At 41.2% G+C, this 57,671-nt stretch carries 63 protein-coding genes, 1 pseudogene and 2 riboswitches (2 of these 66 cut by a window edge); of the genes and pseudogenes, 14 read left to right on the top strand and 50 right to left on the bottom strand.

The genetic code is table 11. From position 1 onward, the window contains the following. The 8 genes from DVB69_RS16055 to DVB69_RS16015 form a co-directional block, all read right to left on the bottom strand. On the bottom strand, nt 1–447 hold the 5' portion of the coding sequence (locus DVB69_RS16055) for an ankyrin repeat domain-containing protein (protein ID WP_116020126.1). It extends 141 nt beyond the left edge of the window; only the first 447 of its 588 coding nucleotides appear in the window; its start codon is at nt 445–447; its stop codon lies off the left edge, out of view. 84 nt (nt 448–531) lie between these two features. Continuing rightward, a complete protein-coding gene (locus DVB69_RS16050) occupies nt 532–948 on the bottom strand; it encodes a VOC family protein (protein WP_116020125.1) in 417 nt (138 codons plus the stop codon). A 67-nt stretch (nt 949–1,015) separates the two neighbouring features. Next, nucleotides 1,016–2,932: an FtsX-like permease family protein gene (locus tag DVB69_RS16045; protein WP_116020124.1), complete on the bottom strand. Its 1,917-nt coding sequence runs from the start codon at nt 2,930–2,932 to the stop codon at nt 1,016–1,018. Next, nucleotides 2,919–3,677, bottom strand: coding sequence for an ABC transporter ATP-binding protein (locus tag DVB69_RS16040; RefSeq protein WP_116020202.1), 759 nt, complete (start codon nt 3,675–3,677; stop codon nt 2,919–2,921). The genes DVB69_RS16045 and DVB69_RS16040 overlap by 14 nt, the downstream gene beginning before the upstream one ends. 428 nt (nt 3,678–4,105) lie before the next feature. Further along, on the bottom strand, nt 4,106–5,128 hold the full coding sequence (locus tag DVB69_RS16030) for a sensor histidine kinase (RefSeq protein WP_116020122.1): 1,023 nt from the start codon (nt 5,126–5,128) through the stop codon (nt 4,106–4,108). Further along, entirely contained in the window at nt 5,128–5,829 is a 702-nt protein-coding gene (locus DVB69_RS16025) for a response regulator transcription factor (protein WP_116020121.1), read from the bottom strand. The genes DVB69_RS16030 and DVB69_RS16025 overlap by 1 nt, the downstream gene beginning before the upstream one ends. Before the next feature lie 295 nt (nt 5,830–6,124). Beyond that, nucleotides 6,125–6,787: an exosporium glycoprotein BclB-related protein gene (locus DVB69_RS16020; protein ID WP_233505438.1), complete on the bottom strand. Its 663-nt coding sequence runs from the start codon at nt 6,785–6,787 to the stop codon at nt 6,125–6,127. A gap of 103 nt (nt 6,788–6,890) precedes the next feature. Beyond that, nucleotides 6,891–7,544, bottom strand: a complete 654-nt coding sequence (locus tag DVB69_RS16015; RefSeq protein WP_116020120.1) for a hypothetical protein — start codon at nt 7,542–7,544, stop codon at nt 6,891–6,893. Between the two features lie 192 nt (nt 7,545–7,736). Here DVB69_RS16015 and DVB69_RS16010 point away from each other — a divergent pair, with 192 nt between their 5' ends. The 4 genes from DVB69_RS16010 (at nt 7,737) to DVB69_RS15995 (ending at nt 9,918) form a co-directional block, all read left to right on the top strand. Beyond that, nucleotides 7,737–8,381, top strand: coding sequence for a BMQ_0737 family morphogenetic spore coat protein (locus tag DVB69_RS16010; protein WP_116020119.1), 645 nt, complete (start codon nt 7,737–7,739; stop codon nt 8,379–8,381). A gap of 92 nt (nt 8,382–8,473) precedes the next feature. Then, nucleotides 8,474–9,052, top strand: a complete 579-nt coding sequence (locus tag DVB69_RS16005; protein ID WP_116020118.1) for a hypothetical protein — start codon at nt 8,474–8,476, stop codon at nt 9,050–9,052. Continuing rightward, nucleotides 9,045–9,341, top strand: coding sequence for a hypothetical protein (locus DVB69_RS16000; protein WP_116020117.1), 297 nt, complete (start codon nt 9,045–9,047; stop codon nt 9,339–9,341). The genes DVB69_RS16005 and DVB69_RS16000 overlap by 8 nt, the downstream gene beginning before the upstream one ends. A 19-nt stretch (nt 9,342–9,360) precedes the next feature. Next, nucleotides 9,361–9,918, top strand: a complete 558-nt coding sequence (locus DVB69_RS15995; protein WP_116020116.1) for a hypothetical protein — start codon at nt 9,361–9,363, stop codon at nt 9,916–9,918. Between the two features lie 15 nt (nt 9,919–9,933). Here the strand turns inward: DVB69_RS15995 and DVB69_RS15990 are convergent, their stop codons facing one another. After that, nucleotides 9,934–10,449, bottom strand: coding sequence for a hypothetical protein (locus tag DVB69_RS15990; protein ID WP_116020115.1), 516 nt, complete (start codon nt 10,447–10,449; stop codon nt 9,934–9,936). Between the two features lie 46 nt (nt 10,450–10,495). Then, nucleotides 10,496–10,777 carry a GNAT family N-acetyltransferase gene (locus tag DVB69_RS15985; protein ID WP_116020114.1) on the bottom strand — a complete coding sequence of 94 codons (282 nt, stop codon included), beginning with the start codon at nt 10,775–10,777 and terminating at the stop codon, nt 10,496–10,498. Nucleotides 10,778–10,984: 207 nt separating this feature from the next. Between DVB69_RS15985 and DVB69_RS15980 the strand changes: the two genes are divergently transcribed. Together DVB69_RS15980 and DVB69_RS15975 are read left to right on the top strand one after the other, a co-directional pair. Further along, a complete protein-coding gene (locus tag DVB69_RS15980) occupies nt 10,985–11,368 on the top strand; it encodes a hypothetical protein (protein ID WP_116020113.1) in 384 nt (127 codons plus the stop codon). Nucleotides 11,369–11,477: 109 nt separating this feature from the next. Further along, entirely contained in the window at nt 11,478–11,699 is a 222-nt protein-coding gene (locus tag DVB69_RS15975; RefSeq protein ID WP_116020112.1) for a hypothetical protein, read from the top strand. A 45-nt stretch (nt 11,700–11,744) separates the two neighbouring features. On the opposite strand, the gene DVB69_RS15970 is transcribed toward DVB69_RS15975, so the two are convergent. From DVB69_RS15970 to DVB69_RS15960, 3 genes are all read right to left on the bottom strand, one after another. Further along, nucleotides 11,745–13,058 (bottom strand): DUF4179 domain-containing protein, encoded by a 1,314-nt coding sequence (locus DVB69_RS15970; RefSeq protein ID WP_116020111.1) that lies wholly within the window; start codon nt 13,056–13,058, stop codon nt 11,745–11,747. Continuing rightward, entirely contained in the window at nt 13,051–13,566 is a 516-nt protein-coding gene (locus DVB69_RS15965; RefSeq protein WP_116020110.1) for a sigma-70 family RNA polymerase sigma factor, read from the bottom strand. The genes DVB69_RS15970 and DVB69_RS15965 overlap by 8 nt, the downstream gene beginning before the upstream one ends. A gap of 153 nt (nt 13,567–13,719) precedes the next feature. Then, nucleotides 13,720–14,175: a DUF1801 domain-containing protein gene (locus DVB69_RS15960; protein ID WP_116020109.1), complete on the bottom strand. Its 456-nt coding sequence runs from the start codon at nt 14,173–14,175 to the stop codon at nt 13,720–13,722. Nucleotides 14,176–14,334: 159 nt separating this feature from the next. Between DVB69_RS15960 and DVB69_RS15955 the strand changes: the two genes are divergently transcribed. Continuing rightward, the gene (locus DVB69_RS15955) at nt 14,335–14,961 is read left to right on the top strand and encodes a YIP1 family protein (RefSeq protein WP_116020108.1); all 627 of its coding nucleotides are present in this window, start codon (nt 14,335–14,337) and stop codon (nt 14,959–14,961) included. Nucleotides 14,962–15,220: 259 nt separating this feature from the next. Here DVB69_RS15955 and DVB69_RS15950 read toward each other — a convergent pair whose 3' ends face one another. The 5 genes from DVB69_RS15950 to metE form a co-directional block, all read right to left on the bottom strand. Further along, complete coding sequence (locus tag DVB69_RS15950; protein ID WP_116020107.1) at nt 15,221–15,679, bottom strand: DIP1984 family protein; 459 nt, start codon at nt 15,677–15,679, stop codon at nt 15,221–15,223. Between the two features lie 97 nt (nt 15,680–15,776). Next, the gene (locus DVB69_RS15945; protein ID WP_116020106.1) at nt 15,777–16,424 is read right to left on the bottom strand and encodes a TIGR04104 family putative zinc finger protein; all 648 of its coding nucleotides are present in this window, start codon (nt 16,422–16,424) and stop codon (nt 15,777–15,779) included. Further along, complete coding sequence (locus DVB69_RS15940) at nt 16,411–16,920, bottom strand: sigma-70 family RNA polymerase sigma factor (RefSeq protein ID WP_233505437.1); 510 nt, start codon at nt 16,918–16,920, stop codon at nt 16,411–16,413. The genes DVB69_RS15945 and DVB69_RS15940 overlap by 14 nt, the downstream gene beginning before the upstream one ends. A 113-nt stretch (nt 16,921–17,033) precedes the next feature. Further along, complete coding sequence (locus tag DVB69_RS15935) at nt 17,034–17,279, bottom strand: hypothetical protein (RefSeq protein ID WP_116020105.1); 246 nt, start codon at nt 17,277–17,279, stop codon at nt 17,034–17,036. 298 nt (nt 17,280–17,577) lie between these two features. Continuing rightward, nucleotides 17,578–19,866, bottom strand: coding sequence for a 5-methyltetrahydropteroyltriglutamate--homocysteine S-methyltransferase (gene metE, locus DVB69_RS15930; RefSeq protein WP_116020199.1), 2,289 nt, complete (start codon nt 19,864–19,866; stop codon nt 17,578–17,580). Nucleotides 19,867–20,008: 142 nt separating this feature from the next. Beyond that, nucleotides 20,009–20,148: riboswitch (cobalamin riboswitch) on the bottom strand. Between the two features lie 175 nt (nt 20,149–20,323). Between metE and ric the strand changes: the two genes are divergently transcribed. Then, nucleotides 20,324–21,022, top strand: a complete 699-nt coding sequence (gene ric / locus DVB69_RS15925) for an iron-sulfur cluster repair di-iron protein (protein ID WP_116020104.1) — start codon at nt 20,324–20,326, stop codon at nt 21,020–21,022. Between the two features lie 56 nt (nt 21,023–21,078). Here the strand turns inward: ric and DVB69_RS15920 are convergent, their stop codons facing one another. Beyond that, a complete protein-coding gene (locus DVB69_RS15920) occupies nt 21,079–21,672 on the bottom strand; it encodes a class I SAM-dependent methyltransferase (RefSeq protein ID WP_116020103.1) in 594 nt (197 codons plus the stop codon). 30 nt (nt 21,673–21,702) lie between these two features. Beyond that, on the bottom strand, nt 21,703–22,299 hold the full coding sequence (locus DVB69_RS15915) for a class I SAM-dependent methyltransferase (protein WP_116020102.1): 597 nt from the start codon (nt 22,297–22,299) through the stop codon (nt 21,703–21,705). 176 nt (nt 22,300–22,475) lie between these two features. Between DVB69_RS15915 and DVB69_RS15910 the strand changes: the two genes are divergently transcribed. Next, nucleotides 22,476–23,105, top strand: a complete 630-nt coding sequence (locus tag DVB69_RS15910) for a hypothetical protein (RefSeq protein ID WP_116020101.1) — start codon at nt 22,476–22,478, stop codon at nt 23,103–23,105. Between the two features lie 330 nt (nt 23,106–23,435). Here the strand turns inward: DVB69_RS15910 and DVB69_RS15905 are convergent, their stop codons facing one another. Together DVB69_RS15905 and DVB69_RS15900 are read right to left on the bottom strand one after the other, a co-directional pair. Then, nucleotides 23,436–24,713, bottom strand: a complete 1,278-nt coding sequence (locus DVB69_RS15905; protein ID WP_116020100.1) for a DUF4179 domain-containing protein — start codon at nt 24,711–24,713, stop codon at nt 23,436–23,438. After that, a complete protein-coding gene (locus DVB69_RS15900) occupies nt 24,706–25,251 on the bottom strand; it encodes an RNA polymerase sigma factor (RefSeq protein ID WP_116020099.1) in 546 nt (181 codons plus the stop codon). The genes DVB69_RS15905 and DVB69_RS15900 overlap by 8 nt, the downstream gene beginning before the upstream one ends. 175 nt (nt 25,252–25,426) lie before the next feature. Then, a riboswitch (purine riboswitch) is annotated at nt 25,427–25,526 on the top strand. A 52-nt stretch (nt 25,527–25,578) separates the two neighbouring features. Between DVB69_RS15900 and DVB69_RS15895 the strand changes: the two genes are divergently transcribed. After that, entirely contained in the window at nt 25,579–26,775 is a 1,197-nt protein-coding gene (locus DVB69_RS15895; RefSeq protein WP_116020098.1) for an MFS transporter, read from the top strand. A 43-nt stretch (nt 26,776–26,818) separates the two neighbouring features. On the opposite strand, the gene nadX is transcribed toward DVB69_RS15895, so the two are convergent. The 5 genes from nadX to DVB69_RS15870 all read right to left on the bottom strand — a co-directional run bounded on the left by nadX (nt 26,819) and on the right by DVB69_RS15870 (nt 31,313). Next, complete coding sequence (gene nadX, locus DVB69_RS15890) at nt 26,819–27,601, bottom strand: aspartate dehydrogenase (RefSeq protein ID WP_116020097.1); 783 nt, start codon at nt 27,599–27,601, stop codon at nt 26,819–26,821. Nucleotides 27,602–27,798: 197 nt separating this feature from the next. Then, the gene (locus DVB69_RS15885; protein ID WP_116020096.1) at nt 27,799–29,082 is read right to left on the bottom strand and encodes a GntP family permease; all 1,284 of its coding nucleotides are present in this window, start codon (nt 29,080–29,082) and stop codon (nt 27,799–27,801) included. Between the two features lie 34 nt (nt 29,083–29,116). Then, nucleotides 29,117–29,893: a 3-hydroxybutyrate dehydrogenase gene (locus DVB69_RS15880; protein WP_116020095.1), complete on the bottom strand. Its 777-nt coding sequence runs from the start codon at nt 29,891–29,893 to the stop codon at nt 29,117–29,119. A gap of 67 nt (nt 29,894–29,960) precedes the next feature. Further along, entirely contained in the window at nt 29,961–30,602 is a 642-nt protein-coding gene (locus tag DVB69_RS15875) for a 3-oxoacid CoA-transferase subunit B (protein WP_116020094.1), read from the bottom strand. A gap of 15 nt (nt 30,603–30,617) precedes the next feature. Beyond that, on the bottom strand, nt 30,618–31,313 hold the full coding sequence (locus tag DVB69_RS15870) for a CoA transferase subunit A (RefSeq protein ID WP_116020093.1): 696 nt from the start codon (nt 31,311–31,313) through the stop codon (nt 30,618–30,620). 114 nt (nt 31,314–31,427) lie between these two features. Here DVB69_RS15870 and DVB69_RS15865 point away from each other — a divergent pair, with 114 nt between their 5' ends. Together DVB69_RS15865 and DVB69_RS15860 are read left to right on the top strand one after the other, a co-directional pair. Next, complete coding sequence (locus tag DVB69_RS15865) at nt 31,428–32,297, top strand: LysR family transcriptional regulator (protein WP_116020092.1); 870 nt, start codon at nt 31,428–31,430, stop codon at nt 32,295–32,297. Nucleotides 32,298–32,369: 72 nt separating this feature from the next. Then, a pseudogene (locus tag DVB69_RS15860) lies at nt 32,370–32,963 on the top strand (hypothetical protein). 388 nt (nt 32,964–33,351) lie between these two features. Here the strand turns inward: DVB69_RS15860 and DVB69_RS15855 are convergent. Next, the gene (locus tag DVB69_RS15855; protein WP_116020091.1) at nt 33,352–33,936 is read right to left on the bottom strand and encodes a TetR/AcrR family transcriptional regulator; all 585 of its coding nucleotides are present in this window, start codon (nt 33,934–33,936) and stop codon (nt 33,352–33,354) included. A 96-nt stretch (nt 33,937–34,032) separates the two neighbouring features. Here DVB69_RS15855 and DVB69_RS15850 point away from each other — a divergent pair, with 96 nt between their 5' ends. Together DVB69_RS15850 and DVB69_RS15845 are read left to right on the top strand one after the other, a co-directional pair. Beyond that, nucleotides 34,033–34,584, top strand: a complete 552-nt coding sequence (locus DVB69_RS15850) for a hypothetical protein (protein ID WP_116020090.1) — start codon at nt 34,033–34,035, stop codon at nt 34,582–34,584. Nucleotides 34,585–34,755: 171 nt separating this feature from the next. Next, nucleotides 34,756–35,019 carry a hypothetical protein gene (locus tag DVB69_RS15845; RefSeq protein WP_116020089.1) on the top strand — a complete coding sequence of 88 codons (264 nt, stop codon included), beginning with the start codon at nt 34,756–34,758 and terminating at the stop codon, nt 35,017–35,019. A 66-nt stretch (nt 35,020–35,085) separates the two neighbouring features. Here the strand turns inward: DVB69_RS15845 and DVB69_RS15840 are convergent, their stop codons facing one another. The 22 genes from DVB69_RS15840 to DVB69_RS15735 form a co-directional block, all read right to left on the bottom strand. Continuing rightward, complete coding sequence (locus DVB69_RS15840) at nt 35,086–35,412, bottom strand: monothiol bacilliredoxin BrxC family protein (RefSeq protein WP_116020088.1); 327 nt, start codon at nt 35,410–35,412, stop codon at nt 35,086–35,088. 119 nt (nt 35,413–35,531) lie between these two features. Further along, nucleotides 35,532–36,449 carry an NUDIX hydrolase gene (locus tag DVB69_RS15835; protein ID WP_116020087.1) on the bottom strand — a complete coding sequence of 306 codons (918 nt, stop codon included), beginning with the start codon at nt 36,447–36,449 and terminating at the stop codon, nt 35,532–35,534. Between the two features lie 135 nt (nt 36,450–36,584). Then, the gene (gene nadR / locus DVB69_RS15830; protein WP_116020086.1) at nt 36,585–37,637 is read right to left on the bottom strand and encodes a multifunctional transcriptional regulator/nicotinamide-nucleotide adenylyltransferase/ribosylnicotinamide kinase NadR; all 1,053 of its coding nucleotides are present in this window, start codon (nt 37,635–37,637) and stop codon (nt 36,585–36,587) included. Nucleotides 37,638–37,674: 37 nt separating this feature from the next. Continuing rightward, a complete protein-coding gene (gene pnuC / locus DVB69_RS15825) occupies nt 37,675–38,388 on the bottom strand; it encodes a nicotinamide riboside transporter PnuC (RefSeq protein WP_233505436.1) in 714 nt (237 codons plus the stop codon). Nucleotides 38,389–38,546: 158 nt separating this feature from the next. Beyond that, nucleotides 38,547–40,184 carry an S-layer homology domain-containing protein gene (locus DVB69_RS15820; protein WP_116020085.1) on the bottom strand — a complete coding sequence of 546 codons (1,638 nt, stop codon included), beginning with the start codon at nt 40,182–40,184 and terminating at the stop codon, nt 38,547–38,549. A gap of 214 nt (nt 40,185–40,398) precedes the next feature. Beyond that, nucleotides 40,399–41,658 carry an exo-beta-N-acetylmuramidase NamZ family protein gene (locus DVB69_RS15815; protein ID WP_116020197.1) on the bottom strand — a complete coding sequence of 420 codons (1,260 nt, stop codon included), beginning with the start codon at nt 41,656–41,658 and terminating at the stop codon, nt 40,399–40,401. Nucleotides 41,659–41,673: 15 nt separating this feature from the next. Then, on the bottom strand, nt 41,674–43,791 hold the full coding sequence (locus DVB69_RS15810; protein ID WP_116020084.1) for a glycoside hydrolase family 3 protein: 2,118 nt from the start codon (nt 43,789–43,791) through the stop codon (nt 41,674–41,676). Nucleotides 43,792–43,806: 15 nt separating this feature from the next. After that, entirely contained in the window at nt 43,807–45,453 is a 1,647-nt protein-coding gene (locus tag DVB69_RS15805; RefSeq protein WP_116020083.1) for a serine hydrolase domain-containing protein, read from the bottom strand. A gap of 340 nt (nt 45,454–45,793) precedes the next feature. Further along, nucleotides 45,794–46,129, bottom strand: coding sequence for a GNAT family N-acetyltransferase (locus tag DVB69_RS15800; RefSeq protein ID WP_116020082.1), 336 nt, complete (start codon nt 46,127–46,129; stop codon nt 45,794–45,796). 90 nt (nt 46,130–46,219) lie between these two features. Continuing rightward, the gene (locus DVB69_RS15795) at nt 46,220–46,573 is read right to left on the bottom strand and encodes a VOC family protein (RefSeq protein ID WP_116020081.1); all 354 of its coding nucleotides are present in this window, start codon (nt 46,571–46,573) and stop codon (nt 46,220–46,222) included. 105 nt (nt 46,574–46,678) lie between these two features. After that, on the bottom strand, nt 46,679–47,290 hold the full coding sequence (locus tag DVB69_RS15790) for a peroxiredoxin family protein (protein ID WP_116020080.1): 612 nt from the start codon (nt 47,288–47,290) through the stop codon (nt 46,679–46,681). Nucleotides 47,291–47,798: 508 nt separating this feature from the next. After that, complete coding sequence (locus DVB69_RS15785) at nt 47,799–48,176, bottom strand: lipoprotein (protein WP_147300785.1); 378 nt, start codon at nt 48,174–48,176, stop codon at nt 47,799–47,801. 1,025 nt (nt 48,177–49,201) lie between these two features. Continuing rightward, a complete protein-coding gene (locus DVB69_RS17850) occupies nt 49,202–49,384 on the bottom strand; it encodes a GNAT family N-acetyltransferase (protein WP_233505435.1) in 183 nt (60 codons plus the stop codon). 248 nt (nt 49,385–49,632) lie between these two features. Continuing rightward, nucleotides 49,633–50,046 (bottom strand): GNAT family N-acetyltransferase, encoded by a 414-nt coding sequence (locus DVB69_RS15775; protein ID WP_158541114.1) that lies wholly within the window; start codon nt 50,044–50,046, stop codon nt 49,633–49,635. A 227-nt stretch (nt 50,047–50,273) separates the two neighbouring features. After that, a complete protein-coding gene (locus DVB69_RS15770) occupies nt 50,274–50,948 on the bottom strand; it encodes a DUF3885 domain-containing protein (RefSeq protein WP_158541113.1) in 675 nt (224 codons plus the stop codon). Between the two features lie 118 nt (nt 50,949–51,066). Further along, entirely contained in the window at nt 51,067–51,495 is a 429-nt protein-coding gene (locus tag DVB69_RS15765; protein WP_116020076.1) for a cupin domain-containing protein, read from the bottom strand. 88 nt (nt 51,496–51,583) lie between these two features. Next, on the bottom strand, nt 51,584–52,414 hold the full coding sequence (locus DVB69_RS15760; protein WP_116020075.1) for a phosphoenolpyruvate hydrolase family protein: 831 nt from the start codon (nt 52,412–52,414) through the stop codon (nt 51,584–51,586). A gap of 27 nt (nt 52,415–52,441) precedes the next feature. Then, complete coding sequence (locus DVB69_RS15755) at nt 52,442–53,650, bottom strand: Tm-1-like ATP-binding domain-containing protein (RefSeq protein ID WP_116020074.1); 1,209 nt, start codon at nt 53,648–53,650, stop codon at nt 52,442–52,444. Between the two features lie 257 nt (nt 53,651–53,907). Further along, nucleotides 53,908–55,077 carry a phosphoenolpyruvate hydrolase family protein gene (locus DVB69_RS15750; protein WP_233505434.1) on the bottom strand — a complete coding sequence of 390 codons (1,170 nt, stop codon included), beginning with the start codon at nt 55,075–55,077 and terminating at the stop codon, nt 53,908–53,910. 216 nt (nt 55,078–55,293) lie between these two features. Continuing rightward, nucleotides 55,294–55,743, bottom strand: a complete 450-nt coding sequence (locus DVB69_RS15745) for a PH domain-containing protein (RefSeq protein ID WP_116020196.1) — start codon at nt 55,741–55,743, stop codon at nt 55,294–55,296. A 225-nt stretch (nt 55,744–55,968) separates the two neighbouring features. Further along, nucleotides 55,969–57,036: an ABC transporter ATP-binding protein gene (locus DVB69_RS15740; RefSeq protein ID WP_116020072.1), complete on the bottom strand. Its 1,068-nt coding sequence runs from the start codon at nt 57,034–57,036 to the stop codon at nt 55,969–55,971. A gap of 3 nt (nt 57,037–57,039) precedes the next feature. Next, a protein-coding gene (locus DVB69_RS15735) for an ABC transporter permease (RefSeq protein WP_116020071.1) crosses the window boundary here: on the bottom strand, nt 57,040–57,671 show its final stretch. Its footprint extends 943 nt past the window's final position; the window shows 632 of its 1,575 coding nt (coding positions 944–1,575); its start codon lies off the right edge, out of view — the gene reads right to left on this strand; the stop codon is at nt 57,040–57,042.

Genomic DNA, 57,671 nt, shown 5'->3' with positions numbered 1-57,671 from the left:
AACACTACCGTCACTTAGAATGACAGCTTCCATAAGAGCGGTCCAGCCCAGCTTATTTACGTGATTCACATTGACCTTCGTCTCATTCAGCAGGACTTCTACCATTTCAACATGACCACGTTCTGAAGCCGGAATGATTGCAACTCCGCCATAACGGTTGATAATCGTGGGATCTGCGCCTGCTTCGTTGGCCAACCGTAAAATATCGATATAGCCTTCTGCGCCAGCATAGAGGAAACAATTGTTTAGCATATTGTCCTGTATGTCGACATCCGCTCCCGCATCCAATAACGCTTTTACAGTTGGTGCATCGTTATTGTACGTCGCAATCATAAGTGCGGTTCTTCCTTCGCTATCTTGTATGTCCAACTTTACATTTTGCTTAATCAATTCTTTCACTTTCTCAGTGTCTCGCTGATTGGCAGCTTCTAATAGTTCAGTTGTCATTGAATCGCCTCCTTGTTTAGTCTCGGTATTCCCGTCTTTTCCGTCAGGCACACATGTCAGACTGCTAGGCCTGTTATGAAGAAATCACGCATGGGAAGCTCTAGAATCATTCGAAGCAACGATTTCAACTTTCATCCGATCTGGGTCTTCAAAATACACCGCATAATGGGACTCACCACCCGCGAACGGATGTGTATCTGGGTAAAGAATTCTTACGTTACGATTCTTCAATTGAGTGGTGATTATGTCCACATGCTCTCTGGACTCTGCATGAAATGCTAAATGATTCAAGCCAGTACGACATCGATGGTATGGTACATCTAGAAATCGCTCTTCGGTTTGGACAAATACTAGATACGTATCCCCTAGCTTCCAACTCTTCCCTTCCTGCCAATCCTGGTACAATGTGTAGCCTAGTTCTTCCAGCAGCCACCCCCAAAACTCCACAGAGCGTTCCAAATTAGAAACGTATAATTCAATATGATGAAGCAATCCTTTCACAAGCAGTTCCCCCTTTTGAAAAACGCCCGCTACTCATGTTGAATAGCGGACGTTTTGGATGCTTTTATTATAACGCAGCTTTGATCGTTTTCCGATAGTATCCGACGGTCAAGAACGCAAATATTAAATAGATTGCAATATAAACGGACATTGCAATGACGGTCGGTACCGTAACATCACTCATGAATATGAACGACGCGGATTTCAATGCAAAAATTGAATGCAGTAATCCTATCGCAAGTGGCAGTCCGAATACGAATACTTGTTTCTTAATAACGCCTTTCATAATTTCCTGAACACTGAATCCTAACTGGCGCAACGTTGTGTAACTAGCTTTCTCTTGTTCAGCCTCTGTCATCTGCTTGAAGTAGAGAATACTTCCTGTTGAGATGAGGAACACGAGACCTAGGAATCCGGCTATGAAGATGAGCATACCGCTAGATTGTAGCGTGTTCCGGTATTGTGTGTAATAGTCGGACTTTTTACCAGGACTTTCGATATCTTTATAAAGCCCCGTTGCTTCTTCAAGTTGCCCCTCATTTTGCAAGTTAAACGCCGTCGCATGATTAAGCTGCGTTTCCTCGTGTATCTTGTACTCAGACTTAATCTCCTGAAAAAGCTCTTCGTTCACGACAAGAGTCGAAGTGTAGTCAATCATATTGAATGCATTACCTTCTGCAAAACGTTCAACAGATATGGTCTTATTCAACCTTTTAGGTTCAAGTGTCAGATTAAGTGGGACTTCCACAGACTTTAGCATCCAATAGATCCCACCATCTAGAAATACACCTGAGTTTGAGCCTTTGATTTCAATTGGCAGACCGGCTTCACTCAATTGACGCTCGCTTACAATTCGAATTTGCAAGTCCTTATAAGGAAGCATCGGATTCAGTTCCTTTTCATAATCACCATCCAACTGAAGTGCTTCAATAGTAGATGCATGATATTTGATTCCGGCATTATCCAATGCCTTTCTAAACTGATCCGTCGCGGTTGTGTCCCCTTCAATCATATAATCGAACGGCTCTACCAAGCGGGTTTCTTTTTCATTTGAGTAGAATGATGAATACGCAGCAGCTAGCATTGTCAACGTCATTGCAGACAACACAGTAATAATCGTCAGCGAATTCGCATTCGCTTTCATTCGATGCATCAATGGTGCTAATGACAAGCTATTCGACAATCCTAGATGACCATTTTTGGACACCCGAATTTGGTAAAGCACCCATCCAATCGTAACTCGAAACAGTAAATATGTGCCCAGGATAACTGATCCCAATACAGCGAGCATATTGTATAACAGTAAACTGTTGAGCATATGGCCTGACAGCCAATAACCGAATCCAATTAAGACCATTCCTAAAATCCCAAGTACAGAAGAAATAACGGTTTTCGGTTTTTTGATGCGCTCACCAGACTGATCCACTTTAAACAATTCCAGCAATGTATTGCGTTTAACCGCAAACGCCATTTGTAAAGAGGTTAGCGCAAGAAGCACGACAAATACGACAATAGTTTGCAGGATCGCGGCTCCTGAAAACGACAGTGTCAATACGCCGTCTATTCCTACAAGTTTCATTAAAAGCAGTAAGAACACTCTTGAAACAAGCAAACCAATTCCAATTCCAATTGCTAGTGCACCAGTTCCGAGCAAGAAGTTTTCTGTCACTAACATTCGGGTGACGGTGAATTTAGACAACCCGATCAGCTGATAAAGTCCTACTTCTCGGCTTCTCCGTTTTAGGAAAATGGAGTTCGCATAGAGAACAAATACACCAGAGATGAACAGCAATAAAATTCCTGCTACTTTAAAAGCTGATGACATATTAAAAGAAGCAGCGGTTCGTTCCATCACGGTTGTATCATGTTGTAACGAAGCAAAAACAAAATACAATACAACACTTAAGATCAATGCAAAAAAGTATAAATAGTAATGTTTCAGGTTTTTCCGCATACTGCGAACAACGAGATCAAAGAGCGTCAACGCTGTCACCTCCAAGAATCCCTTGCACTTTCAGGATTTCTTGAAAGAACTGCTGCCTCGTCTGTTCCCCGCGATACAGCTCGGAGTAAATCGTCCCGTCTTTCAGAAATACAACACGATTGCAGTAGCTCGATGCGACGGGATCATGTGTCACCATCATAATCGTAACATCCCGTTCTTCGTTGACTTTCGCCAATGTACCAAGCAAGGACGAGGCTGATTTTGAATCGAGCGCACCTGTCGGCTCATCCGCAAACACAATCGAAGGTTCGTTGATCAAAGCCCGTGCGGCAGAAGTCCGTTGCTTTTGCCCACCAGAGATTTCACTAGGGTATTTATTCGCTAATTCCGTAATCCCAAGAGTGCGTGCAATCGATTTGAAGCGATCTTCCGCCACAACACGTTTCACGTTTCCAACTGAAATCGGCAGTAAAATATTTTCTTTCACGGTCAATGTATCGAGCAAATTATAATCCTGGAAGATGAACCCCAGCTGATCTCGTCTGAACTGCGATAGTTTGCGGTTGTTCATTGAAGAAATATCTGTTCCATTTATCTTAATCGAGCCTTCCGTTGTCCGGTCGATAGTCGCTAAGACATTCAATAATGTCGTCTTCCCGGCACCTGAAGGACCCATAATTCCGACGAATTCGCCTTCCAACACACGGAAATCCAATCCTTTTAAAACCTGCTGCACTTGTCCGCGTGTTCCGAACGATTTACGAATCGAAACAGCTTCTAACATAGTAGTTTTTTGTGACACTTAAAACGCCTCCTTGTTTCTATACACTTACTTTACTGCAGAAAAACAGTGGAGTCGTTCGATTTGGATGACAAACAGTGCGCGCAACCTTACAGTTTTGTCACTTACGGGCTGCGTCAAATGCGCTCTTGACCAATCAAAACCAACATTAAGTTTGTGTGCTTCGCCTTGCGAAGCATTTACTACCGGTATCCCGGCAGCAAAAGTATCCTTCATAGATAACTCATACCATAGTGATCATGATTCATAGAAAGCGCTCATATAACTCGTAGAGTGATCATAAATCCCATAATGCGCTCATAAACCAGGGATTGTGATCATAAATCCCGAATTGCGCTCATAAACCTTGATTTGTGCTCATAAGCCGGAGAATGAGCTCATAAAACTCCTAAATCCGCTCATAAACCCAACTACTTACGGGTTGCGTCAAAGTCATTTTCCACCGTGAACGTTATTATCATTTGTGTACCTGTCGCCCCATCTGATTGTCCATGCAACTCAATTCCTATTTTCCCAGCCGTCTGTTTGGCTAAATAGAGACCCAATCCCGTCGCAGTATGTTGGATTCTCCCTGCACCGCCTGTGAATCCCCTGTCAAATATGCGAGGCATTTCGTGCGCAGGAATTCCCGGTCCTTCATCTGCAACAGTTAGTGAAATGTGTCCTGTTTCAATTGATGTAGTCTGAATGGTTACCGTTCCGCCAGCTGGACTGTATTTCACCGCATTCGTCAAAACTTGCCTGAGGATGAAGCGGCACCACTTTTGGTCCGTAACTACTTCCACAGACTCCTCTACAATCTCAAACGCAATATTTTTCTCCAAGCACCACGGCTTCAGCTGATGTACTTCTTCTGTAGCCAATCGGACAATATCGGTTTCTTCCAATACATAATCTGCTTCTAATGAAGGCAGACGGGAAATGTACAATTGCTGATCTATGAGTAAATGGACACGCAACCATTCTGCTTCTATTCTCCGGAATGCAGGCACTTGACGATTTGCATCAATGATCAACTTCATCGCAGTCAGCGGTGTTTTCACCTCATGGACCCATGCTGCAGTATCGTTTTGCTCTGCATGCACAAATTCCTGTATGCGTGCCATCCGTTTACGATAGGAAGTATCAACTTTCTGAAGCAAATCAGACAACATTGCCTCTTGATGAAAAACGGACATAGGAAGTCCTTCTTGCCAGTCATCCGATAACTCTTCTGCAAGGCGGCCAAGTTTTCGTAAATAGGCAGTCTCCTTGCGATAGCGCCATATGAAAAATAGAACGAAGATTACGAGTAATAGTATGTTCAAATACCCGATAGAGACTTCATTAATAGCTAAGCCTTTATCCAAAACTAACAATAGATCCGTTAATAAGAGCGATCCTACAAATAAGGCAATCCAGCTTTTTCGATCAGTAATATAGACGCGCAGCATTAAGATTTCCCCTGCAACGTAACCGCCATATAGCCCATCCCTTTTTTGGTCACAATCGCTTCGTCCAGTCCTAAATCACTTAACTTTTGGCGCAACCGAGTTACGTTAACGGTCAGCGTATTGTCATTGACAAAGCGTTCATCGTCCCATAGCTTTCGGATCAGATCATCACGTGACACAATTTCATCGTGTGACTCCACCAATATGGCTAGTATGAAAAACTCATTTTTTGTGAGCTCGATTTCCTCGTTCGCACCAGAAATCACACATCGTTTCAAGTCGATTGTCGTACCATTCCACTTCAACTCATCGGTTGGTTCATCTGGTTCTGCATACAAATACGCTCGCCGTAAAGTTGCTTGAAGTTTCGCCAGCAAGACATCCATGTGAAACGGTTTTTGTATGTAATCGTCTCCACCCATATTCATCGCCATGACAATATCCATCGGATGGTCTCTTGAAGAAAGAAAGATGATGGGCACATTGGACACCGCCCTGATTTCCCGACACCAGTGAAAGCCGTCATATGCTGGCAGTTGAATATCCATAATGACGAGTTGCGGACTCGATTTTGTAAATGGCGTTATGATATCATGAAAGCTTTCTGGACCCTCTACTTTAAACGACCACTGTTCCAATTGCTCTTTCAATGAAGAGTAAATAGCTGCGTCGTCTTCTACGATAAAAATAGTTTCCTCCATGTCTATTCTATCCCCCAATGTCTGCTTGAAACGTTTCAAAAGACAGTCTCTATTTTTAAGTATTACCTGCAAAAAGATCCAATGATTGATTACTAGTTCCTCTATCCAAAATTTGTGTCAGTTACCCAGTAGTTTATCACACACGAGAACTATTCCCCGCTATTATATCGAACTAAAAAGTTAGCATTCCCTTTTTACTAATGAAATAATCAGTAACTTAAATAAAAAGTTCCAATTCACTAGGTAGTAAAAAAATGCCCACTATCAATCACGTGGGCATTTCTCTGGTACTCTATTAGTTATCAATTGAGATACCAGCACTTGCTGTACCTGTAACAGCAGAAGCTAATGTTGTGCCTGAAAGCGTGTAGACCATCAATAATCGATCCCCTTGAGCAACTGAAACTGGTGTAGCAAAAGATGCAGAACCAGTAAGTGTTGTACCCACAGTTATAAGACTTGTTAACGGTGGACTTAAGTTGACGCTTACGCCTGTAGGGCTGAACATATTACTGCCCGCTGGAGCGCGATAAACCTGTGCGTTTACGACAGCAGTTTCTCCAACCACTGCCAAGGCGACAGTAACCTCAAAAGATGCAGAAATTGCGGTCATTGATCCATTCCTTGGAACAGTGATGGCTTCGTTGACTAGTCCGGTTAGATTAATTGTGTTATTAGCAAGCATGACGCCAGGAACAGCTGTACCCATTCCAATATAAAATGGAACTCCTACTAATCCGCCAGCTAGTGAAGTCAATGCAACAGGGACAATTCCCGATGCGTAACCAATAATAGCTCCACCCGCCCAGGCTTGAGAAATACAATCCCGATCGACTGCTGCGAATGGCCCAAGTGTACCGCATCGATTACGTGCAGCATCATTTGTGCTTTCACAACAACCATACGATGAATTAGTATTTCCACATCCACGACAACCACTTATACGATTGTTTACCATGATAACACCTCCTTTCTCCGTTATCTTATTCTCTCGGAGACAAGGCGGACGGGCGTACAACCGTAATCTCTTTGTCTATACGATTTGCCTGCATCAAATTAAATCACTTTTTTAAGATTCCCTTCCAAAATGAGCTGGCTTGGTTAGGTCCGTTTTCAGTTTTCTTATTCCTTTTTTCTAAATGTACCTGCGGAGTTACGTTGGGGTCTTCATGGATTTCTTCAATAATTGGGGCGGATTGAAATTTCGTCCTTCTTTCCAATTGGTTTGAATTATTTTCAACAATTGGGGGATTGATTGTCCGTTCATCTACCGAAGCAAGAGGAGTGTTAAGAAACTGCTTGTTAGCCATTCCCTTTCGAATTCCTTCTACTTGAGATGAGGTAGGTGGGCTTTCATATAACATAGGCGTTGCATTTGTTAACTGTTTTAGCTTCTTAAAGGTCGATATGGCTTTTGTATCTTTTGGTTGAAGGTTCCTTTTACTCGGGGTATTAAGTCTATTGTCATTTTTTGTAGTGGATAAATCCTTCTTATCCCCCGGTATTGTTTCCATTAGATTTTTTATCTCTTCCATTTGTTCCGACAGCTTAGCTTGCTGTGATTGTAACTCAGAGAATTGCTCTTCTAGCGACTCCATTCTCTTTTCTACTTGGGAATTCTCTTCGTGTTTAGTAGTCTTCAAACTTTCCACTGCCTTACGATACTTTTCGATTTTGTTTCCCAACTCTTCAATTTCCAGATCATTGATCTCCATACTATTCACCTCTTTCTAATAACAAATGGACAGTATTATCTTATTAAGTGAGATTCCATAAGGTGACAGTTTCCTGATTACTTAGCATATGAATGAACTGCATGGCAAATCCCCCTTTGCCTATTCAACGCAATTTATCTATCATATGCTACGAATGCAAGACTATAAAAATTACAGGAGGTGACAACACCTATGCTTGAAAAATTTCCATGCCCTGATCAGGAGCTAATCTGCATTAATGTTGACAAGGTGTATGATTGGGTGATGAAAGAAAATACGTTCGATTTTTATCTTCCCAATACCCCAATAAGATTTGGGGGCATCACGGAGTCGACAAGGTTGAATGATTATACTGTTTCTTGTGAAGTGACTCCAGCTATGAATAATCCAGTCGTAATTCTTAGAAGAGAAAACCGATCGTTCCGAATTGACGGTCATAATGTGTGTCTGCAACATTTAACAATTCAAAAGAACTTTGACTTAGTACTATTCGTAACACTAGTTGACGGAACAGTATTGAAATCCGATACAATACCATTCTCACGATCTGAGCAAGTAACATTATGTGCTCCTGAAGGCACTAACGTTACCGTCGAATACACAGATTTAGATTGTATGGTTACCTCCCAAGGTACATTATCTCTAGATAATCAAAGACAAGAAATCACTTTTACAGGGTTAGTTCTAACGGTTTCTACATGTCAAAGCATCCAGTCTACGTACCCTGTTACTGTTGAGTTTTTGGCAGACTATTGCGAGCCACGTGCAGACTTGGCAATTGGTTCTTGCCCGCCACCCGGGAAACCACAACAATGCCATTCCATTTATCCTGAGTGAAGTAAGTGTCCCATCCGTACTAACTCTATATAAGGGCACATAGGATGAAGAGAGGATAATTCCTCTCTTCACTTTTTTAGGGAGGCGAACTAATGCAAACTGATAAGAATCAGTTAGAAACAAAATTACAGGAGCTCCGCCAGTCAACGAGTGAACATGTTCAGGAACTCAAAAAGACTTTAGTCAATTTAAGAGCGCAGCAGACGAGCTACATTAGCTTTTTCACTTATTCATTAAACATTACGCACCATCTGCAATCAGACAATATTTGCCTCGCATCCTATCACATCCAAAACACAGGAGATTACCCAATTACAAATCCTGAAATCACTCTCAAACTGACAGAAGATAGTCCCTTCTTTCTATACGGTAAATATGTTAATCCTGGATCTCCTGTTCCCCCAAAACTAAAAGATGGTTGGGAACGTCTCAATGACCCAACTAACAAAAAAGAGTTCAGATTAAAACCTATTGGGAATACGGTAATTCAACCTGGAGAAACCATTACGTTTACAAATTTCCAAATTACTTGGCATCCTGCAGAGGATTATTCAGCTAGCGTAACTGGATGGACTGTCAGTGATCAGACCCCTGGAGGGCAGGCAGCTTTGAATGCCATCAATATTAGTGGCGCATTGTCTATTGAAAGTAAGGAGGAGTACTATGAGTAGTTCTGAAAAAACGGGTCAATCGAGTTGGATTGACAAGATTGCAGAGATAGTCATTGAAAATGTATCACAACCTAATCGGACTGTTTCACAGAGTTCTATCATCTTGGATTCACAAACCATTAACTTACTTATTCTTTACATACTTATGAACAAGGAAATAAAGGTTTCACAGGAGGAACTCACACCAACTGAGCATTCTACAGATTTAGAAAAAGAGATTGATGCTTTGATAGCTGAGAATAAGCAACACTTCGAGGCACTAATTAAAGACGCACAAAACGGATTCTAATTCGGGAGGGGCTAAAGGTATGAATAGTACCGACGGAAAACCAGAGGATGTCCTCCAGCTGAAGCAACTTGTCAGACATTTACAAGCAGAGTTAAATAAATATAAAACAAGCCAGCCCTCTACTTATAATGAAATGGACTACGAGCATGAGAAGTTACTAGAAGCTCATGAGGAATTAGTGTATAAGAGTCTAAAAGCGGAGAAGCGTATCGAGCTATACGAAAAGCGGTTTAAGAGCCTTATCTCTCAAAGGGATGATGCTCTATTTGCCATTAATCAGCATAATGAAACTAAGGAAACGATGAATGTAGTGAACAGCCAACAATTAGAGGCATTACGCTTGTCGAAAGAGGAATTGGCTGAAACCGTCAGACCTGAATTGAACCAGTTAGAAACAAAACTAGATGATCTTACTAATCAGCTTCCACCCCTCATTTCTGAGCATTTTTCTGAGCTACTTCAAAACTGGCAGCCTCCATCCCATCCTCAAACTGAAAAAATCCAAAAAGTTATCCTAGCTCAACAAGAACTTATTCGTATTCTTGAAGACTATGTGCAACAACTCTCTGAAGTATAAGGATCGTTAGTGAACTTATATGTCCATAACGATGGGTAGTGTTTCAAGAACATGCTCTAGAAAGTTAGCAATATCAGGCATGTTTTCTTCTGTCAAACGGGGGATGAATGACACTTCTATTACGTTAAGCAATCCTGCTTCTTCATCTCCAAACACGTAACTCAACTTCTGTGTAATCTCGATTTCCTCTTCCCAAATCTCTTGCAGCGCCTGCTCAATTTTTGTACATTGATGGGATGGGAACGCTATTTTTTTGTAAAATCGGAGTACCAGTGAACAGGCAGGGTTAGTATTAGGATCCTCCATGATTTCACCCGCAAGATCACGAATACCTGTGCGCAGTATTACTTCTGCTTCTACTTCAGAATGACTGCGAAGGACAAAACGTAATGCCAACTCCCGGGATAATACCGCAAAGTCCATCACATCGCGCCGATTCCGGATTTCAATTTGTTCATCCAGTGTATCTAGATCATATAGCTGATTTTCAAGAGCAACTTTCAAGTTATCGAATATCGTTGGATCGTACATGTTCACTATACCTCCTATAAATTACAAACGTTTTCTTTCATAGAATCTACCGATTGATCCAAAATCGTCTTACCACAGTGCCATCCTCTTCTGTAACACTAACATCTTCTTCGCCACCATTGTTTTGAATCGTTTTGGCAGATCCAATATTGTCGTCGTTACAGGTGACGAGTACAGATGTAATCCCTAGCGAATCAGTCACTTTTAATGCTTCCGCAAGCATCCACGTTGCATACCCTCTTTGTCGCTCTGATGGACGGATGCCGTAGCCAATGTGCCCACCTACTTGGTGTAAATACTCATTTAAGCCATGACGGATATCGATCATTCCTTATTTATCGACCAAAATCAGTCGCTTTTTTCTTAAATACCATTATGTCTCTTGTATCCTCATTAACTCATTCTTCACTCACTTAAAGTGTACTATGTCAATGAATAACGATTTTTAAAAAACCAAACTTATAGCTTACTTTTTCCAGCCAGTTTTCTTACAAAATATGCTATACTCTAGTTATCGATGAAGGAGGTGAAAACGGTGAGTGAAGTACTGCTACAGCAAATCATTTCTGAGCTGAAAGATTTAAAATCTGGTCAACGTAACATGGAAAAACGCTTTGATGAAATGCAAGGGCAAATGAATAGCATGCAAGGACAAATGGGCGGCATGCACGGGCAATTGGATGGCATGCACGGGCAAATGAATAGCATGCAAGGACAAATGGATGGCATGCAAGGGCAATTAGATCGTATTGAAAGTAAACAAAATGCCATATTCGAGCAAACAGGTCAGCTAACTGAATTTCGTCAAGAGACACTTACAAAGTTTGATGAAGTCGTCAAAAAAGAGGACATGTTTTATTTTGAATTTAAACTGATGGAACACGATCGAGATTTATTTAACTTGAAAAAGCGGGCATAGCTGACTCCCCTATCACAGCTATAATACGCCCGCCATCCCCTCATAAACTTCTCATCAATGTATGATTTCCCATCTTTCCACGCATCTTACCTATAGGAGGTGAGCCTGCATGGGAAACAAAAACAATCCAAAAAAAATGAATGAACGGACGCACAACCCATTTGATACGTATCAAAACAAAGACCAAGATGCGAGCAGCCGCAATAGCAACAACCCGTTGGACAACGCAGATACGGAATTTGCCCCTGAATTTGATGCGAAAATGAAAAACAAGAATAATAAAACCAATCATGACAAAAATCAGCAATCAAATAAGAATAAGAAAAAGTAATTGCAAAAGCCGTAGAACTCTCCAAGAGATCTGCGGCTTTTTCGCTCATTTCACCTCGACTTTCACATCTCCTTCGATATAAGTCGGATACGCATTCAGTTCAAGACGGATTGGATTCGTATAGGAAGTCGTTTCAAATGCCGGACTCCAGTGAGTCGCGTCTCCTTCCCCATATAGGCTGAATGAAGATATTGAAATTTCTTTACCTTGAGCATCCATGGCAGCAGTAAATGGATCATGGTTAAAATCTTTTACTGAAAGCGACAGTTCAATCCCATTTCGGTCCGCATCCACTAGTTGTAATTGCGGGCCATCAGGAAATGTCAGCAACTCTTTTGTATCGGTATTCACTTCCACAAAAGCTTGTTCCCGTTTAATGGCTTGTGCTTTATTGATTTGCAAATATAGTTTTTTTGGCGTTGAGAAATAGTTGCTCTGTAAGAAGAATGTGTGCGTTGTCTTTCCTTTTTCGTTGCCGAAAGCTGTGACTCCGTTGGCTATTTTACTCCATACCTCTCCTCTTTCATCTACCAGTCGCATATCTTCAAACGACAAGATTTTTTTCGTGTTGTTTGGATCAAATGTAACTTGCACCGCTACTCGTAAGGGAGAATCTACTACTTCATCGATGGTGAAGTGCTGTCCATCCAGTTCCGTTATTTCGTTCAGTACATATGGCTTACTTGGTTTCGTTTGCTCAGGTACTTCAAAAGGAATTAAAAACGCAACCATTTTTTCATCAATATCCATTTCCGCTTCTATTGTGAAATTCAGATCGCTAAATACATTTCGTTTTGGAAACGTGAGCTCCATAATTTCCTGGTAGGAAAACACATCATTTGCGCTCATACCACCATACGAAATCCCTGCCTCTGGCATAGGTCTTGAATTGGTGATTTCAATCGTATTGACACTCGCTGTTTTCATTTTTTTGGACGATTCAATCGTATAGTAGACATTCATGCCCGTTTCATCCAAAATAACGCCGTCAATTGTCATCGTGACATCCCCAACAGTTTGTGAGGATCCGATTTCCTGATAGTAGTCCTCATTAAAAATCGCCTGCAGTCCCTTATCGTGCTGGATCAATGCAACAAAAGGTTCCATGCCCGGAATGGCGGCAATCGTATTCGCAAACGCTGTTGAAACTCTAATGGAAGTTACGAAGGTGAGAAGTAGAATCGCAGCCATAGCCACCATCCAAGTGACTCTCTTTCTACGTCGTTTCTGCTTGCTTCGATCAGCTTTTGCTTTTGTAATCCCTGCAAGAATCATTTGATCAGCTTCATCTAGTGGGAGAGTCTGCTGTTCCAGATGACTTTTCAATTCACTCAGCCTCTCTTCTTCTCGTTCATACATGCTCCCTTCCTCCTTCGTCTTCAAAATAGGCTCTCAGGGACCGCAGAGTTTTGTGCAGCCTAGACTTCACCGTGCCTTCTGGAATGTTCTCGATTTTTGCAATGTCTTTAATCTTCACATCTTGGAAGTATTTGAGGTAGATCAGCTGCTGTTCCTTTTTCGGTAATGTAGCAAGGGCTTCTTTCAATTCCAGCAATGAATCGTCTACTGTACTTTGACTATCAATTGCAGGGTCATGATGGAACCGCTTTTGCCGTTTCAACTGATCTTGGCAATAATTTATCATGATCCGAATGAGCCATGTCTTTGCATACGCAGGCTCCTTCACCGTCTGAATCTTGTGGTAGGCACGCACGGTCACTTCCTGTAGCGCTTCTAACGCATCATGCTCGTTTTTCAAAAAAGCGAGAGCCGTTCTCAACAAATCTTCTTTATATTGTCGCATCATTGCTAAGAATGAGGCTTCATCGCCTGCAATCGCTTTTCGACTTATTTCCAACTCATCCATGCAGCTACCACCTCGTTCCTGCTCTTCTTATTCATTAGACTTCACTGAACGTAAAAAGTTCAAGGTGAAATATAATTTTTCAACAACCTTTCCATGCAAAAAAAGCACTGAACCTCACGAACAGTTCAGCACCTTTAAAAGATAACTTCATGATTATTTTTTCCACACTGCTTCATAGTGAGCGATGTAGTCATCGACTGTAATTTTTCTGCATAGTTCCGCAATCAACTCATAAGGAATGGTGTCCATCTTTTTTAATCGAATGCAGCTTTTCCCCATATCCAATTTAGTTTTCACGTACTTCGGATATTCTGCCACGAACCAATCTAGTAAGTCTGGGAATGCGTAAATACCCATATGATAGATACTGATGAAGTTTTTCTGTGAACCAATGCTGAGAAAAGGAAGCGGTTCTTTCGGATTGCAATGATAGCCATCTGGATAAATACTATGGGGAATCACGTATCCAATCATGCCATAGGAAAGCGTTTCTTCAAATCCTCTTGGTAAATTCTCTTGAATGACTCGACGTACCTTTTCAATTACTTTCTGTCGTTCTTCCGATAATTGACGAACGTACTCTTCAATTGTGTCGGCTTCGATGTTCATGGCGATCCTCATTTCGGGGTGTAGTATTTGTACCTTCATTATCATACCTTTATAAAGAATTTCCCCATTGCAATTTAGTTAAAAATCCTTGAAAACGAAACTTTCTATCTCCTGATGTTGTACAGTAGTGAGTAGAGTTTAACAGAGAGGAGCTTTCCATTGAATCCGTTTTTTTCCATTTGGGTACGTCCTTCTGAGACGATCCATTATGTACTCGATCATAAGACACTGTCATTTAGCTCTACTGTTCTCATTTTGGCTACGCTTGCCATTGCGCCACTTTCGTTTATTCAACTTATTTTCATAAAAGAGATTCCACTTATCGGTATTCTACTCATCGCGTTTCTCGGCTTGTTAATGCTTACAGCTGCCGGATGGTTTTTGAATAGTGCACTTTATACGTGGATTGGCAAGTGGCTAGGAGGAACAGGAACTTATAAAAAAATGCTTGCAGTTGTTCCGTTGGGATCACTACCAACGATCTACATTCTACCGTTTTCTTGGTTGCTGATGATAGTCCTCATCATCCTCAGGTACTCAGAGTCGGATGTAGCAGCTACCATATTTGGGATTTTGATCGTGTTGACACCGTTTCTTTCATTAGGGTTAATGGGCTTGTCCGTTTATGGAACTGTGATTATGTCAAAGGCAATAGGAATCGTCCATGGCTTTTCTGCGTGGAAAGGATTCGGAACGATTGCCATCCTAATGGGCTTCGTTTTCGTACTGACATTCGCTGTTTCCATATTTTTCTTTTTCTTCATCTTTGCGCTCGCTTCCTTTTAACTACAAAGATGAGCATCTGTGCCTCGTGCAACAGATGCTTTCTTTATGTATTCAGTCCCCGAGCCCACCCTCGCAAGAGCTGTAAATTAGTGCGTGGTAGTTACATTGACAATCTAGTTGTACAGTTGTCACAGTACTGGGCGTCAATTGTCTGCGGTCATTAACCGCAAAGCAGGCCCCGCTACTTTTTTAAATCCAACTTCCCCTGTTGGCGGGTGTGCACTCACCTTTACAACATCTAGCTACCGACTGTTTTACGTTAGTCCACTAAGTCAATATTCCAGTTCATTCCTTGAATTTTCGTATCGATTTCTCTATATGTTTTAGATAGGTAATCCACTTGTTTTTGGATGGACTTCACATTGACCGTACTGACCACTCGAATTTCTGACTGGCTGTACCGATCGATTTGTTGGGATGATTCTTCCACGACTTTCGATAGTAGCAATCGTTGATCAAATAATTGGTCACGTTCCGTTAACGCATCGGCGAGTGTTCGCTCATCGTCAAATTGAATTCCGCAGTTGGTTCGATTTATTTGTTTGATTAACGATGTGAGCTCGTGGCGGATCTCAGCAAGTTCCGTTAACATCTCATTCGGATTTTCCGAAGGCTCGTCACCTTCTTGAACTCTCAAATTCATATGAATGCGTTTTTTCAACTGTTCAATCCGTTTTTGGTAATCTGCTCGAGCTATTAAAGCTTCTGCTAATTTCATTGTCTGATCCTCCTTCAGCCGATCTTTATAATGATGTTATTCTGCATGAATTTAATTACTCCTCTTTTTTAAAAACCGAAATAGATGGGTTTTCCTTTCACCACCATGGCTCATCCATCGGGTCATCTAATTGCAATTCTACATAATAAGGGACTAAGCAAATGTTTAATACTAACAGAAATACTAGGTAGATGAAAAATCCATAAAACCCATTTTCAAATACATTGGCCATTATGATGATTAAAGGCATAAGAAGTTGAAAAACGCTCGTCTTTTTCCTAGAATTTCTCGTTTGATAGTTTTCCTCACCACAATTTGGACACGAGGTTTTTTCATTTCCAAATGCTTTTTTGAGGGCTAACTTATGAGTCCAAATCGTTCCGCAATTTGCGCAGGCAGGTAACGCCCTTCCCTGTTTACGAATGCTACGTTTTAACACTCCATAGAACATTAAAAATAGAACAGCTAGCATCACCGTTTTCACTGAGTCATATGCAAGTAAATCGAGAATGTTTCGTGTCTCGCCCCCTTCAGCTTGTGTAACATTCGGGGCTTTTCTATTAATAAATGCAATAGTCAATGACAACAAAACAAATGACATAAGCACCATCCTATATTTCCAAACAGGTTCATACGTTTTCGATTCCCGACTGCTTTTGACATTGTCAATAATCTCTTGTTTTCGCATGTCATCTAAGGTGATTTTTTGCAGCTCCGTATTCAACTGGTCTTTAATCGAATCCATGAGAAAACCCCTCCTGTTCTTCTAATCGTTCTTTCAATTGGAGCCGAGCTCGCTGCAGTCGAGTCCGTACAGTGGCTTCAGGACAACTTAATATGTCAGCGATGTCTACCGTTGAAGATTCTTCGTAATAGTACAAAACCAACACTTCCCGATAGATCATTTTCATGGATAACAGCGCGGTTAAAACAGACTCTGTAGTCTCCTGTTCAATCAGGCGTCCTTCCGGTGTGTCCTTCGTTTTGTTCCCAACGATCTTTTCTTTCAATAGAAGACGTTTATGTGTCCAGCTTCTTAAATAATCATGGCTTCGGTTCACCGTCATCTTAACTAAGTAAGTCTTCAAAGAACTTTCTTCCCTGAATTGGTCCGACCGTTGATAGTAACGAATGAGGACATCTTGTACAATATCTTCTGCCGTACTCTGATTCTTAACGTAGACATAGGCGACGCGCAGCAAATAATCCCCATAGTTCCCCATCACTTGTTCAATATTCACTTGCGTTCCCACCTACCTTCCACTCTATAGACGAAGCCACCTTCAAATCCGATTCATTTTCTTCCAAACTAAAAACCTGTAGCATCCCTTTCAGGATACTACAGGCTACACTATTATGAACAAGAAGCGACTGCCATATCGTTATCTCGCTTCTGAATTAGAATATTCTTTTGCGCATCCAGTTTAAACTCGATGCCTCTATCGTCCAGACAATTAATTAAATAGTCCTTGGACGTCTCACTCATGTTTTCATGGTTTCCATAGATGATATATTCACTAGACTCATCTGCACACGCCCCTAAAGACATCAGCGTCACTAGAGTGACCAAAGGAATAAAAAATAACTCCTTCTTTTTCATATCGTTCTGCTCCTTTCACTAGTTTTCACTGATTCTTTTAGTAAAACATTGTCATACTTACACTACTAATTTCAGTATACGAACAAACTAGAATTATAGCTATCAAATTTTGAGGCTTTTTGACATACTTCGTGTTTTGAAGTATTGGTTGAACAGCCACATACACACACGGGTTGTTCTTACGCCGTCGAGATTGTCAAATACATGACATATCTCTTTGTTCAAGGTTGCTAATTGTCGATGACCATATGAAAAGCGTGAATGGGATCCATTCACGCTTTTCTCAAGGAGACTTCTATTATTTCTGCAAAACTTCCAAGCGCTCGCGCATTTTGTTTGTTGCCGCCGCCATATTTTTGAGCGCTGCAACGGTTTCTTCTTGTTTTCTCGTTTTCAATCCACAATCGGGGTTAATCCAAAATTGTGAGGGTTCTAGAACATTCAGTCCTTGTTCAATGACATCGACCATTTCTTGCACTTCCGGTACGCGTGGGCTGTGGATATCATATACGCCAAGACCAATTCCTTTGTCATATGAGAAATCATTGAATGCGGAAACTAGGTCTCCATGTGAACGGGATGTTTCAATTGAAATTACATCTGCATCCAACCCACTGATGGAGTCGATGAAGTCGTTGAACTCACAATAACACATGTGTGTATGAATTTGGGTCGTATCTTCCACTGACCCCGTTGCGACTCTAAACGCTGTAATTGCCCAATCCAAGTAGTCATTCCATGCTGATTTCTTCAACGGTAATCCTTCACGAAGTGCAGGTTCATCTACTTGAATGATCGGAATCCCTGCTGCTTCAAGCGCTTCAATTTCCTCTCGTAATGCGAGCGCAATCTGATACGTAACGTCTTTACGTGAAATATCATCCCGGACAAATGACCAATTCAATATGGTCACAGGACCTGTCAGCATCCCCTTCATGGGCTTATCCGTAAGTGATGCCGCATAGACAGATGCTTCCACAGTTATTGGATTCAGGAAAGTGACATCACCATAAATAATCGGTGGTTTTACACAACGTGACCCATAGGAAACAACCCACGCTTTTTCAGTAAATACAAAACCGCCTAGTTTTTCACCGAAATACTCAACCATATCCGTCCGTTCAAATTCACCGTGGACAAATACATCCAATCCGATGTCTTCTTGAATGTCAATCCACTTCGCGATTTCACGGTGCACAAAGTCTGTATATTGCGCGTCACTCGATTCTCCCTTACGCCACTTGTTACGCGTGCTACGAACTTCTGGTGTTTGTGGAAAACTTCCGATCGTTGTTGTGGGTAACAATGGTAACCCTAACGCTTCTTGCTGTTTCAAGCGTCGTTGTGGCGCAGTTGACTTCCGTTTGCCGTCTGATTCACCAATGTTTTCCACAGCTTGACGTAGTTCCGGATGGTTGCGGGCAGGAAGTGCTGCGAGTTTTTCACGTGCCGCTGTACTTTCAGCCATTTTTTCACCAATGGCCTGCTTTCCTTCTACAACTCCTTTTACAAGTGTCGTCACTTCCTCTAACTTTTCATCCGCAAACGCTAGTGCCCCTTTGATCGTCGAGTCTAATTTTACTTCCGATGTTAACGTGACCGGAACGTGAAGTAGACTGCTAGAAGGCTGAATCCAAACTCGGTCTGCCGAAACAATCTCCAGAATTTCATCTACAAGTTCAGTTTTCTCATGTAAATCAGCACGCCAAATGTTGCGCCCATCGATTACACCTGCAGCGAGCACTTTGTCTTCAGGGAAGCCATTTTTCTTCAGTTGCGTTAGATTCTTTTCTTTTCCTGCTACGAAGTCGAGGCCAATGCCTGCTACCGGCAACGCAACGACCTCTTCATAATGCTCCACTGCATCAAAGTACGTTTGTACAATCATGTTTAAATCAGGTACTTCTGCGGTTAACTGCTTATAAATTTCAGTAACTGTCAGCATTTCTTCCTTAGAAATCGATGTGGATAAAATCGGTTCTTCCAATTGTACCCACTTCGCGCCAGCTTCATATAGTTCACATAGTACGTTCACATATAAGGGAATCAACTGAAGCAAAAATGCTGGAACGTCTTTTTCCTCATATCCTTTTGAAAGTTTTAAGAATGAATACGGTCCGATTAAGACAGGCTTCCCGTCAATCCCTACCTTTTCCTTTGCTTCCAAATACGCAGTCAATGGTTTATTCTCCGTCAATTTCAGTTTCCGAGTACCATATTCTGGAACGATGTAATGATAGTTTGCATTAAACAATTTCGTCATTTCTGACGCAACTGCGTCATCATTTCCTCGTGCCATCGAGAAATAGGTCGATAACTGAACGTCTCCACCGCTCCAGTTATAGCGTTCAGGAATCATACCAAACATGACAGCTGTATCGAGCATTCTGTCATACAAAGTAAACTCTCCAACTGGAATTAGGGAAATCCCTGCGTCTTTTTGCTTTTGCAGACGCTCCAGCCGAATCTTTTCTACTGTTTCAAGGAATTCTTGCTCTTCAATCTTTCCTCCCCAAAACGCTTCAAGCGCTCGTTTCCACTCTCGATTTTCTCCGATATACGGATACCCGATTGAACTGCTGATAATTGACAAATGATTTCCTCTCCTCTTCCATATGATAAGCCGTGTTTTTTTGTACAAAAAAACACTTCTAACGAGGGTCAGAAATGTGGACGCAACAAGTCTGCTGCGTATGCGCATTCTAACACTCCCTATCGACCGTAGGGGATAGCGTCATAGAAACTAGGCAGTTGTCTGGCTTCAGCGAAAAGCTGTCACAGTGGCGGGACCGCGCCGGAATACGCACCGGCTTCACTTTTAAGATCTAGTCTAACTTTCTACTAAATCACCTATTTCTTTTGCTTTACTATTCGGTTGTCGATTGAACAAACCTATCATAGTTAAACTTTTCTGTCAAATAGAGTATTCCGTCAATAGATTCCACTATACAGATGTAGGCATTTCCCCTATATGAAACCACTCATAGTTTAAGTAAGATTAGGTGTGAGAACTATTATCAATTAAACTAATAGGAGGAATTCCATTGTCACAAGTAACGCTCAACCAACAAGTCTCTGATATTGTCACGGCTATCCCGCAAAGTGCTGATCTGTTCCGCAACTTACGCATCGATTATTGCTGTGGTGGAAAGATTTCATTGCAAGAAGCAGCGGTTCAACGAGATTTAGATCCATCTGATGTCTTAACACGCGTTCAAGAAATTGAAGAGAAAAGAGATTTACGGCAGCAATTGGAGCCTTCCTCTTTTGGTGAGAAAACACTCATTGCACACATTCAAGAAAAATACCATACAGGATTGCGTGAGGAACTTCCATTGTTAGCTCCATATGTCACCAAAGTCGCGCGCGTGCATGGAGAAAACCATCCACATTTGTTACGACTTCAAGAAATCTTTAAACTGCTACGTGCTGAATTGATTGACCATACGGATGATGAAGATCTAAACGTATTCCCACTCATTCTAGAATTTTTAGCACATCCAACACCCGAGCTGAAAGAGCAGCTGAAACCATATATTACGGAACTCGAACAAGAACATGATAATGCAGGACGACTGCTGCACGAACTAAGAGAAATCACTAACAATTTCACACCGCCTGAAGAAGCTTGCGGAACGTATCGGCTTGTATATGCTCGATTGGAACAGTTCGAAAAAGATACTTTCCAGCATGTACATTTAGAAAACAATGTTCTGTTTGACCGTGTTCGGGAAGCAATTTAATGATTAAAAGCCAGGCACCGCGCCATAGACTGCGCGGTGCCTGGCTTTTGTATTCCTTACTTTTTCCGTCCGACAAATTGAATGACTTGAGACAACCCGTTATGCCCCTCGCCTTCTTTGCGCACGACTTGTTTCTTTTCAAAGTGTAAATGCTCCCAATCCGCGAACACACCAAAATCCTCCATTTCATACAAATACGTAACATCTTTTGGTCCGCCTGTGTTGTAATCGATTTGCTCTTTTGCATACACCTCTATCACAAACAGCCCACCTGGTTTCACAGCTTGACGAATCCCTTCGAGTGTTTGTTTTCGTAACTCTGGATTGAAATGACCAAACACACAAATGACTGCGTCGTACTCATCATTTGGCCAGTCCGCTTCTTGTAAGTCTTGAACCTTTGTCTTTAGCTGAACATCCTTTTCTTTCGCAAGAGCCTGGGCTTTGTCCAATCCAGATTGAGCAAAATCCCATATCGTTACGTTACAACCTTGCTCCGCTAAAAAGACGGCATTCCTTCCTTCACCTTCAGCAACAGCAAGGACGTTCGGACCAATCTTAAAGCGTTCTACTGCTTCTTGAATGAATACATTTGCCTCTTTGCCGAATACATAATCAGGTTGTTTAAATCGTTGCTGCCATTTATTCATCCAGATATGCCCCTTTCGTTTTCATTACTTTCACTTCTTCACGTTATGCCCTTTAATATAAAGAAACAATTTTGCATAATAAGACTCTACTTTTGCAACTTCAATCCCCGATTTCTTGACTAAGTCCAGCGTATCTCGATTTAACTGGCACCCATCACAAATCTTTTCCCATAGAGGATTCAAGAAATCTTGAGTCTTACTGAGTAGCATTGGCTCCATCCGGACGTGTTCAAAAAATAAAAGGTGCGCTCCTGGTTTACTCACACGTTGCATTTCCGCAAGTGCTTTCATCGGATCAGGGATTGTACAAAAGACGAGTGTCGCAACGACCGTGTCAAATGTGTCATCCGCAAAGGGCAATGATTCCGCTCCGCATTCATGCAACTGAATCGGAACTCTTGCATAACGCAATCTCTCATTCGCTCGTTTACTCATTAAGGGATTTGGTTCAATCGCATCTACTTGTGTCGCATTCTTGTAGTAGGGGAAGTTGATACCCGTTCCTGAACCTATTTCCAACACCCTTCCTTCTGCATTCCCGACAAGCCCTGTTCTAACTTTTTTAAATCGAGTGGCTTCCAACGGTTTCATCGCCACATCGTAAACTTTCGGAAACATGGATCCCATCGATTTGATCCCTCCCTTTTATGAATCATGTTTAACGGTCGACTTGATCGGATTCGATACTCCCATGGTAACACGAACTCCCTTACATGCTTATTTCGACTAACTCTTCAGGTTAAATTTGGCAACTACAAATTGGAAATGATAGACTAGTCAATAGAGCGATTGGAGGAGAAGACATGACGACAAATCAAACGATGTCGATTCACCGGGCATTAGCTGAACTCAAAACGTTGAACGATCGAATAGCGAAAGCGATTCAGGAAGCAGACTTCATTGCAACCGATCGGAAATCCGCACAAAAAATTAATGGTCTTTCCATTGAAGATTACGAGAAAACAATTCAAGCAGGTTTTGATAAATCCATGTCTCTTATCGAACGACGTACTCTCATTAAAGACGCAGTGGTTCAGTCCAATGCCGTGACACACGTCACGGTAGCGGGAGAAACGATGACAGTCGCTAAAGCAATTGAGCGGAAAACTTCTATTCAACTTGAAGAACGTTTACTCTCTGAAATGGTGACTGCACGTAGAACAGCCATTAATCGCTTGTCGTTGGAAAATGAGACATTGACTCAACGACTGGAATCTTACTTGACGGAGATCTTAGGCAAGAAAGAGAATGCAAAAAAAGAAGAGGTCGAACTCCACACGAAATCCTTCATGGAACGGAACGAGTTTGTCCTGATTGACCCACTACATCTCAACAAACGAATTGACGAATTAGAAGAAAGCATCTCTGATTTCAAAACGGATGTGGATGCTGTTCTCTCTGAATCGAATGCAGTGACTCAAATTACAATTTAACCTGCTGATTGCATGGATAATCGAAAACGAACTCCACAAGACCCTTCTTTTTCCGGCTTTTCTTTGGGACAATAAGTAAAACCGGACAACCTACTTTAATTACTTTACTAGCAAAATAGTAGTCGTACCCTAAAAGCTTAACACTTAGCGCTCAAAGCTCTAAAACTTATCCATTAAAGTTCTTACCGATTAAAGCTTACACGTTAACGATCAAGGCTCTTTCAAATCTTGGGTGTTCAGTTACGGGATTCTTGTGTGGCCCTTCGTTATCTGCCAAGCTGATTATGCCGTGCAATCCAGAAAAAACGTTGAGCGGGGCCTTGGCCCCGCTCAACGTTTTTCTTTTTTCCCAATCAGCTGAATGTGATTCCCGTAACTCTTTGCATAATGCATCCCTTCAATAGAAAGCGTTTCCGGCAGCTCATCAGATTTAAAGAGCAGCACTCGCTCATTGTTTAGTTCTCCATTCTCTCTCTCTAGAATATCAGACCTGAGTGTTGTGTGAAGCGGAGTGGAATTTCCTTTTGACTGAATTGATACGCCATCCAATAGGACATTCTGGTCAGTCGCAAGCGTTACTTGAATTCCTTCCGTTGTTTTTTCTACCTTGCGTATGAGTAGCTCTTTCCCAAAGATTTTCTCAGTCTGTTCGGTTTCGCCAGTAAGTGCAATGGTTTCGTTCAATTTTTGATAGCCTACAAATTTGTCCACATCTATCTCTAAGGTATTAACTTCCTTCGGCAATCGATCATAGTAAATTTCAATGTCTTGACCGAAAAGTGCCGATTTGCTGGAACCTCCAGTCCAGTCAATTGGTTTGCCATCCGCAAGTAATTGAATTCCCATAACTCCTAAATCGATTCGATCGAAGTTATCCACATTCACTTTCCCTTTTATCGTTGTACGACTTGGTGTCGCTGTTATCGAGTCAAAACGAATCGTTCCTTGGTCTACGTGTACTTTTTTGTGGATCGACTGCTTTAGTTCAGTTTGCATCGCCTGCTTAGGATTATAGGGGAATGTGATTTCCCTCTGCTCAGAACTTTCGTTGTAGCTAAATTCCAACGTCAGTTCTTTAGCGAACGGACTCACCGCGTCAAATCCTTGAATTCCTTTCACTTCTGTTCCGTCTTCATTCATCGAAAACGTACCGTAAGTTGCGAACGCTTTTGTCCATACTCCCCTGATGACGTCAAATCGAGTATCCTCCAACAATCCTTTTGAATTCTTCACCGTATAATAGAGGATGGTTTGATTTTCATCTGTCAACAATCCGTCCAAGTAAAGCTCAGTTCCATCAGAAAGCATGACCTTTTTCTCGATTGCCTGCCCGCTGCCCTGTTCATTCAATTGAGCTAACGTTTCCGTCATAAGTTCATCGTACCCTAGCAATTTCTTACCGTAATATGCAAACGCATTATAGTTGTAACTAACAAAAGTGAGGGCTATTAATGCTGCTGCAACAGCTAACCATTTAGGTGCTTTGTTTTTTCGTCGTGGTGGCGTTTGTTCTAATGCCTTCCTCAAACGCTCGTTTAATTCATCAGGAGCTTTCACTTCATCTAACCGTTCCTTTTCTTTTTTCAATTGGTTTTCGATTTCACTCATGCCATTCACCTCCGAATTGATCCCTCATCTTTTTCAATCCCTGGAAAATCCGTGATTTTACAGTGCCTATCGGGACGTTCGTCATATCAGCAATTGCTTGGAGCTCTAAATCATGAAAATAGTGTAGTTCAATTGCTTCCCGTTGGTCAGAACTGAGCATAGCCAACATACCTTTCAAGTCCAGCCGCTGTTCGGTCTGTTTAAAAGAATTTGTACCTTCGGAAATCTTTAATGCTTCATCGAGACTCTCATCAGCGTTTTCCATCAGTACGATTTTGTTTTGCTTCTGCGACAGTTTTTTACATCGGTTCACAAGAATGGTTTTGCTCCAACTGTAAAAAGACTCTTCTTTTTTTAGTTGAGGAATCGAGTGATACAAGCTCACAATCATATCCTCCATCGCATCCATTGCGTCGTGAGGATTGCCCATATACGAAAGAGCCAGACGGTAATACGCATCTTGCTGCTCATTGATCAGCTGTAACAAAGCTTCCTTGTTCCCCTTTTTCGCTTTCTTGACCAATCTAACAGTCTTCATTTACTCACCTCTCTCTTATAAGAGTTTTCAAATGGTGAAAAAGTTCATTTTATTTAATAGCGTTCTTACTATAGAGATCCTTCACCTGTCATAGCGAATGATTTTATTTTTTGTTGTCAGACGTCTTACCCCTTGCCAACATCAGTTTTACATGATAAATTTATGAGAAGGAAAAACTTCATACTAAAAATCAATCTGTATAACCTCGATAATATGGTTCGAGGGTCTCTACCAGGATCCGTTAAGTCCTGACTACAAAAGAATTTTTGTAGTCGGGACTTTTTTGTATTTTCAAATTCGATAATCAGAATAGCAGGAGGAGATTAGTTGGACGTTCGCGTTTTTTTATTAGCCATTTCGGCAATCACAGTAGGCTTGGTCGAGTTAGTTGTAGGCGGCATTTTGCCTGTAATCGCTGATGATTTGCATGTTTCCATAGCAACTGCAGGGCAACTCATTACAGTATTCGCATTGGTGTATGCAATCGCAGGACCCGTGTTGCTGTCACTTACAGCAAAAGTGGAACGGAAGAAGTTATATTTACTTACATTATCGGTATTTTTCCTAGGAAACGTATTCACCTATTTCAGCACAACCTTTGCAATGATGATGACGGCTAGAATTCTGACTGCAGCAAGTGCTGCGCTAGTCATCGTCCTATCTTTAACTATTACGGCACGCATTTCAAAACCACACGTACGTGCGAAAGCATTAGGGTATATCTATATGGGAATCAGTTCATCACTTGTACTCGGTGTCCCTATTGGAATTGTCATTACGAACGCATTCGGATGGCGCACGGTTTTCCTTGGTATCGCTATTCTAACAATCGGTACCATTTTATTGATTAGTAAGTTTTTCGATAAAATTCCTACTGGTGACGTTCAGCCACTTCGGGAACAGCTGAAAGCATTAGCGAACAAAAAAATCGTCTTTGCTCATTTAGCGACGATGTTTATGCTCGCAGGTCATTATTCAGTATATGCCTATTTCACACCGTTTCTCGAAACAACGATGAACCTTAGCTCTTCATCAATTAGTGTGTTTTACTTCTTATTCGGAATTGCAGCAGTTGCGGGTGGCGCTTTCGGTGGAGGACTCGCTTCACGTCTTGGTTCTCAAAAGAGTATTTTGATCATCTTAGGTGCGTTCTCGATTAGCCTATTCGTCCTGCCTTACTCAACATTTTCAATGCCGATTTTCATCATCGTCATGATGATTTGGGGCGCGCTTAGCTGGGCTCTTGCACCTGCACAACAAGATTACATCATTCAAACAGATCCCGTATCCTCTGATATCCACCAGAGCTTTAACAATTCCGCACTTCAAGTCGGAATTGCATTAGGCTCAGGAGTTGGCGGGATTGCATTCAGTCACACAGGAAGTGTTACGAGCATGCCAGCAGTCGGAGGTTTCATCGTCATAATCGCATTTGTTTGTGCAGCGATTTCGTTATCGATGGCTGTGCAAAAGAAGATAAGTCACAAAAACAGCCACCAACAAGTTTCTGAAAGAACGAACTAAAAAAGAACCGATTCCTCAACAAAGGAGTCGGTTCTTTTTTTAGTTAACTTCCGATTTTGACGGCACGATCTTTGTTTTGTAATGTCGATAAAATACTCAACGCTGCAAGTAGACTGGTCTTCGGATTGTTCGGCATCGGATTGTTTTCAACTTGAAGGTGCATCTTACCAAAATCACCTTCTGCTTCAATCGTATGGATATTCTGTGTAACCGAAGGATCGACAATGACACACACTTTTGTCTCTTCCACCCCAACTCCTGCAATCGCAAGCACAAGTGCAACATTAACATTTTTCGGAAATCGCTCAATCGCTTCTCTTGCTGAGCCATCAAAAAGTACTTCTTCCTTGTGATTTTCATTTAGACCGAGAGAGGCTGGGGATTTCCTTGTCGTAATTTTCACACGTTCCAATCCATTTACTGCATTTGCAGATTGCAGCAAATCCAATCCACCAATAGCCCCTGAAGGCAGATAGATTGTCACATCATTGGATTCGGCAAGCCCTTTCAATTCATCATAAAAACGGATGGCTTTAAAAACACCGATACTACTGATCACTAGATTTTTCTTATCCTCAACTACATCCTTAACATATACGCTCGCAGCTTCGACTGTAGCCGCTTCCACAACGATATCAATGTCTGTGTTCAGAAAGCTGTGGAGATCTGTATAAAAGTCCACTCCAAACTTTTCACTTAACTGATTTCCGACTTCCTGGTTCCGTCCAAAGAGAGCGACAATTTCACCTTCAAAACCAGTATTGCGACTGATTTCTTCTAATAGATACGTTGCAATATTACCTGTGCCTATAATTCCGATTTTCATCGTCTGCCTCCTTACCGTGTAACTAGGTACATCCCTACCTGTCTTGTTATCATACCAATTATTCCTCATCTATCAATCCACTATAATGAAACGTCATGCATCCTTGTGTAAGGATGCATGACGTTTCAAGTTGTATATAAACTAGTTTCTAGGTCCGTGAAGGCAGCACAGAATACAATTAAATCCCTATGCACATATTAAACGAGACCTACAATTGCAAGCAAGATTGCTACAATCACAGATATGATAGGAATCAGAACTGCAACAACAAAAATATCTTTATAACTTTCTTTATGACTCATTCCGGTAATTGTCAGTAGTGTTAAGACAGCACCGTTATGAGGTAATGTGTCGAGCCCGCCTGATGCGAGTGACGCGACTCGGTGAAATGCTTCAGGACTAATTCCTGTATCTAAGGCAATTTCATAATACTTGGAACCTAGTGCTTCTAAAGCAATGCCCATTCCACCAGATGCAGAACCTGTTGCTCCTGCAAGAATATTCACTGCGACTGCCTCAGAAATTAAAGGATTTCCTTTAATGCCTAGTAACATTTCAGTCAAACGTTCAAATCCAGGTACGACTTTAACGACCGTTCCGAACCCAACTGCTGCACTCGTATTTATAATTGCCGTAACGGATCCAATTGCTCCTCCGTTAATTGCCTTAATGAATGATTTCATTTTATTAATATTTAATAACATGATTAAAACAATACCTGCTAATAACGCACCAATTACATCCCATTTAAATAAGTTCAACGTAACCAATACAATGACCAAAGGCAATATAGATAAGATAAACGAAGGGATATGTCCATCTGGATTCATAACATTCTCATCTTTAGGCTCTGTAAAAAATTCACCTTTTTGTTTTGTCGTTTTTTCTCTCCAGCTCAAATACCAATAGCCACCGCCGAGCATAACGATCGCACCAGCGATACCCATGATAGGTGCAGCCATCGCGGTTGTGTTAAAGTAATTCATAGGAATCAGGTTTTGAATTTGAGGTGTTCCTGGTATCGCTGTCATCGTAAATGTAAATGCGCCTAATGCAACTGTCGCTGGGAGTAAGCGTCTTGAAATATTTGCTTCTCTAAATAATGACAACGCGAGTGGATACACAGCAAATACAACTACGAACAAACTCACACCACCATAAGTAAGAACTGCAGCTGAAAGCACAACGCCGAGAATCGCGCGTTTCGTTCCTAGCACTTTCGTAATTGCGACAGCCACAGAACGAGCCATCCCAGTATCCTCCATCAGCTTTCCAAATATCGCACCGAGTAAAAATACTGGGAACCATGCTTGCGCAAAGGCGACAAAGCCGCCCATATATGTATCTTTGTACGCATCCAATAAGTCCAATCCGCCAGTAAGTGCAACAACACCTGCTGCAATAGGAGCTACCCAGATAATCGACCAACCTAGGTACGCTAATACCATTAAGACAATCAGACCCAAGATTATTCCTAACATACACATCCACCTTCCTTGTTAGTTTTTCATTTCTTTACTGCGCTGTATAACCACCGTCTATAATAATGGACTGACCTGTAAGTCCCCTTGCTTGATCACTTGCGATGAATAATGCAAAATCTGCAATTTCTTGAACTGACAACAATCTTTTTTGTGGCACGAGTGGGTAAATAACGTCTTCCAATACGCTTTCAAGAGATACGTTACGATTTTTTGCCAAATCGCCAAGTTGGTTGCGCACAAGTGGTGTATCAACATAACCCGGGCATAATGCATTGACCGTAATTCCAAATTCCGCTGCCTCTAATGCAGCTACTTTAGTTAACCCAATCAAACCATGCTTCGAACTGTTATACGCCGACTTCCCTGCAAATCCAATGACTCCGTTAATGGAAGCCATGTTAATGATTCGACCAAACTTTTGTGCCTTCATAATTGGCATCGCGTGTTTAATGGCCATGAATGGTGCAACTAACATCATTTTCACCATGAACTCGAAACGATCCGAAGGGAAGTCTTCTATCAATGATACATGTTGCATACCTGCATTGTTCACTAACACATCCAGTCGACCATAATGTGCAACCGTCTGGTCGATTGCCTGCTTAATTTCTTCCTCATTCGTGACATCACATTTAACCGCTAAACAGTCAAAACCATCAGCTACTAACGATTCCACTACCTCGTTTAATTTTTCCTCGTTAATATCAGAGAACACGACTTTGGCACCTTCTTTAGCAAATTCAACTCCGATTTTATACCCTAATCCACTTGCAGCACCTGTGATGAAAACAACTTTACTTCCACTCATTTTCTCTACCTCCTAATGTTATTAATATGAATATGAATGCGCTTACATGACTTTCAAAAAAAATTTATTACAAACCTTTTGCTACGGTAAATGTGGCTTCTGTTTTTTCCTTAACTTCGTCAACAGTAACCCCAGATGCTGTTTCGACTAACACCATTCCTTGGTCTGTAAAATCGAAAACGGCCATATCCGTAATGAGTCTGTGTACAACTGCTTTACCTGTTAGTGGTAACGTACACATCTTTTTCACTTTTGATATTCCGTGCTTATTAACATGGTCCATAATGACAACGACTCGTTTTGCTCCTGCTACTAGATCCATTGCACCGCCCATACCTTTAACCACTTTTCCAGGAATCATCCAGTTGGCAAGATCTCCGTTCTCAGCAACTTCCATACCACCAAGGATTGCTAAATCAATATGCCCTCCGCGAATCATTGCAAACGATTCTGCGCTATCAAAAAAGGAGGAACCTGGAACAGTTGTAATCGTTTCTTTTCCTGCGTTTATCAAATCCGCATCCTCTTGACCTGCAATTGGATATGGCCCAATGCCGAGCAAGCCATTTTCCGACTGTAATAATACATTAAAATCGGTTGGAATTTCATTAGCCACTAGTGTAGGCATCCCAATTCCAAGGTTCACATTCATACCGTCTTTGATTTCCTGCACTGCCCGTTTTACAATGGTTATTCGTGCGTCCTTCATATTAATCTCTCCTTTCTACGCGTTCGTTACGGTTAAACGTTCAATGCGTTTCTCATAATCCATTCCTTTTACAACTCGTTGAACGTAAATGCCAGGTGTGTGGATGTCTTCTGGATTCAATTCGCCTGCTTCCACAATTTCCTCTACCTCTGCAATTGTGATCTTCCCTGCCATTGCAACTAATGGGTTAAAGTTTCTAGCTGTTTTGCGATACGTTAAGTTCCCTAACGTATCCGCTTTCCATGCTTTCACAAGTGCGAAGTCGCCGACAATCCCTTCTTCAAGTAAGTAGGTTTTACCATTAAATTCTTTCGTTTCCTTGCCATCAGCAATAGGCGTTCCTACCCCAGTTGCTGTATAGAAACCTGGAATACCAGCCCCACCAGCTCGAATACGTTCAGCAAGCGTTCCTTGTGGTGTCAATTCAACATCAAGCTCACCACTTAAAAACTGTTGTTCAAAGATTTTGTTCTCCCCCACATAAGAAGCAACCATTTTTTTTATTTGTTTGTTGGCAAGCAACAATCCAAGTCCAAAATCATCGATTCCACAATTATTGCTAACGACTGTCAGATCATTTACGCCTCGTTCTTGAAGTGCTTCAATAGATTTCTCAGGAATACCACAAAGGCCAAATCCACCTACAATAAGTGTATTGCCATCTTGAATATCTGAAACTGCATCCGCAACGGACTGACATACCTTGTTCACAAAACCCCTCCTTTTACTATCTTTCTAATAGTTTACATAGTTCAGTCTTATAAGTAAAATACATATATGGAATAACTATTATTCTAACAAGGAATACAAGAGAGGTTGAAGATTATGGAATACAGAGATATTAAGTCCTTTATAGAAGTAGCTGACTATAAAAGCTTTACGAAAGCAGCTGAGCAATCCTACCATTCTCAACCATCGTTAAGTAAAGCGGTTAAAAAACTAGAAGTAGAATTAGGCGTAGTTCTATTTCGTCGTTCAAATCGCCACGTGTATTTAACAGATGCAGGGGAAATTGTTTATAAACAAGGGAAAAAAGCACTTTCGGCATTGCAAGAACTTCCTATCTTATTAGACGAATTGAAGGACGCAGCTGCAGGTGTCATAAAGATCGGAATGCCTCCGTTAATAGGGACATTGTTCTTCCCACAGATTGCTCGTGACCTTCATACCCAATCCCCTAATGTTGAAATTGAACTCTACGAACTAGGTGCGAAAGTTGTAGAAGACCTCGTAGAAAGTGGAGAAATTGACGTGGGTGTTATTGTATTGCCAACAGACGATACACTCTTTAATGTTCACTCATTTATATCAGACGAGTTCTTCGTATTTGTGCACCAAGATCATGAACTCGCAAAACAAAAAGATCTATCTCTACATGACTTAAAAGATGAAAAGTTCATCCTTTTTTCTAAGGGTTTTGCTCTTCACAATTACATCATTAGTGCCTGTAAAGAAGCCGGTTTTAACCCGACAATTTCCTATGAAAGTTCACAATGGGACTTAATCATCGAATTGGTCGCATCTAAACTCGGCATTGCCCTACTTCCTAAATCTATTTTTGACAAACAAAATAACGAACAAATTGTTATGATTCCACTGAAAGCACCACCGTTACTCTGGAGACTCGGAATCATAACAAAAAAAGATGCGTATCATTCGTTTGCACTTAAGAAGTTCATGGATATGTTTAGTTAGAGATTTCTGAGTCTATTAGTAGACTATTGAAATTCAGAACGTATAGTATCTTTACAGAAGAGAGTTATATCAATGAACCTGTTTACAGCAATTCTTATTGCTTGCGAAACTAAATTTTGGGTAGTCATTGGACTAGGGCTCGTCACGCGATATGTATTCAATCGGAAGAAGCTTGGTCTTTTTATACTCGCTTCGATTCCTTTAATCGATCTTATCCTGCACATCGTCACAGCCTTCGACTTGAATCGAGGCGCAACTGCAACCGTTGCCCATTCGATTGCTCCAATTTATATTGGTATTTCACTCGCATTCGGTAAAAGTATAATCTAATGGGCAGACGAACGCTTCCAATATTACGTCACAAAACAAGGACCTAAACCGATACGAAGAACTGGTTATGCTAATGCCATCCATTCCATGAAAGGTTCACTACGACATGTCCCAGCATTCGTAATTGGAGCACCTATGATACTTTTTACAAAATGGTACATCGGAGTCCCTCACCGCACGGCATAGTTCGAAAACACCTTAAATCTCTGGTCACTTATTCTTATAATCGACATCATTATTTCAGCAAGTTATTTCATTTGGCGGTGGTGTGATCGGAATCATTCTTTCTTTACCTTTATGGATTATGACAAATCAAGTTATTCCATCCTCGACTAAGCAGGTATCGCCAAATGGACTGTGAACGATATGGACTTTGAATTCTAATTTAATTCTCTTTTCTTGATTGTCGGTTTGACAATCGACATTATCGCTTTTGTTTGTACAGCTATTTCGTGATTGATGGCGGTGCAAAAGAAAAAATCGAACACCACTGCTACTCAGCACGTTTCTGAAAGAACTCACTAAACCTAAAAAAGTAACCGTCCATCAGAAAATGGACGGTTACTTTTTTCATTTTACTCAACACTCTTTTTAGTTACAGATTCTTACTCCTTAGGAATCATAACGAAAGGCCTCTAAAATGTACACAGCACCAAAGTACTCGTCTTTGAATTATTTTCTATTTGTAATTTCATTTTTCTAGGAAACTTTTGAACCGGGTTACTTAACAGCAAATTGAATCGATATGATAGATGATTGTCTTTTGTACATGTTCTGGGTCAAGTCGCTCAGGATTCAAGATTGCATGTATGGCGAGACCGTCGATCAGCCCATATAATCGTTCAATTTCCATCTCCAGCTGACACGTAGATTTCAGTAACCCTTGCTCTTGAAGAAATGTGAGTAATCGTTGCGTCATCTCTAAGATTTGATCGTCAGGAACGTCAAGGGTATCGCTTCGATGTTTAACATAAGCGATGAATGCAAACCATACCTCCATCTCGATTTTTGTATTCGCATTGACTGGTACAATCTCAAGAATTACTGCTACGACTAACTCTTTTGGAGAAAGCGGTTGTTGCAATACAGCTTCTATTCGTTTCGTTGCACGTTCTTGAACTAAATCCATCGCATATACTAGCAAGTCATCTTGGGTTTTAAAATAATAACGAAGCGCTCCTAGTGAAAGACCTGCTTCTTCCGCTATATTTCGTACCGTTGCCCCTTCCATCCCTTTATCCAAAATGACTCGCCACATTGCTTCAGCGATTGTATTTTTTCGTTCGTCATGATTCACAATTTTAGGCATATCTTATTTTAACATAGGTAAATAAAACAGTTGTACTAAAAAGAATCATCCTGTATACTTCGTTTTAATACAACCGTGCTAATTAGGAGGTTCTTCATGAATTTTGTTGCATATATCATCATTGCATGTGAAATTAGTTTTTGGGCAGCCATATTAGTAGGACTCGTGACGCGCTATATATTCAAAAGAAAGACACTCGGACTATTTATCCTTGCTCTCATTCCTTTGATTGACGTGATTTTGTTAGCGGTCACGGCAATCGATCTCTACCATGGAGCGACAGCCACCGTCGCACACTCCATCGCTCCACTTTACATTGGTATTTCACTGGCATTCGGTAAAAGTATGATCCAATGGGCAGACGAACGATTTCAATATTATGTGACGAAACAAGGACCGAAACCAATACGAAGAACAGGCTATCCACATGCCATCCACTCTATGAAAGGCTCACTACGGCATGTCGTCGCATTCGCTATTGGGGTCCCGATGATATTTTTTGTAAAATGGTACATCGATTCCCCAGAGCGGACTCTTGAATTCGATAACACATTGCGTCTTTGGACAATCATCTTAGGTGTTGACCTTCTCATTTCAGCAAGTTATTTCATATGGCCTCGTCCTAAACGCACAGCTAGTAAGTCTTGATCGAAGAATGAGCAGCCTTTTGTAGCTAACCAATAAAGGCTGTTCCTTATTAGTACCAATAATCCTCAAGCACAGTCAAAACTTCCACACATTTTATCCGAATAGAGGACTCTAAATCTTCACACAATATAAATAAAATAAGATATACTAGTAGCAGGAGGTGGTGTTGCTATGAAAAAGTTCATGCTTTCGTTACTCGGTGGGAGTCTACTAGGAATCCTTCTGTCGTTTATATTCATGGACTATCAAAAAATTAGTTACGAGGTCTTACACCAAGCTGGCGTTGCAAAAAGAACGGTAAAAGACGTGGATTTTGACTTCGTATTTAATGCCTCACTGCTCATACTCGGGTTCACAGTAGTTATTTACGTAATTTGGACGTATATCGAAAAGAAAAAAGACGATGCGTTTTACAATGGATTCAATAAAAAATAAGGAGTGATCCAAAAGGTCATCTACTGATGACTTTACCGGCTCACTCCTATCTATTTGAAGACTTCGTTATACATAACTTGCAATTGCATCCAACACAACTGACTGCTTGATTTGATAACGGGTCGCTTGCCAAATAGCTTTTTTTCCTTTGATGATCAGCAGTTGTGGTGTTTCGTGAGTAACGCCTGTGTCTAATGCCACCGCATTTGATACTTTCCTATCTAGCTGTGAAATCACCACATACCTTGGAAGATCCGTCACGAGAGATTCCATTTCCTTTTTGGCGGTTACACTGCTTAAACTCGTCATACTCACTTTAAATAGAAGAAACGGCTGTTCGTCCGAATTCTCCAATAGTGTTTTCCACTCCTCTATTGTTTTCAATCGATTCACGATGCATTCTCCTCACTTTCAATTCAACCGCCCAAACGTTGGTTAAGCAGACTTTAGATGCCAGTACTAACTTTAGTAACAATAGAAATTATTTTGGGTAGCATACTATGTCAACTCTCTTATTTCCATTGGTCATGAATCCATGCCGCATTATATCTATATAATTTTGATGGTCGGTATGCCCCTGTTCTGATTTCTTTTCCTGTATCCAATACCATATCTTCCACATGACGACGGAACTGAACTTTGTTTAGTTTTTTCCCTAAAATCACTTCATAGACTTGTTGCAAGTCGGGCAACGTAAACTCTTCGCCCACTAAATTGAATGCGATATTCGTATAATTTACTTTCCCGCGTAATCGATCGAGTGAATATAGTATAATTTCCGCATGATCAAAAGCAATTCCTTGCTGCTCAGTTATTTTCACTGTCGTTTTAGTGTTTGTCCCTTCTGTCACTGTAACTCTTTCTAGCGTTGCCGATATGGTGATTTCTCCAGATGTCAGCTCTAATTTAACTTCTTCGGTTCGACTGATTGTACTTCCGATCTCTTCATCCCGGGATTCTACAACCGTCTCTTTTACAGAGAACCACTTTACATCGTCCGCATCGTCCCCAGCTTGCAGCGGTGGTAACTTTCCTTGGTCGATTAGCGCCAAGTAACTGACACTGACAATTCTCATACGAGGGTCCCGGTCCACAGCACTCCACGTATACAATTGCTCCGCGTAAATCCCATCGACTCCAGTTTCTTCTTTCAATTCTCTCTGGACAGCGGTATCGACGTCTTCGTCAATTCCCATGAAACCGCCAGCTAATGCCCATTCTCCTTTATACGGATGACCTCCGCGCTGGATCAGTAGTAACTGAAGTTCCTTCCCGGCTTTTTTCCTATTGTCCAAAACCTTTTCTGTATCCATAGTGAAGATCACCATGTCCGTCGTGATAGATGGTTTCTCATACTTATCCTTTTCCGTTTTTTGATAATGCTCGATAAACTCCGTTTCACTGAGGTTCTGCAAGTACTGCTCTTCCATTGCCTTCTTCCCCTTTCAAATACATGACTTAGTCGCATTCTAATACTATCCATTCCATATGACAAGTCCAGTCGCTCCGTATTCGAGTCTTCTTCATACACAAAAAAAGAAGGGTCACCTTGCACCCTTCTTTGATTAGTTCGTCATAAGTTTTGTGATTTGTTCAATCGACCTGTCTAGCCGCTCTTCATAGGTACCGCTAATCGAGACGTATTGAATTCCCCTCTGGTCAAACATTTTCTTCAAAACCCGATTTGTTTTTTTGCGCACCTCTGGATCATTGAACGTTCGATATCCGTCTGCCACCCACAATACATCGGGTTCAATGAATAAATACAAGTCATAATTTTGAGACTGGATGGCCCCTTCTATAAAATCCAGCTCCTGACCAAGATACATGTTAGCGTAATACTGGGACACTACCGCTTCGCTGTCGATGAACAATAGCTTGTTTGCTTTTTTGATCTTTTGAAACTCTATATGCTTATGACCGAACACGATTTCTTTATAGTGCTCACTCGTCAGCAATGAGCTTCCGTCTCCGATTTCTTCACTGACAGTACGTCCGTATTCTTCTACATATTCAGTGCCAAATAGTTGAGCTAAGTTCCGTGTTAACGTGGACTTTCCGCATGATTCAACTCCCACAATCGCAATTTTTTTAGTGTAATACGGCTTCGCTACGTCCGGAATCATATCCCAATTTGCAAACACCCCTTCGTTTCGGATCTTCGTTGCACTGATTGGGAAGATTTTGCGAGCTTCGTCAATGACGACATGTTGAATATCTTCTCCATAAATCAGTCTAAACCAATGATCGTATGCGCTTTCTGAACTAAAGATATGAGTGATTTGTGCTGGGATTGCTTCAATCATTCTCCGCCCGCCTTCCAGCCACATATGCTCTTCAGTCTCCCATGCCGGGTCTTCCACTGACAACACTGTCACATTCGGCATATTTTTCGTTGCAGTCATAATCCACTGCTGCCGCTGTTTGAAGTCGATATAATTCAATCCTGCGTCCTTACACAACTTCCGATCCCGATCCTCGTCATAACTCACCACTACAAATAACTGATCTACTTGAGCTGCCGCTTTAGTAATCGCATACAAATGACCTTTATGAAAGGGAATGAATTTCCCTCCGTAGTGTCCCACCTTCATCTCTTCCATTTTAAGTTCTCCCATATTCCTCTTCTCCCTTCTTGATTTAATTGTTTGTTCTTCAACCTTCTGCTTTTTGTACGTTCGATAATTTGACCCAGTTCACATAACCGTAGATTGAATTCACTAGGAACGCCGTCCACATAATGACCATGTTCCAATCGTTTCCTCCAGTCTGTACCAATGTGATAATCCATAGAGTGATGGTCAAGATATTTACTAAAATCCAGATCACCCATTGTTCTGCATATCTTTGAACCATTAAAATTTGTGCAATTACCGAAAGGACTACTGCCATACTATCGATTCGTACTTGCTGTGCAGATAACACCGTCAATAGTTCTGCATATACCAATGCCCCGATCACGAAGGAGCCGGCAACGAGTATCCAACCCTTTCGTGTCAGCCGCTTCACGTATACGTTTTCCCCTTGCTCTGAATCTTCTTTTTTCTTGAAGTGGTTCATCCACATCCAGATTCCGATAAATTGCGTTGGGAAGTAAAATAACCAGTTCAACATAGCTTCACCATATAAACCGTATCCGAAAGCAATGTAACCATATGTGACCGTCTGCACGATACCGAATAGATAGTTTGAAACCTTTCCTTTAGCTACTAATACTACGCACAGCATACCGGCTATCGAACTGATCAACCCTAGAAGGGTATCTTGAAATGCAAAATAGAGGTACACCGTAATTACTGTGAATAACGAAATCCACACCTTCTCAAAAATCGACCACTCTTCCAAATGTCCTTTCATCTTTTCAATCATCTTCCTCACTCCTTCCACTTAGTTTCTTTATGTTACTAACTATTAAACTTAGTATATGATTGTATCTATGTATTGTCAACAACTCTTTTCCACAAAAAAATGCCCCCAACGAGACGGTTTTGACCGCACGTTGAGGACACAGTAGATGGGGTTCCACTTTACTGAAGGTACTTCGCATAATTCACAAGTATTTTTGCTGCTTGACCACGTGTTGTTCCATCTTCAGGTAGGAATTTCCCGTTCGATCCATTCACCACTCCGAATTCGTGTAACATCGCAATCGAATTTTGAGCTTCTGTTCCATAGCCAGAAATGTCTTTGTATGGCGCTGGTGCTTTTGCAACGTATGGTTTCCCATTCACGAGCGTATACGTTCTATTCAACATCGCTGCGAGTTGTGCACGAGTGACAGGATCATTTGGTTTCAACTCTCCATTGACGCCGTACACAATTCCATATTGAGACGCTGCCGCAACTTCAGATTGAATCTGTTCTGAGAAATGACTAATATCTTTAAATGGTGCCGGCTTTGTTGGTTTTAGACCAAGTGTCCGGACAATAATTGAAGTGGCTTGGACGCGTGTTAACGTCTGATCCGGTTTGAATGTACCATCTGAATACCCCGAGACGATACCTGCATCCACTGCTTTTTCAATATAGGACTTTGCCCAGTGATTTTGAATATCTTTAAATACGATTGGCGTTGGTGTTGCTTTCGTTGTAACCTTTGCTTTTGGATTTTCAGTAGATGCAACCTCATCTTCGTTTACAGCTACCACTTTAAACTGATAATCTGTGTTCGCTTTCAGATTCGGTACATCATATGTGAGAACATCCGCGCCAACTTGACCTATGAGTTCTTCATTCATATAAATGCCATAGCCCATGATCTTTTTTGTATCCACCGCTGGCTTCCATGTAAGAGTTGCAGTGTCATCCCCTTTAAGTTTTGCAGTTAACGCATCCTTAGGCACCCAAGAATAAGATGCTTCCAGTTGCTTGCCAAACTCATCCGCAACTACTTTGTAACCGGCTTCGCTTAAGTGGATATTCGCTGGATTCGGTAAATACGTTTTGAAATCCTTAGCAATTTGCTCACTTGTTGGGACGAATACTGCAGGGGTTCCTTGCATGCCTGCTTGGATTGAGCCATTCAAACCTGCTAACAACTGTGCAAGTTGCGGCTGATAGTCCGCTGCAAGCGTTGGGAATGGATTATAGTATCCCATGACGTACACTTGAACGTTCGGGTTAATCTCATAAATTGCTTTTAAGATCTGATTATATTCCATTCCGACTTGTTGAATTGCATCTGTAATCTGTGCCATATCGAATTGTGGAGCACCTGTAGCAGGATCGATTTTGATATGCTTAAGCATATCGTTTGCACCGACGCTAATTGTAATTAGGTTTGCTTGTTGAATTGCTTGATGCAGTTCAAACTTCTTACCTTCTTGCCCAATTCCTACAACTGGTTTTGTCACATTGTCTCTCAAGTCTTGTAACACATCTGGAGCTGTATAGCCTGGGTAAGCAAATCCTTTATTCGAAGAAGATAGTTTCTCCATTTCTTGTAAGGATTCAGCTAAAAAATCAGGGTATCCTTTTCCAGGTAACCCATCAGAACTAATACCAAATGCCAATGAATCCCCTAACGCTAAATAGTTAACTGGCGTCACCCATGTTGGCCCATTCGCATCAGTTTCTGCTGCGCGGGACTGCAACGGCAATGCGACCAATTGAAGAATTAATGCAAGTACAAAAACAAAACGAAATTTCACCATAAATCGAATCATCCACAAACCCCCTAGTATAATTGGTTCCGTTGTGTACAAAAATCGTACACTTACAATTATATGAGTCGTTGGATAGACTTACTACTGAGGAATGTTAATGGTTTACGCTAAAGTTTTAAACTTATAATAGTGATTTGCTCATGAATTATTGATTACCTTCTAAAGCGAATTAGGATACGAATAAAAGGGACAAGTAGTGAAACTCGATCTATAGTCAGTACATCAAATACTTCTTGCGTACTTTCTCAAATCCTTTTAACTCTTTCTTCCAGCGAGATTTCATCTCTTCTACCGTCATCCCGTTTTCAATTCCTGGACGAATCCAACCGTTACCGATTAGATTATCAAAAAACGGAGTGAGTTGAACTTGTTCGGGATAAAGATCTTTCATCGTTTTCACAATATGAAGACCTGTTTCAACTGGCTCATACTTAGTCCGATCGGTTATATGGATTTGAACACCATGAGACAGTTCACCACTATGCTTTGAAAACGTTGGTATAAAGGAAGCAGCTCTGAATGTCACTCCTGGAAGATCTAGTTGGTTTAAACGAGTTACTAGTTCTGGACTACTAATGAATGGAGCACCAATTAGCTCAAATGGTTTTGTCGTACCGCGTCCTTCTGAAACGTTCGTCCCTTCGATAAGTGCTGCACCTGGATATGCGAGTGCAGTTTCCAATGTTGGCATGTTAGGAGAAGGCATCACAAACTGAAGTCCTGTTTCATCGAAATATGAATTTCGTTTCCAGCCTTTCATTTTGACTACCGTTAAATCTGCACCTATGTCAAATTCTTTGTTAAATAACTTCGCTAGTTCTCCTACCGTCATCCCGTGGCGCAACGGAATCGCGTATTGACCGACAAATGAAGCAAACTTAGGATCAAGAACTGGTCCTTCAACTTTCTTTCCGCCTAAAGGATTTGGTCGATCCAATACAACGAACGGGATTCCTTTCTCCTGCGCTGCTTCCATAGCTAGAGCCATCGTGTAAATGTACGTATAGAAGCGAGTCCCGACGTCTTGAATATCAAATACTAGAACATCAATATTCTCTAGCATTTCTGGGGTCGGTTTTCTAGTTTTTCCGTACAAACTATAAACCGGCAATCCTGTAACTTCATCAACGTAATAGTCTACATATTGTCCAGCCTGTGCATCCCCCCGAACACCATGCTCTGGACCGTAAAGTGCTTCTAATTGAATCTCAGGATCGTTATTCAAGAGATCGACGACACTATTAAGGTTTTGATCAACCCCAGTTGGATTGGTGATTAAACCAACCCGTTTACCTTTCAACAACTTCTTCTCGTTTTTCATAAGCATCTCTACACCTAATGCAAATTTGTTATTTCCCTTCGCATTCCCGTTGGATTTCTTCTTCCCATTGGTGTACGTGTTATCGGCAAACGCCGCAGTAAATGTCGTCATGACGAGCAACGCTGTGACCACTACCATTATCCACTTTTTCATCATCTGACCGCTCCTTTATTCTTTGTAGGTTAGACCGTGTCCAAATGAATACAACGTTCCTCCCGCTGGATTTGGTATCGTCACAGGAAGTTTGCCTGTAGGTTGTACATCTCCAAATAATATAGATGCAGTTGCTTTAAAGCTGGCTGTCCTAAATCCATATTGAGCCAAGTATCCATCTACATTCGGATAAGCCATAATGTCATACGGATTTCGGACTCCTACCGCAATGACAGGTGCTTGTGTTTGAGTCAATAACTCATTTACCATCTTCATCTGAGGGTTTGAAGGTGCTCTGCTAGCTACAGTGGAAGTAGTCGTTCCGACAATGATCGCAGATGCATCTGACACTTGTGACAGCTGTTCAGCAGAGAGTGGTTCTTCTGTTTTCACCAACACTGTGTTTTCATGTTTACTTTTCACGGCTTGATACAGTTCATCGATATAGGAACTGCCGACTACTGCGATTTTCTCTGATACATTCACCTTCAACGGCAACACATCGTTATTTTTCACTAGCGTCACCGACTTCTCAGCTACCTCTTGCTCAATTTGTTTATGTGGAGCTGATCCTACCGTTTTCACAGCAGTTGAAATTACTTCATTGATTGGTGTCGGATTTTCCTCTTTCATGATTCCTCGCTTCAGCTTTAAGGACAATATTCTTTCAACTGAACTTTCAATTCGTGACTCCGATATCTCGCCACTGCGCACTGCTTCCACGAGACCCGTTGCGACACTTTCCAATCCGACTGGCATGAGAACAAGATCTGTCCCTGCTTGCACAGCGCGGATAACCGAATCCACTGGTCCAAAGTGATCCGCAATCGCACCCATGTTTAATGCATCTGTTGTAATTAATCCGTCGTATCCCATTTCCTCACGCATTAGCTCTGTAAGTACTTTATAGGACAACGTAGCAGGCACATTGATTTCAGTACCATCTTTTTTGGAAATCACCGTGGTTGCATCAATTTTAGGAAACGTCACGTGGGCTGTCATAATAGCATCTACTCCTGCTTCCATCGCTTTTTGGAACGGATACAACTCCACTTGCTTTAACCTTTCTTTGTCGTAAGGAACTTCAGGCAGACCTAAATGCGAATCGACTGCTGTATCCCCGTGTCCAGGAAAGTGTTTTGCTGTTCCTGACGTTCCTGTTCCTTTAAGCCCCTTCGTGTAAGCAACACCTAATTGAGCCGTTAGCTCCGGGTCTTCACTAAACGAACGTACACCGATTACAGGATTGTCTGGGTTATTATTAATGTCAAAGGAGGGTGCGAAGTTCATATTGATTCCTAAAGAATTCAGTTCCTCACCAATCGCTTCTCCGACTTTGCCTGCAAGTTCTTCTGATCGTGTTGCGCCTAATGCCATATTGCCAGGCATATCTGTTCCTGATTGAAGTCTTGTTACAATTCCTCCTTCTTGGTCAATCGACATGAGAAGACCATATTTTTCAGACGTCTTTTGGTAATCTGAAACTAAACGTGCTGTTTGTTCTGTAGTGACTACGTTTTCTCTGAACAAAATCACTCCGCCTAAATGATACTTTTTCACAAGTTGCTCAATTTCTGGAGTTAGTTCAGTGACATCTTTTCCATTCATCGTCCTGAAATCAGGCATGAGCATTTGTCCCACTTTTTCTTCAAGCGTCATGTCGCTGATTGCTTTTTTTATGAGGTCGTATCGTTTTCCTTTCATCTTCTTCACCTCTAACGTAACTGGCAGTTTCCCATGCCATTTTCCGGATGAACGATCTGGTTTCCCGAGTATTGCAACACGGTCAACTAGTTTTCCCTCGCTCACTTGAATAATTGCGATGCCAGGTTTTCCTGTTGTCGTAACCAAACCATTCTTGTCAACCGACGCCACTCTTTTATTGGTCGATTTCCATTTCAAGTTGTTAGAAGCCTCCATAAAATGGCCTTCTTTATATACATGTAGAGCGTTAAGCTGAAGTGTTCCATTTTCAAATTGACTCTCCGACTCAGGCACGTTTTGTAATAGGACAAGATCTTGAATAGGTGATTTGTGTGAGTAAGCCACGGCTGTCTGACTAAACAAACCAGTTGTTAGCACTAATATTCCTATCAAAAGTGGCACAAGAAAATAGACGCGAATTTTTTTCATCAACACATCTCTCCTTTAGTAATTACGATTTTCCCAATCTGTTGAATCTGAGATTGGATTGGCAACTTTTCCGTTCAGTTTAATATCTCCTACGTACCATCCCCGCCCATTAACTGAAGCATCTGTCTCATAGCGGAAGCGGACATGCTTTGTTCCCTTAGGGATAGCGACCTTCACATTGCTCCACTTGGTATTCGTTCCTGTAAGACGTGCTCCTATCTCACTCCAAACAACACCGTCTTTAGATGCTTCGACTACTCCAAAGTCAGAGTCTTTTTCAAGTTCATACCAAGTATTAAAGGATAATTCTTTGACTTCTTTTCTCACATCCAAGAGCAGATTACGATTTAGTTTGTCTCCGTATCCAGAAAACCAAGCGTCTGTGCGTTTAGGAATGGGTGCTGGTATGGCATCTGCCACACGACGAACGAAATCTCTTCGAACAACGTTCAAGGAAATTGTATTTCTTGTAGGGTGAACACGATTGGTTAGCAGAATCGCAATCGTTTGGTTTTTCTTGTTGATCACGATACTCGTTCCTGTAAATCCAATATGCCCTGCTGATGAAGGTCCTGAAAGTGCATCCATATACCAGCCTTGGTTCAATTCCCAGCCAAGTCCGTGGTCATCACCAGCAAACTCTGGTATCTGATTTTCACTTAACAGTTGAACCGTTTTAGGTTTTAGAATTCGTTTTCCTCCATACCGTCCTTCGTTCAAAATCATGTGCGCGAATATCCCTAAGTCTTTTGCTGTTGAGAATACCCCTGCGTGACCCGCAACGCCGTCCAGTGACCAAGCATTTTCGTCATGAACTTCTCCCCAAACGAGTCCTCTGCCGATCTCCGGCTGAAATTCTGTCGCAACGATTCGATTTTTAAGGGAAGCAGGAGGGTTGTACATCGTGTCTTTCATACCAAGCGGTTGAGTAATTTCGTCTTTCACAAATTGATCCAAGCGTTTCCCGGAGAGTTTTTCAACAACGGCTCCTAACGTAATCATGTTCAGGTCGCTATATGTATAGCTGCTCCCTGGCTGTGCTTCCAATGGTTGAGCATAGACAAGTTGTAAGCGGTCTTCCCGCGTTTCTCCTTGTGAATGGAGTGGAATCCAAGCGGTGAACCCTGACGTATGTGTCATTAACTGTCGTATTGTAACCGCTTCTTTTCCATTTACAGCGAATTCAGGAATGTATTTCGCTACAGGAGCGTCAAGTTGAATAGCTCCCTTTTCAACCAATTTCATAGCTGCTACCGTGGTGAAGATTTTACTAATTGAAGCGACATCGAAAATTGTATCGTTTTGCATAGCCACCGGAGTTTCCATTTCTGTGAATGAATCATCCACATAGCGAGCAGCATCTCCGTAAGCTTGCTGTTTCACAATATGTCCACTACGAGCAACAAGAACCACAGCCCCTGGAGTCGTTTTTTCTTCAATCGCATTACGAAGAACTTCATCGATTTCCTGTAAAGGCTCTTTTCTCATTCCTGCTCCTTTCACTGAACCCGGATGCAGTACAGGTGCTCCATGGCCCGGGTTATTCCAAGCCTTATTAGGAATCGAATAACTATGAGCATCAGCCGTTTCTGCAAAAACAAGTCCACTTGCTATCGTACATACGAGTAACGCAGTTATGATCTTCTTTTTCGATTTCACCATCTACTTCATCCTCTCCCTAATGTTGTAAGCCCTTTCACTTTATCGAAGATAGTTTTAAATTGCTATGCTTCCTAAGGGCTTTCCTTACTAGAAAAACTGGTAATTTAGTGCATAACTAAGTTAGTATAATTGACTGACTAATCCGACAAATAAACATCTTTTATTTGCTAAATGTTGCTATAAAACGACAAAAACACACCTTCTTTAGAGTGAGAAAGTGTGTTTTTAATGCCTATGTACTATAAAAGATATTCTTACAGATGACCTATTTTATACTTGTATTCACAACAACACGAATTCTAGATTTTACGATATTGTCCTTACTGTCTGTAGGAGTATATTAAAATGACTTCCTGAATCCATAGAACGAACGATATCCTTCTTTTTCGTAAAATGAACGAGATGATTCAGTAGCTAACATTTCAATCCGTGTACTTGGATACAGTGCGTGGACATAATTCAGTAATTCTTTCCCTATCCCGTAACCACGAAATTTCTCGTCTACGAGCATTTCACAAATAAAAGTGGTCACAAGGGTGTCCGTAAGGCCTCTTATACACGCTACCACTTCATCATCTTTCGTGACTGCTATACATGCAATGGTTGAATGGTTCCAGGCTACCTGCGTTTGCGTATAATTTTCTGCAAGATTCATCCAGCCTTGTTTAAGATACATTGCATGGATTGCAGTGTAATAGGTTTCATCGTAAGGTCTTTCTTCAAGAATTGTATCCTGCTTTTTTACATCGTCAACCTTATTTAGGAATTATTTCTCCACTAATCCCCATACATTGTCGAAGGGATCCATGAGCTGGCATATCCACGCCTTGTCTATTCCAAAAGTTGGTCCACGAAACAATCGACACCCCTTTGATTCAAAATGTGCAATGGTCTTCTTAATATCGGATACTCGCCAATATGTAACCTGCCCAGCTACACCAGATGATATCTTTTCATCACTAGGGTGTAATCCTACGGTAGCGTTAGCTAAATAAAAGGCACAATACCTTTCATCATCAAAATAAGGATTTTCTCCGAGCAATTCAATGAACCATTGTTTTGCATCTTGGACATTATTAACGAAAAATAGTACCTCTTCCACACCTAATATGCTATCCATTTCATCCCTCCGACACTGATGCTTATTCCAGATAAGCACTCGATAGTGGACTCTTAATATAGTTTAGACTCACTAAATCCATTAAAATAACCTCAATATGTAATCTTATTTAATCTTGTTAATCAATTTTTCAACCTCATTGGCGTTTTTTACTGCTCCTGTAAACCCATGGACAATAATTCCATCTTCATTAATTAAGTACGTTGTGGGAAAACCAATCACTTTATATATTCTCTCTATGTCCCCGTTATTATCTAGTAACACAGGAAAAGTTAACCCATGAGCATCCACAAACTCTTGTACTTTTTTGGTATTAAATTCGCTTTTAGTCATGTTAACTGCAATAATCTCTGCATTTTCTAAATCCTTGTGTTTTTTATAATAATTCTCCATGTAGGGCATCTCAACTTTACAAGGACCACACCACGATGCCCAAAAGTTAAGAAATACTTTTTTCCCTCTGTAATCAGACAATCTAATCTTTTCACCATATAAATTTTGCAATTCAAAATCAGGTGCTAATTGGTTGTTTTCAATACCTATATTTAAATCGCTACTCGACAATTCGTATTCAGTATCCAACAATTTATTAGGCTGATCTTCTATCATGCCACTAGGATATTCTTCCGCTACAAATTTGTTTTTAACCAAAATAATTAGCATGATAGCAATAATCAAAACTGAAACAGTTGTGCCAATAATAGACTTGGGTTTCATTAATCCATCTCCTCAAAAAATGAAAGCGATTAATCATATTCAGACAAAGGTCATTTACTTGATTCTATAATTCGCCATACATGAAAAGATACAATGCCAAAAGAATAAGCATCATCACAAAAACACCTAATACAAGACGTTTCAAAATACTCACCCACAAAATGGCCCGTTTGATGAATGGACGCTTTATTTCTAGTACTCTCCGTTGCTTGGAGCAGAAGACGGACGACTCTGGAGGGATCAGCGAAAGTCGTAACGAAGAACGGCTTTTGCGAACAAAAGCGAAGCGTTGAGAGCATATCTTTGCACTCGTCTTGAGACCCCGCAGGGATGCCTTAATTTCTGCAAAGTACACAGAAATACGGCAAAGCGACCCCTTCGCTGTTCGCTTGGCTCAAGCCACGCCCCTCTGAAAGCGTGCCATCTGGAGCGCAGGGCAACATATTTTTAGATTGCATAATGATCCGATTGCGATATAGAGCGATTGCCTATTAAGCAATCGGCCCCGTTAGTCTATAATAGTCATAGGATAAGGCGTTGATTCACCATTAACTTTGATTTCAATTGTGTCATGAGACTGATCTATTGTTAACGTATATATATATTGCTTTAGTTCATTATCGCTTGCATCCATTTCATCTAACTTGATAAGTGCTGTCTTATCCGCTGATTCCAAACTGGCTTTAACATCTTCTCGTGATTGAAAAACAATGTAATTCACTTTTCCGTTTTTATTAATCATTTGAAGTTGATCGTCAGGATTTATTGCTTCTGTTACTTTTTTGGGAACAGTATCTACTTCGTCAAGGCTTAACTTTTTCTGTGCACATGCTGATAAGGCTAAGATTGCAAGAGCAGAGAACATTATTAAAATTAATTTTTTCACCAATTTCACTCCCTCATCTATTTTGTGTTAATTAAAGAATTTGACCCATTTGACGAATGGACGCTTTATTTCTAGTACTCTCCGTTGCTTGGAGCGGAAGACGGCCGACTCCGGGGTGATCAGCGAAAGCCGTAACGAAGAACGGTTTTTGCAAACAAAAGCGAAGCGTTGAGAGCATATCTTTGCACTCGTTTTGAGACCCCGCAGGGATGCCTTAATTTCTGCAAAATACACAGAAATACGGCAAAGCGACCCCTTCGCTGTTCGCTTGGCTCAAGCCATGCCCCTCGGAAAGCGTGCCATCTGGAGCGCAGAGCAACATTTTACATATTGAATAATCGCCCGTTTATTGAATACTATGATTAATATTACTTATTTGTATTATACCAGAATTGTCCATTTATAAGTATTATAAGAATCTTTGTATTATATGTAACCTCTAGACCATATAATCCCAATATAATAAAAAAGATCATCAATGACTTAACCGCCAAATACGCCCAACTTCTAATAATCTACCTCACCTATGATACTGTTCTCGAAAACTTATAGCATTGTTGAAACAGCCAATGAGAATCAGTGGAACCTAATTAACTATCTGACACAACTTCCCAAAATGGTCTTACAGATCCAATGACGTTGGATTCATAACTTCCTTGGTTAGATAGTTTGCCACAAAAGTTTTAGCGTTAATCGCCTTTTCCCACCATTCAATAATTCATTTAAACGCTTCAATTCCTTGTCGTGCAAGGGATTGGAGCACTTGATTTTTTTAAAAAAAGTCACGTTAAAGTAGAGATTATCCTCACTTCACTAGATGCTCCATTGTTAAACTCCATATATCTCACCGCCATTCTCTTCTGTTTATCACGCCCGCGAGTTATAACAAAGTCCTATATGATGAAAATTGAATCACCTGTCATCTATCTTGCAAAATAACCTTTCAAAGGATCAACTTCATGCCTTCAGGACTTGCAACAAAGCCAAGTCGTTCATAAAAACGATACGCATCTGCGCGCTGCTTGTCAGTCGACAATTGGACAAGGCCAGCCCTCAGACTTTGCAATGGATATAGCTTGTTCAAACAAGGCTTGACCGACACGCTGACTGCGATAACACTGATTGACTCGCACCCCTTCGATTAGTGCCCGTTTCATCCCTCTTCTAGCTAGACCGGGAATGAGACTTAACTGGACACAGCCAACCACCGTTTGATCCTCAATTTCTAAAATGAGTGAGTATAATGGAGTGACTCCCCCTACAAATAAACATCTTTAAATTTGCTAAATGTTACTAGATAACGACAGAAATACACCTTCCTTAAAGTTGGAAAGTGTGTTTTCGATGCCTATGTACTATAAAAGATATTCTTACAGACGTCCTATTCTGTCCCTCTATTCACAACAACACGAATTCTAGATTTTACGATATTGTCCTTACTGTCTGTAGGAGTATATTAAAATGACTTCCTGAATCCATAGAACGAACGATATCCTTCTTTTTCGTAAAATGAACGAGATGATTCAGTAGCTAACATTTCAATCCGTGTACTTGGATACAGCGAGTGGACATAATTCAGTAATTCTTTCCCTATCCCGTAACCACGAAAGTTCTCGTCTACGAGCATTTCACAAATAAAAGTGGTCACAAGGGTGTCCGTAAAACCTCTTATACATGCTACCACTTCATCATCTTTCGTGACTGCTATACATGCAATGGTTGAATGGTTCCAGGCTACCTGCGTTTGCGTATAATTTTCTGCAAGATTCATCCAGCCTTGTTTAAGATACATTGCATGGATTGCAGTGTAATAGGTTTCATCGTAAGGGATAATTTTCATTTCATTAGTTGCTCCATCGTTATTGGCCATACAACGCACCTCCATTCTCTTCTGTTTTTGCAAGCACACGCACGGATCGCTGTACTGTCATTTTCAGCCGCATTTCTAAACTGCATGTGCTTCGACTCCTTTTCATGAACGTGGTGACCTAGGGATGCTAGCGAAACAAAAAGAGCCCAGCAAGATGCTGAGCCGCGTTATTTTTTCTCACTTTTTTCAGATACCCTTACATAAATGTGACGCTTCCCTATTCACACTTATTTCAATAACTCAGGATTCCCTCTATTAAACAAAGAGTCAATAGCACTTCGATCTTTTTCACTTATCCACTTTCTATAAGCATCATACAAAAATCGAATCTCTTCCTTATCCACTGCTAAAATGTCACAACCAGCATCGTCATATGCGTGATAAATAATGCCGCGCGTCAAATTTATAAAATAAAACTCGATGCTACTTTGTGACTTCTGCTTTAACTCTATCACGACTTTCCCAAAGTCTTTATAGCAAGTTTCACGCAATATAAGCTCATATCGAATATCTCTTTTTCTGCAACCTAATGTGAATCGGTGGAGTACCATCTGCTCCCTTTTTTCATTGTAAACATCCGGGATCAGTTCATGTCTTAACTTAGCTAATACCTGTTGTTGTTTAATATATTTTCGATAAACTTTTAGCGGTTCCTCAAGGAACAAATGATCCACAGTTGTGCGGACATCTACAATGGCAATTAGTTCATCCTCATCTCGAAATACCTCATCAAACAAAGTAATGGATCGTTGAAAAGCGTTTTCTAAAGACGAGGATTCATTAATGGAAACTTCGGGCTTTACCATTTCAAATCGTATGGCAGGATTCCAAGCATTGAATAGTGGAGGTTGCAATGTTAACCCTTTAAAGTTTTGGTCTAAAAAAGATTCTAAGTTTTGCATGGTGTTCTCCTCCATATACACTTGATAGTTATTTTTTCATTTCAGTTACAAACGATCATAAATTGTTATGCTGAAAAAGTTGTTTTATAAGGAGTGCGTATTCCAAATTCTTCTCGAATTATGTGCCCGGAAGTATTCCAGGGGCAAGCACCTTACAATTGGGATCTGCACGTAGAACGGCTTCCGGACCATGTGGACTATATATAGCCATTAGTTTTAGAGGTTCCCACCCTGTGTTAACGGTAGAATGGAACGCCCCTGTCGGAATATGAACACACATTCCTGCAGTGATTTTAGTTGGTGCACCATCGTTTACAGTTTGCTCACCTTCCCCAGAGATCACGTAAAGAACTTCTTCCTCATCAGGATGATTGTGCCGATCGTGACCTTTACCTGGATGTAAAATAACGATCCCCATACTAAACTTCTCTGCATTCGTCACTCTGGGTTCACTCATCCATTTTAGCGTTCCCCACTCAAATTCTTGAGTTTCTACATCCTCTGGATTTATATATCTTAGTCCTGCATGTTCTTTTACTTCGGTCATTGTAATCCCTCCATTTTTTCATCTCTATCCACTAATCAGTTCCCCTTAGCGTATTGAAGGTATTCAACTTTACAATTTCAAAAAACTATTAAATCGATAAATCTTTGAACTTACGCGCTTGTTTTTCAATGGCCAACTCTGTTGGCAGTCGTTCGATACTACTGGCACCGAAGAATCCTGCAATGCCTTCTGTATGTTCAAAAATGTACTGTGCATCTTCGGGTTCTGCAATTGGCCCGCCATGACACAACACAATAATATTTGGATTAATTGCCACAGCAGCATCGCGCATTTCTTGAACTTTTTTAGCTGAATCTTCAAGCGTAAGATTACTCTTCGCACCAATGCTCCCCTTAGTAGTAAGACCCATGTGCGGAACCAGCACATCTGCACCTGCTTTCGTCATCGCAACCGCTTGCTCAGGTGTAAATACATAAGGACACGTTAGCATTCCTAATTCATGTGCTTTGCGAATCATTTCTACTTCTAGCTCATAGCCCATTCCGGTTTCTTCAAGATTCGTTCGGAAAGTCCCATCAATGAGTCCCACAGTCGGAAAGTTTTGGACGCCGTGGAACCCCATCTCTTTTAACTGGCGTAGGAAGTTAGGCATCACTCTGAATGGATCGGTTCCACAAACACCAGCAAGTACTGGCGTATCCTTTACGATCGGAAGTACTTCAGATCCCATGTCCATAACAATCGCATTCGCATCTCCATAAGGCATTAACCCCGCTAAACTACCACGCCCCGCCATACGGTATCGACCTGAGTTGTAGATGATGATTAAATCTGTGCCACCCTTTTCAGCAAATTTTGCAGAGATTCCGGTACCCGCTCCTGAACCAATAATTGGGTTTCCTTGTTCAATTTGTTTATTAAGTTTTTCTAACGCAGCTTCACGTAAAGTTTGTGTCATGGTGGCTCTCCTCATTTCTTAGTGTTCTCAATTCATTTTTTTTAGTAAATGTTTTGCCATAGCCGCTGCAAACTCCGTATCATTGATATGCTGATCCAATTCAATGAGTTCTACTACATTTGTATTTAAGTGTTTTCTAATAGATGTGAACAAAGCATCTGTCGCTTCAGGGGATTCAAATAGTTGCCCTTCACCGTCAATCGCACTAACACCTTTTAATGGTAGAAACAGAGTCGTAGATCCTGTAGATTCGTTTAACTTTTCACTCAGTAGTTTACCTAGTTCAGCACACTCTTCAGGAGTCGTTCTCATCAGAGTAACATTGGCATTATGCTCATATAAAGTACGCTCCGAAAACTTTGAAGGAACGGTATTCATGGCTCCAAAGTTCACCATATCTAGTGCGCCACAGGAAACAACTTGAGGTATGCCTTCACGGGCTGCTGCTTCAAGTCGATGAGGACCTGCTGACAGTACCCCACCCACTAACTCATCACACAATTCAGTTGTCGTGACATCTGCTACCCCTTTGATGAACCCGTCACTGATTAAAGATTCCATAGCTTGTCCACCACTACCCGTAGCGTGGAATATTAGGAGTTCGTAGCCTTTTTCTTCAATATGCTCACGCAGATTTTCTACACATGTTGTCGTAACTCCAAACATGCTGGCAGCAATGATCGGCTTATCTTCAAACATAGGAATGTCTTGTTCAATCATCCCAATGAGTGCCCCAGCGGCATTCCCAAGAATTCGTCTCGAGATTTTATTTAATCCAGCGATGTCGACAACTGAATACATCATAGTGATATCTTTGGTCCCAATATAGGGATGCACGTCACCCGAAGCAACTGTTGAAACTACTAACTTCGGCAACCCGATTGGCAAGTTTCGCATTGTATGTGTGACTAGCGCTGTACCACCAGATCCACCCATTCCCATTACGCCTAAAACATCACTCTCTTTACATAACCGATCAACTAATTTCGCAATTCCTTCTGACATAACTTTCATAGCTTGGCCACGATCATGTTGGTCTCGTAACGTGGTTAACCTACTGCCCCCTAATTCAGCAACCTCTTCCGCACTAAATGTAGGCGTAACCGTTGGCTCTCCAACTACACCCCCATCAATCAAAACCACTTCATACCCTTTTAAAGCTATCAAATCGCGAACATAGCCATATTCATCCCCTTTACTGTCCAGAGTTCCTATTAACAAAACAGTTTTCTTCAAAATAATCTCCCCTATAGAAAAAAGTATTTGTTCACTCCTAAAGACAACATACAAATGGTAGTGAAAAATCTGTCATTTGGCATTACAGGAATAAAAGTTCTCGCTAATCGCTTAAATAAATGCTTTACTCTTTTCCATGACTAATCATGAAAAACGGTTCGAAGTACAATCGTGTCTTTTACAATGAATAATCCGAATATTAACATCCTACTGTAAGAATACCTCCAATTCCATACATCGTATATGTTAAAAGGTATTCATTTCATGTGTTTTTGTAATGTTTCCACATATTCTCGAGGTGACTGTCCTACATATTTTTTAAAAGCTTTACTAAAGTGGGCATAATCACTAAATCCCGTCATGTTAGCAACTTCAGCTAGCTGGAAACAGTCTTGACTTATAAATTCAATAGATTTATGCATCCTATACTCCATCAAATACGTACTGTACGAACAACCGACTTCCAGTTTAAATACTTTACTCAAATAGGGTCTTGAAATATGTAAAAGCTGCGCCAAATCCTCTAGTGAGACTTTCATCATATAGTTAACTGCAATATATTCTTTTACAAACTCTGCATACTCATAGTGTTCTCCAGCACCATTTAACATCTTCATTAAAAATTCATCTGCTTCTTTTTGGCCGATGTTTTTAAACTTTTGTATCGTTGATGACAAAACATGTTCTGTTGGGATTCGTTCAAAAGCGGAACCCCCGATATATCCCATGGTTCCCGTGTTATCCTGCATATATTTCAAATCTGATGGTGTTGAGACAGGTCCTCCATATATCATTTTAATGACCTCACGATTTACATGGTCACATTCTTTAAAAATTTCATTGACCACTCTAACCCCTTCTACTAAACTGAGCGCTTTCTTCGCACCAAGTATTCCGCCCTTTGTAAAACCAAGATGGGCACAAATGACATCAGCTCCAGCATCCAGCATCTGCTTCGCTTGGTCATTATCAAATACAAATGCGATTGTAAATAATCCTTGCCCATGGGCGATTTTTATTGCTTTCACTTCTGTCTCAAATGAGATCCCTTGTTCTTCTAATCCTTCTCTATACTGTCCATCTATCAACCCGACAGATGGATAATTGTTAATCCCTGCAAATCCCTTCATTTTAATTGCATGAATATAATGCTCTAGATTGATGGTAGGGTCTGTCGCACACAGTCCAAAAATAACTGGAAAGTCCTTAACAATGGGAAGTATCTCTCTCGAACCGAATTCCATCACTAGTTTATTGCAATCATAAAAAGGAAGAAAACCCGCTAGAGAGCTGATTCCCATTTGTCTAAAACGACCCGAGTTGAGGGCTAATATAATATCTACCCCTCCTGAGATTGCAGATTTAGCAGTTTTACCTGAACCAGAGGCCAATCCTATGATGAATTCTTTTTTGTTCGCTTTATTCATCAAATTTTCTTTTAGCCGTGTAGTCATAGACTTTTCCACCTCAGCTTTGTATATTGTCTGTAAGAGTAAAGATGAGTGCTAGAGCACAGAAAATTATAAATCTTGTCAACCATATTGTATCTTGTGATGGACTTGCTTGCTATAAAAAACGTTTCTGTGCGTCATTTACTCAACACAAAAAGAGCCCAGCAGTATGCTGAACTCCGTTGTTACACCTCATTTATTGTATCCAGACACCTTCACCTGCGGATTACGGATCATCAATTCTTTCAAAAAAGCTTCCTTGTCTAGAGGTGAAATTTTCACACTACCGAGGATTGCATGTTCATAAAACAACTCAAGGGCATCCACCGATGATAGCAACCGGTACCCTGTATAGATGTCCCGTGAAGTGGCCACAGTCGTAATAGTTTCATAAGGGATTTTACTTCTGAACGGTCCACCTTTCACCAACAAATAATTAGGATAAAATACATAGCGTACCGCAAAACTGCACCAGGCAATTACACCATTACTAAAAAGGAATACAACAGCAAGTGTAAGAATAACTCTCCAATCGGTTCCTCCTTCTAGAAGCAGCGGCCACCACGTGGCAACACTGATTACCAACATACAAATACCGATAAACAAGAGAAACGTTTTATCTATTTTCGGTTTAAATTCCATTGGTAGGACCTCTTTCAAATTGTTCATACAAGCATACATTGCTTCTTCATGCACTGAATAAGACTTCTAACTATGTCATACGAACCACACCCTTTAAAGATTCAGGTTAAGGGAAATGCCTCATACTGATAACCGATAACTAATTATTCTAGCGGTATAGTTAGACAATAAAAAAGACACCTACCCATCGTGACTGTTTCATCACGATGGGTAGGTGCATTTCGTTTACGCCAATGCTTCATCTTCATGAACATAGGCCATGACTTCTCCGTCAATTTGTATGCTTACATATTCATCCGGTTCAAATACTGGAGTCCCCATTACGCGAATCTGAATCTCATCACCGCCAAAACTGTCGTCCAGCTTCAAGTACACCATTGCATCATGTCCGTAAAAAAAGGTTTTCAATACCTTACCGCCAACTTGACCAGGCAAATGAAGATCGGGTTTACCAATGATGAACTGCTCTGGACGAATCATAACGGATGCAAGTTCACAATCTTTCGGACAGCCCGAGGCAACAGGCAGGTTTCCAAACAAACTTTTAATGTTTCCATTAAGCACTTGCGCTTTGATAATGGTCGCATCCCCTACAAATTTAGCTACCTTAATATCAGTCGGATATTTGTAGAGAGAGATGGGATCTGCCGTCTGGACGCAAGATCCATTGCGCATAACTGCCACTACATCCGCCATGGATAATGCCTCTTCCTGATCGTGGGTGACTAATATGGAAGTAGCACCTACTTTTTTTAACATCGACTTAATGTCTTCACGTAAGTCCGCTCGAAGTCCGGCATCCAGTGCACTAAATGGTTCGTCAAATAGCACTAAGGACGGTGAAGGTGCAAGTGCCCTTGCGAGTGCTATTCGTTGTTGCTGACCCCCAGATAATTCGTGTGGCATTCTAGAACCTAGTCCTTTCATGCCGACCAATTCGAGCATCTCGTCTATGCGGGAACTGTTCCGGTCTTTTCGAGATAAGCCGAAGCCAATGTTTTTTGCTACCGATAAATGAGGAAACAGAACACCCTCTTGCGGCACATACCCGATGCGCCGCTTTTCAGGTTTCAAGTTCGTTTGTTTGTCAAAAACAATGTGCCCTCCAACTTCAATCGTTCCGGAATCTGCGGTTTCGAATCCTGCAATACTTCTCAATAGTGTTGTTTTCCCACAGCCCGATGGTCCTAGCACAGCGAGCATTTGCCCTTCTTCTAGATCCAACTGGATATCCTTCAGGGCATGAACACTCGTAAAGGATTTCGAAAGATGTCTAATTTGTAATGCTTTCATCGTCTATCCCTCTTTCTTCTGTGTAAAAGATCGCATCGTCAATAGATAAACCGGCAAACCCGAGATGAGGATCAACAACGCTGCATAAGGTGCCGAGGCGGCAAACTCTGCATTGGATGTATGTTCCCAAATTTTAACCGCCAACGTATCGACGCCTGTCGGACGTAACAGCAATGTAGCCGTTAACTCTTTCATGACTTCTAAAAAGACCAACGAAAGTCCCGCACCAACGCCAGGTGCAACTAGTGGAAGTGTCACCTTGAAAAAGACAGTGAGCGGATTCTTCCCAAGTGACCCAGCCACTTCCTCTAATTGCTTTGGAACCTGTTCCATCGCTCCCCTGATAGAAGACTGTGCCAATGGTAAAAATAGCACCGCATAGCCTATCAGTAATAATGGAGCGGTTTGGTATAGAGGAAATGCATATCGCACCGCAAACGAAACCATTGCCAATCCGATGACAAGTCCAGGTAAACTATGGATGAAATATGGTAGCCGATCGGACAGCGTTGAAAACAGTCCCCGATAACGAATGGCTAGTATCACAAGCGGAAATGCAAACAAAATGGTTACAATCGATCCCCCTGCGCCAAACGCAAGTGTGGAAAACAGAGAACTAAATACTTCTGGAAAGT

The organism is Sporosarcina sp. BI001-red (genome assembly GCF_003384035.1).
In the GTDB taxonomy this organism is placed as follows: Bacteria; Bacillota; Bacilli; order Bacillales_A; family Planococcaceae; genus Sporosarcina.
The sequence above is the reverse complement of the archived record's forward strand: the minus strand, read 5'-3'. Positions and strand labels throughout refer to the sequence as shown.

Excerpts from the sequence above, each read along its gene's own strand:
- DVB69_RS16040 (WP_116020202.1), bottom strand. The coding sequence starts at position 3,677 with ATGTTAGAAGCTGTTTCGATTCGTAAATCGTTCGGAACACGCGGACAA.
- DVB69_RS16030 (WP_116020122.1), bottom strand. The coding sequence starts at position 5,128 with ATGCTGCGCGTCTATATTACTGATCGAAAAAGCTGGATTGCCTTATTT.
- DVB69_RS16025 (WP_116020121.1), bottom strand. The coding sequence starts at position 5,829 with ATGGAGGAAACTATTTTTATCGTAGAAGACGACGCAGCTATTTACTCT.
- DVB69_RS16020 (WP_233505438.1), bottom strand. The coding sequence starts at position 6,787 with ATGGTAAACAATCGTATAAGTGGTTGTCGTGGATGTGGAAATACTAAT.
- DVB69_RS16015 (WP_116020120.1), bottom strand. The coding sequence starts at position 7,544 with ATGGAGATCAATGATCTGGAAATTGAAGAGTTGGGAAACAAAATCGAA.
- DVB69_RS16010 (WP_116020119.1), top strand. The coding sequence starts at position 7,737 with ATGCTTGAAAAATTTCCATGCCCTGATCAGGAGCTAATCTGCATTAAT.
- DVB69_RS16005 (WP_116020118.1), top strand. The coding sequence starts at position 8,474 with ATGCAAACTGATAAGAATCAGTTAGAAACAAAATTACAGGAGCTCCGC.
- DVB69_RS16000 (WP_116020117.1), top strand. The coding sequence starts at position 9,045 with ATGAGTAGTTCTGAAAAAACGGGTCAATCGAGTTGGATTGACAAGATT.
- DVB69_RS15995 (WP_116020116.1), top strand. The coding sequence starts at position 9,361 with ATGAATAGTACCGACGGAAAACCAGAGGATGTCCTCCAGCTGAAGCAA.
- DVB69_RS15990 (WP_116020115.1), bottom strand. The coding sequence starts at position 10,449 with ATGTACGATCCAACGATATTCGATAACTTGAAAGTTGCTCTTGAAAAT.
- DVB69_RS15985 (WP_116020114.1), bottom strand. The coding sequence starts at position 10,777 with ATGATCGATATCCGTCATGGCTTAAATGAGTATTTACACCAAGTAGGT.
- DVB69_RS15975 (WP_116020112.1), top strand. The coding sequence starts at position 11,478 with ATGGGAAACAAAAACAATCCAAAAAAAATGAATGAACGGACGCACAAC.
- DVB69_RS15970 (WP_116020111.1), bottom strand. The coding sequence starts at position 13,058 with ATGTATGAACGAGAAGAAGAGAGGCTGAGTGAATTGAAAAGTCATCTG.
- DVB69_RS15965 (WP_116020110.1), bottom strand. The coding sequence starts at position 13,566 with ATGGATGAGTTGGAAATAAGTCGAAAAGCGATTGCAGGCGATGAAGCC.
- DVB69_RS15960 (WP_116020109.1), bottom strand. The coding sequence starts at position 14,175 with ATGAACATCGAAGCCGACACAATTGAAGAGTACGTTCGTCAATTATCG.
- DVB69_RS15950 (WP_116020107.1), bottom strand. The coding sequence starts at position 15,679 with ATGAAATTAGCAGAAGCTTTAATAGCTCGAGCAGATTACCAAAAACGG.
- DVB69_RS15945 (WP_116020106.1), bottom strand. The coding sequence starts at position 16,424 with ATGGATTCGATTAAAGACCAGTTGAATACGGAGCTGCAAAAAATCACC.
- DVB69_RS15935 (WP_116020105.1), bottom strand. The coding sequence starts at position 17,279 with ATGAAAAAGAAGGAGTTATTTTTTATTCCTTTGGTCACTCTAGTGACG.
- DVB69_RS15920 (WP_116020103.1), bottom strand. The coding sequence starts at position 21,672 with ATGAATAAATGGCAGCAACGATTTAAACAACCTGATTATGTATTCGGC.
- DVB69_RS15915 (WP_116020102.1), bottom strand. The coding sequence starts at position 22,299 with ATGGGATCCATGTTTCCGAAAGTTTACGATGTGGCGATGAAACCGTTG.
- DVB69_RS15910 (WP_116020101.1), top strand. The coding sequence starts at position 22,476 with ATGACGACAAATCAAACGATGTCGATTCACCGGGCATTAGCTGAACTC.
- DVB69_RS15905 (WP_116020100.1), bottom strand. The coding sequence starts at position 24,713 with ATGAGTGAAATCGAAAACCAATTGAAAAAAGAAAAGGAACGGTTAGAT.
- DVB69_RS15900 (WP_116020099.1), bottom strand. The coding sequence starts at position 25,251 with ATGAAGACTGTTAGATTGGTCAAGAAAGCGAAAAAGGGGAACAAGGAA.
- nadX (WP_116020097.1), bottom strand. The coding sequence starts at position 27,601 with ATGAAAATCGGAATTATAGGCACAGGTAATATTGCAACGTATCTATTA.
- DVB69_RS15885 (WP_116020096.1), bottom strand. The coding sequence starts at position 29,082 with ATGTTAGGAATAATCTTGGGTCTGATTGTCTTAATGGTATTAGCGTAC.
- DVB69_RS15880 (WP_116020095.1), bottom strand. The coding sequence starts at position 29,893 with ATGAGTGGAAGTAAAGTTGTTTTCATCACAGGTGCTGCAAGTGGATTA.
- DVB69_RS15875 (WP_116020094.1), bottom strand. The coding sequence starts at position 30,602 with ATGAAGGACGCACGAATAACCATTGTAAAACGGGCAGTGCAGGAAATC.
- DVB69_RS15865 (WP_116020092.1), top strand. The coding sequence starts at position 31,428 with ATGGAATACAGAGATATTAAGTCCTTTATAGAAGTAGCTGACTATAAA.
- DVB69_RS15855 (WP_116020091.1), bottom strand. The coding sequence starts at position 33,936 with ATGCCTAAAATTGTGAATCATGACGAACGAAAAAATACAATCGCTGAA.
- DVB69_RS15850 (WP_116020090.1), top strand. The coding sequence starts at position 34,033 with ATGAATTTTGTTGCATATATCATCATTGCATGTGAAATTAGTTTTTGG.
- DVB69_RS15845 (WP_116020089.1), top strand. The coding sequence starts at position 34,756 with ATGAAAAAGTTCATGCTTTCGTTACTCGGTGGGAGTCTACTAGGAATC.
- DVB69_RS15835 (WP_116020087.1), bottom strand. The coding sequence starts at position 36,449 with ATGGAAGAGCAGTACTTGCAGAACCTCAGTGAAACGGAGTTTATCGAG.
- nadR (WP_116020086.1), bottom strand. The coding sequence starts at position 37,637 with ATGGGAGAACTTAAAATGGAAGAGATGAAGGTGGGACACTACGGAGGG.
- pnuC (WP_233505436.1), bottom strand. The coding sequence starts at position 38,388 with ATGATTGAAAAGATGAAAGGACATTTGGAAGAGTGGTCGATTTTTGAG.
- DVB69_RS15820 (WP_116020085.1), bottom strand. The coding sequence starts at position 40,184 with ATGATTCGATTTATGGTGAAATTTCGTTTTGTTTTTGTACTTGCATTA.
- DVB69_RS15815 (WP_116020197.1), bottom strand. The coding sequence starts at position 41,658 with ATGAAAAAGTGGATAATGGTAGTGGTCACAGCGTTGCTCGTCATGACG.
- DVB69_RS15810 (WP_116020084.1), bottom strand. The coding sequence starts at position 43,791 with ATGAAAAAAATTCGCGTCTATTTTCTTGTGCCACTTTTGATAGGAATA.
- DVB69_RS15805 (WP_116020083.1), bottom strand. The coding sequence starts at position 45,453 with ATGGTGAAATCGAAAAAGAAGATCATAACTGCGTTACTCGTATGTACG.
- DVB69_RS15800 (WP_116020082.1), bottom strand. The coding sequence starts at position 46,129 with ATGTATCTTAAACAAGGCTGGATGAATCTTGCAGAAAATTATACGCAA.
- DVB69_RS15795 (WP_116020081.1), bottom strand. The coding sequence starts at position 46,573 with ATGGATAGCATATTAGGTGTGGAAGAGGTACTATTTTTCGTTAATAAT.
- DVB69_RS15790 (WP_116020080.1), bottom strand. The coding sequence starts at position 47,290 with ATGAAACCCAAGTCTATTATTGGCACAACTGTTTCAGTTTTGATTATT.
- DVB69_RS15775 (WP_158541114.1), bottom strand. The coding sequence starts at position 50,046 with ATGGCCAATAACGATGGAGCAACTAATGAAATGAAAATTATCCCTTAC.
- DVB69_RS15770 (WP_158541113.1), bottom strand. The coding sequence starts at position 50,948 with ATGCAAAACTTAGAATCTTTTTTAGACCAAAACTTTAAAGGGTTAACA.
- DVB69_RS15765 (WP_116020076.1), bottom strand. The coding sequence starts at position 51,495 with ATGACCGAAGTAAAAGAACATGCAGGACTAAGATATATAAATCCAGAG.
- DVB69_RS15760 (WP_116020075.1), bottom strand. The coding sequence starts at position 52,414 with ATGACACAAACTTTACGTGAAGCTGCGTTAGAAAAACTTAATAAACAA.
- DVB69_RS15750 (WP_233505434.1), bottom strand. The coding sequence starts at position 55,077 with ATGAATAAAGCGAACAAAAAAGAATTCATCATAGGATTGGCCTCTGGT.
- DVB69_RS15745 (WP_116020196.1), bottom strand. The coding sequence starts at position 55,743 with ATGGAATTTAAACCGAAAATAGATAAAACGTTTCTCTTGTTTATCGGT.
- DVB69_RS15740 (WP_116020072.1), bottom strand. The coding sequence starts at position 57,036 with ATGAAAGCATTACAAATTAGACATCTTTCGAAATCCTTTACGAGTGTT.